Origin of the sequence: Kitasatospora sp. NPDC127067, from assembly GCF_042724755.1 — a bacterium.
Classification (GTDB): Bacteria; Actinomycetota; Actinomycetes; order Streptomycetales; family Streptomycetaceae; genus Kitasatospora; species Kitasatospora lactacystinica.
On record NZ_JBHXEM010000002.1, the window covers coordinates 56993 to 100112 of the forward strand.

30 protein-coding genes (1 of these 30 only partly in view) are annotated in these 43120 nt (G+C 72.8%); 19 read left to right on the top strand and 11 right to left on the bottom strand.

From position 1 onward, the window contains the following. Together ACFWJ4_RS01440 and ACFWJ4_RS01445 are read left to right on the top strand one after the other, a co-directional pair. On the top strand, positions 1-767 hold the final stretch of the coding sequence (locus tag ACFWJ4_RS01440; protein ID WP_380538178.1) for an ABC transporter ATP-binding protein. The gene continues 1084 nt to the left of window position 1, outside the view; only the last 767 of its 1851 coding nucleotides appear in the window; the start codon falls outside the window, past its left edge; the stop codon is at positions 765-767. Further along, the gene (locus ACFWJ4_RS01445) at positions 764-2611 is read left to right on the top strand and encodes an ABC transporter ATP-binding protein (RefSeq protein WP_380538180.1); all 1848 of its coding nucleotides are present in this window, start codon (positions 764-766) and stop codon (positions 2609-2611) included. The genes ACFWJ4_RS01440 and ACFWJ4_RS01445 overlap by 4 nt, the downstream gene beginning before the upstream one ends. A gap of 169 nt (positions 2612-2780) precedes the next feature. On the opposite strand, the gene glgP is transcribed toward ACFWJ4_RS01445, so the two are convergent. Further along, the gene (glgP, locus tag ACFWJ4_RS01450; RefSeq protein WP_380538182.1) at positions 2781-5459 is read right to left on the bottom strand and encodes an alpha-glucan family phosphorylase; all 2679 of its coding nucleotides are present in this window, start codon (positions 5457-5459) and stop codon (positions 2781-2783) included. Positions 5460-6574: 1115 nt separating this feature from the next. Here glgP and ACFWJ4_RS01455 point away from each other — a divergent pair. From ACFWJ4_RS01455 to pyk, 7 genes are all read left to right on the top strand, one after another. Then, on the top strand, positions 6575-8530 hold the full coding sequence (locus ACFWJ4_RS01455) for an alpha-1,4-glucan--maltose-1-phosphate maltosyltransferase (protein ID WP_380538269.1): 1956 nt from the start codon (positions 6575-6577) through the stop codon (positions 8528-8530). Beyond that, on the top strand, positions 8527-10251 hold the full coding sequence (gene treS / locus ACFWJ4_RS01460) for a maltose alpha-D-glucosyltransferase (RefSeq protein WP_380348689.1): 1725 nt from the start codon (positions 8527-8529) through the stop codon (positions 10249-10251). The genes ACFWJ4_RS01455 and treS overlap by 4 nt, the downstream gene beginning before the upstream one ends. A gap of 251 nt (positions 10252-10502) precedes the next feature. Beyond that, a complete protein-coding gene (locus ACFWJ4_RS01465; protein WP_380538184.1) occupies positions 10503-11993 on the top strand; it encodes a maltokinase in 1491 nt (496 codons plus the stop codon). A gap of 61 nt (positions 11994-12054) precedes the next feature. Beyond that, positions 12055-14493, top strand: a complete 2439-nt coding sequence (glgB, locus tag ACFWJ4_RS01470) for a 1,4-alpha-glucan branching protein GlgB (RefSeq protein WP_380538186.1) — start codon at positions 12055-12057, stop codon at positions 14491-14493. Between the two features lie 182 nt (positions 14494-14675). Next, positions 14676-16835, top strand: a complete 2160-nt coding sequence (gene pta, locus ACFWJ4_RS01475) for a phosphate acetyltransferase (RefSeq protein WP_380538188.1) — start codon at positions 14676-14678, stop codon at positions 16833-16835. A gap of 73 nt (positions 16836-16908) precedes the next feature. Next, a complete protein-coding gene (locus tag ACFWJ4_RS01480; RefSeq protein WP_380538190.1) occupies positions 16909-18132 on the top strand; it encodes an acetate kinase in 1224 nt (407 codons plus the stop codon). A 94-nt stretch (positions 18133-18226) separates the two neighbouring features. Then, the gene (gene pyk, locus ACFWJ4_RS01485) at positions 18227-19654 is read left to right on the top strand and encodes a pyruvate kinase (protein ID WP_359899892.1); all 1428 of its coding nucleotides are present in this window, start codon (positions 18227-18229) and stop codon (positions 19652-19654) included. Between the two features lie 106 nt (positions 19655-19760). On the opposite strand, the gene ACFWJ4_RS01490 is transcribed toward pyk, so the two are convergent. The 4 genes from ACFWJ4_RS01490 to ACFWJ4_RS01505 form a co-directional block, all read right to left on the bottom strand. After that, the gene (locus ACFWJ4_RS01490; RefSeq protein WP_380538192.1) at positions 19761-21158 is read right to left on the bottom strand and encodes a hypothetical protein; all 1398 of its coding nucleotides are present in this window, start codon (positions 21156-21158) and stop codon (positions 19761-19763) included. Next, a complete protein-coding gene (locus tag ACFWJ4_RS01495) occupies positions 21155-21802 on the bottom strand; it encodes a DUF6114 domain-containing protein (RefSeq protein WP_380538194.1) in 648 nt (215 codons plus the stop codon). The genes ACFWJ4_RS01490 and ACFWJ4_RS01495 overlap by 4 nt, the downstream gene beginning before the upstream one ends. A gap of 133 nt (positions 21803-21935) precedes the next feature. Further along, positions 21936-22598, bottom strand: a complete 663-nt coding sequence (locus ACFWJ4_RS01500) for a DUF6230 family protein (protein WP_380538196.1) — start codon at positions 22596-22598, stop codon at positions 21936-21938. 699 nt (positions 22599-23297) lie between these two features. Continuing rightward, positions 23298-24290: a tetratricopeptide repeat protein gene (locus ACFWJ4_RS01505; protein WP_380538198.1), complete on the bottom strand. Its 993-nt coding sequence runs from the start codon at positions 24288-24290 to the stop codon at positions 23298-23300. Positions 24291-24829: 539 nt separating this feature from the next. On the opposite strand from ACFWJ4_RS01505, the gene ACFWJ4_RS01510 reads away from it, so the two are divergent. Further along, complete coding sequence (locus ACFWJ4_RS01510; protein ID WP_359900018.1) at positions 24830-25381, top strand: TetR/AcrR family transcriptional regulator; 552 nt, start codon at positions 24830-24832, stop codon at positions 25379-25381. A gap of 64 nt (positions 25382-25445) precedes the next feature. Here ACFWJ4_RS01510 and ACFWJ4_RS01515 read toward each other — a convergent pair whose 3' ends face one another. From ACFWJ4_RS01515 to ACFWJ4_RS01525, 3 genes are all read right to left on the bottom strand, one after another. After that, positions 25446-27131, bottom strand: a complete 1686-nt coding sequence (locus tag ACFWJ4_RS01515) for a methylmalonyl-CoA mutase (RefSeq protein WP_380538200.1) — start codon at positions 27129-27131, stop codon at positions 25446-25448. 208 nt (positions 27132-27339) lie between these two features. Then, a complete protein-coding gene (locus tag ACFWJ4_RS01520) occupies positions 27340-27681 on the bottom strand; it encodes a DUF3817 domain-containing protein (RefSeq protein WP_359899903.1) in 342 nt (113 codons plus the stop codon). 76 nt (positions 27682-27757) lie between these two features. Continuing rightward, positions 27758-28294: a MarR family winged helix-turn-helix transcriptional regulator gene (locus tag ACFWJ4_RS01525; protein ID WP_380538202.1), complete on the bottom strand. Its 537-nt coding sequence runs from the start codon at positions 28292-28294 to the stop codon at positions 27758-27760. A 498-nt stretch (positions 28295-28792) separates the two neighbouring features. Between ACFWJ4_RS01525 and ACFWJ4_RS01530 the strand changes: the two genes are divergently transcribed. Both ACFWJ4_RS01530 and ACFWJ4_RS01535 read left to right on the top strand, forming a co-directional pair. Next, positions 28793-30424, top strand: a complete 1632-nt coding sequence (locus ACFWJ4_RS01530; RefSeq protein ID WP_380538204.1) for a M4 family metallopeptidase — start codon at positions 28793-28795, stop codon at positions 30422-30424. Positions 30425-30822: 398 nt separating this feature from the next. Next, complete coding sequence (locus ACFWJ4_RS01535) at positions 30823-32448, top strand: M4 family metallopeptidase (protein WP_380538206.1); 1626 nt, start codon at positions 30823-30825, stop codon at positions 32446-32448. Positions 32449-32599: 151 nt separating this feature from the next. Here the strand turns inward: ACFWJ4_RS01535 and ACFWJ4_RS01540 are convergent, their stop codons facing one another. Further along, positions 32600-32911 carry a DUF3817 domain-containing protein gene (locus ACFWJ4_RS01540; RefSeq protein ID WP_380348672.1) on the bottom strand — a complete coding sequence of 104 codons (312 nt, stop codon included), beginning with the start codon at positions 32909-32911 and terminating at the stop codon, positions 32600-32602. 266 nt (positions 32912-33177) lie between these two features. Between ACFWJ4_RS01540 and ACFWJ4_RS01545 the strand changes: the two genes are divergently transcribed. From ACFWJ4_RS01545 to ACFWJ4_RS01565, 5 genes are all read left to right on the top strand, one after another. After that, on the top strand, positions 33178-33975 hold the full coding sequence (locus ACFWJ4_RS01545) for a DUF2127 domain-containing protein (protein WP_359899911.1): 798 nt from the start codon (positions 33178-33180) through the stop codon (positions 33973-33975). A 103-nt stretch (positions 33976-34078) separates the two neighbouring features. Beyond that, positions 34079-34717, top strand: coding sequence for an AIM24 family protein (locus ACFWJ4_RS01550; RefSeq protein WP_359899913.1), 639 nt, complete (start codon positions 34079-34081; stop codon positions 34715-34717). Continuing rightward, positions 34717-35367: an AIM24 family protein gene (locus ACFWJ4_RS01555; RefSeq protein ID WP_359899915.1), complete on the top strand. Its 651-nt coding sequence runs from the start codon at positions 34717-34719 to the stop codon at positions 35365-35367. Before ACFWJ4_RS01550 ends, ACFWJ4_RS01555 begins: the two co-directional genes overlap by 1 nt. A 242-nt stretch (positions 35368-35609) precedes the next feature. Beyond that, entirely contained in the window at positions 35610-36419 is an 810-nt protein-coding gene (locus ACFWJ4_RS01560) for an AIM24 family protein (RefSeq protein WP_380538271.1), read from the top strand. Positions 36420-36459: 40 nt separating this feature from the next. Further along, positions 36460-36975 carry a MarR family transcriptional regulator gene (locus ACFWJ4_RS01565; RefSeq protein WP_359899917.1) on the top strand — a complete coding sequence of 172 codons (516 nt, stop codon included), beginning with the start codon at positions 36460-36462 and terminating at the stop codon, positions 36973-36975. Positions 36976-37035: 60 nt separating this feature from the next. Here the strand turns inward: ACFWJ4_RS01565 and meaB are convergent, their stop codons facing one another. Both meaB and ACFWJ4_RS01575 read right to left on the bottom strand, forming a co-directional pair. Then, positions 37036-37992 carry a methylmalonyl Co-A mutase-associated GTPase MeaB gene (gene meaB, locus ACFWJ4_RS01570; RefSeq protein WP_359899919.1) on the bottom strand — a complete coding sequence of 319 codons (957 nt, stop codon included), beginning with the start codon at positions 37990-37992 and terminating at the stop codon, positions 37036-37038. Between the two features lie 86 nt (positions 37993-38078). Continuing rightward, complete coding sequence (locus ACFWJ4_RS01575) at positions 38079-39272, bottom strand: acetyl-CoA C-acetyltransferase (RefSeq protein WP_359899921.1); 1194 nt, start codon at positions 39270-39272, stop codon at positions 38079-38081. 251 nt (positions 39273-39523) lie between these two features. On the opposite strand from ACFWJ4_RS01575, the gene mce reads away from it, so the two are divergent. Together mce and ACFWJ4_RS01585 are read left to right on the top strand one after the other, a co-directional pair. Further along, positions 39524-39964: a methylmalonyl-CoA epimerase gene (mce, locus tag ACFWJ4_RS01580; RefSeq protein ID WP_316526247.1), complete on the top strand. Its 441-nt coding sequence runs from the start codon at positions 39524-39526 to the stop codon at positions 39962-39964. Between the two features lie 509 nt (positions 39965-40473). Further along, positions 40474-43120 (top strand): hypothetical protein (locus tag ACFWJ4_RS01585; RefSeq protein ID WP_380538208.1); only part of this gene is annotated, 2647 nt, incomplete at its 3' end.

Consider the following 43120-nt stretch of genomic DNA (forward strand, 5'->3'; position numbering starts at 1 on the left):
TCCGCTTCACCGGCGTCCGCTTCCGCTACCCCGACGCCCCCGGGGACAGCCCCGACCTGCTGGCCGGCATCGACCTGCACGTCCGCAGCGGCGAGACGATGGCCCTGGTCGGCGCCACCGGCAGCGGCAAGACCACGCTCACCGCCCTGCTCCCCCGCCTGTACGACGCCACCGCCGGCACCATCACGCTGGACGGCCGGGACGTCCGCGAGCTGCCCCGGCAGCGGCTGCGCGAACTCGTCGCGGTCGCCTTCGAGGAGCCCACCCTGTTCTCCGCCACCGTCCGGGAGAACGTCCTGATGGGCGCCCCGGGCGCCGGCGAGGAGCAGCTGCGCACCGCCCTCGCCACCGCCCAGGCCGGCTTCGTCGAGAAGCTCCCGCAGGGCCCGGACACCGAGGTCGGCGAGCAGGGACTGAGCCTGTCCGGCGGCCAGCGCCAGCGCCTCGCGCTGGCCCGCGCGGTGGTCGGCGACCCGGCCTTCCTGGTGCTGGACGACCCGCTCTCCGCCCTGGACGTGCACACCGAGGCCCTGGTCGAGCGGGCGCTGCGCGAGGTCCTCGGCACCACCACCGCCCTGGTCGTCGCCCACCGCCCCAGCACCGTGCTGCTCGCCGACCGGGTCGCGGTGCTGGCCGACGGCCGGATCGCGGCCGTCGGCACCCACCAGGAACTGCTGCGCGACTGCGCGCACTACCGAGAACTGATGTCGGGCGAGGCCGCCCCGGTGCCCGAGGGCTCCCTCGCGTCGAAAGGAGGGCGCGCATGACCACCACCGCCGAACCCGTCCGGACCGGGCCCGCCGAGCCGGCCGAGGAGGAGCTGCCCGCGCCTCCCGCCGACGAGGAGGACATCCCCGTCCCACCGGGCGCGCCCCGGGCGCTGCTGCGCTCGCTGCTCGGCCCCCACCGGGCCCGGATCACCATCGCGATGGTGATCATCCTGGTCCAGCAGGCCGCGCTCCAGACCGGACCGTTGCTGGTCGCGGTGGCGATGGACCGCGGCATCCCGGCGCTGCGCGAGCACGACTCCGGCCCGCTGATCGCGGTGGTCGCGGCCTACCTGTTCTGCGCGCTGCTCAGCCCGGTGCTGCAGTGGGCGTTCATCAAGATCAGCGCCCGGGTCAACCAGGACATCGTGCTGGAGCTGCGCGGCCGGATCTTCCGGCACGCCCAGCGGCTCAGCCTGGACTTCCACGAGCGCTACACCTCGGGCCGGATCATCTCCCGCGCCACCAGCGACATCGACGCGCTGCGCGAGCTGCTCTCCGAGGGCCTGCAGGAGCTGCTGACGGTCTTCCTGTCGGTCTGCTACATCTCGGTGCTGCTGCTGGTGCTGGACTGGCGGCTCGGCCTGGTCTCGCTGGCGGCCTTCCTGCCGCTGGCCCTGATCGCCCGCTCCTTCCGCCGCCGCTCGCGCCGGGTCTACCGGCGCTCGCGCACCTCGGCGGCCTCGCTGATCGTCCGCTTCACCGAGACCATGAACGGCATCCGTCCGGTGCAGGCCTTCCGCCGCGAGAAGGCCAACGACGCCGCCTTCGCCGTGGTCAACCAGCAGTCCGCCACCGCGACGGCGGACGGCCTGCTGGAGATCGCCCGCTACGTCGGCCTCTCCCGCGCCACCGCCAACCTGTGGACCACCGGCGTGGTGCTGCTCGGCGCCTACCTGGTCGTGGACGACGCGCTGGAGCTGGGTGTGCTCACCGCCTTCGCGCTCTACCTGCGCCGGCTCTTCGACCCGATCGACCAGCTGGCGATGTTCCTGAACAGCTACCAGTCGGCCGCCGCCGCCCTGGAGAAGATCTCCGGCCTGCTCGCCCACGAGCCGACCGTCGCCGAGCCGGCCGAGCCCGTCGAGCTGCCCCGGGCCGACGGCAAGGGCCGGGCGGTGGCCTTCGAGGGCACCCGCTTCGCCTACCGGACCGGCAAGGAGGTGCTGCCGCCCTTCGACCTGTCGATCCCGGCCGGGCAGACGGTGGCGGTGGTCGGCGCGACCGGCGCGGGCAAGTCGACGGTCGCCAAGCTGCTGGCCCGCTTCTACGACCCGACCGACGGCCGGATCCGGCTGGACGGCGTGGAACTGCGCGACCTGGCCACCCCCGAACTGCGGCGCGGGGTGGTGATGGTCACCCAGGAGTCCTTCCTGTTCTCCGGCACCGTCGCCGAGAACATCGCGATCGGCCGCCCCGGCGCCACCCGCGCGGAGGTCGAGCAGGCCGCCCGCGACATCGGCGCGTACGAGTTCATCGCCGCCCTGCCGGACGGCTTCGACACCGACGTGCGCAAGCGCGGCGGCCGGATCTCGGCCGGCCAGCGCCAGCTGGTGGCCTTCGCCCGCGCCCTGCTGGCCGACCCGGCGGTGCTGATCCTGGACGAGGCGACCAGCTCGCTGGACGTCCCCGGGGAGCAGGCCGTGCAGCGGGCGATGCGCACCGTGCTGGCCGGCCGGACGGCGGTGATCATCGCCCACCGGCTCTCCACCGTGGAGATCGCCGACCGTGTCCTGGTGATGGATCAGGGCCGGATCGTGGAAGATGGCTCCCCACAGGAGCTGATCGACGGCTCCGGCCGTTTCGCCGCCCTCCACCGGGCCTGGCGGGACAGCCTGGTCTAGGGTCCGGCTCCGGGCCCCATGAATGTGCCCGCCCGGGTGCGCCGTCACGCACCCGGCCGGGCCTCCCCACTTCCCGACCGGACCTACGGGCCCGGCCGCGGCCGCGGTTCACGGCCGCCCCGCGGGCCGCCGCCGTCCCCGCCGGGACGCACGGCAGCCGCCCGCGGGGTCAGCGCAGCAGTCCGGCGTCCATCCCGGCCGACTCGGCCGGCAGGGCGACCAGCCCCAGCTCGGCCGGCGAGGCCAGCCGGGGGTGCGCGGGCAGCACCCGGACGGTGTAGCCGAACGGGCCGGTCCGGCACAGCTCCAACGAGCCCTCGTAGCGGGTGCGGCCGTCCAGGTCCGGCCCGCCGACCGGCTTGAGGGCGAGCAGGCAGGCGTCCGAGATCCGGTCCCGTTCGTCCACCCGGCCGGAGACCGCCTGCACCTCGACGTCGCCCGGTTCCAGCGTCCCGAGCGCGACCTGCACCCGCAGCGCCAGCGAGCTGCCCAGCTCCTGCGCCTCGGCCGGGCAGTCCGCCTCGACGTGCTCGACCCGGACGGCCGGCCACGCCTCCCGGACCTTCGCCTTCCAGACCGCCAGCTCGCGCGCGCCCGTGAACCGCCCGGTCGCGTGCTGCCCAGCCAGCTCCCGCTGGGCCTGCGCCGCCGGGGCGTACAGCCGTTCGACGTACTCCCGGACCATCCGCCCGGCCAGCACCTTGGGCCCGAGGGTGACCAGGGTGTGCCGGACCATGGCGATCCACTGCTGCGGCAGCCCGTCGGCGTCCCGGTCGTAGAACCGGGCGGCGACCTGGTTCTCGATCAGGTCGTAGAGCGCGGCCGCCTCGATGTCGTCGCGCCGCTCGGCCTCGCCACTGTCCGGGTCGAGCGCCCCGCCGCTCTCGTCGGCGGTGGGGATCGCCCAGCCGTTGCGGCCGTCGAACCACTCGTCCCACCAGCCGTCCAGGACGGACAGGTTGAGGCAGCCGTTGAGCGCGGCCTTCATCCCGGAGGTGCCGCAGGCCTCCAGCGGGCGCAGCGGGTTGTTCAGCCAGACGTCGCAGCCCGGGTAGAGGCGCTGGGCCATCGCCATGTCGTAGTCCGGCAGGAAGACGATCCGGTGCCGCACCGCCGGATCGTCGGCGAAGGCGACCATCTGCTGGATCAGCCGCTTGCCGCCGTCGTCGGCCGGGTGGGCCTTGCCGGCGACGACGATCTGCACCGGCCGGGTGGGGTGCAGCAGCAGTCCGCGCAGCCGCTCCGGGTCGCGCAGCATCAGGGTGAGCCGCTTGTACGAGGGCACCCGGCGGGCGAAGCCGATGGTGAGCACGTCGGGGTCGAGCACCGAGGAGACCCAGCCGAGCTCGGCCGCGCCGGCCCCGCGCCGGCGCCAGGAGGCGTGCAGCCGGCGGCGGGCCTCCTCCACCAGCTGGGCCCGCAGGGTGCGCCGCAGCTCCCAGACCTCGGTGTTGCCGATGCGTTCCAGTCCGCTCCAGCGCCGGGTCTCGCCGGTGGTCATCGCTTCCTCGGCGCGCTCGGCGCCGAGTTCGGCGGCGCCGAGCCGGACCACCGCCGGGTCGATCCAGGTGGCGGCGTGCACGCCGTTGGTGACCGAGGTGATCGGCACCTCCGCGGGGTCGAAGCCGGGCCACAGGCCGTTGAACATCGAGCGGCTGACCTCGCCGTGCAGGGTGGAGACCCCGTTGGCGCGCTGGGCGAGCCGCAGTCCCATGGCGGCCATGTTGAAGAGCTTCGGGTCCCCGTCGGGCCAGCTCTCGGCGCCGAGCGCGAGCACCTGGTCGACCGGTACGCCCGGCAGCGTGGCGTCGCCGCCGAAGTGGCGGGCGACCAGCTCGCGGTCGAAGCGGTCGATGCCGGCCGGGACGGGCGTGTGGGTGGTGAAGAGGGTGCCGGCCCGGACGGCCTCCAGGGCGGCGGCGAAGTCGAGGCCGGCCCGGCCGTCGGCGATCAGTTCGCGGATGCGTTCGACGCCGAGGAAGCCGGCGTGGCCCTCGTTGGTGTGGAAGACGTCGGGGGCGGGGTGCCCGGTGAGCCGGCAGTAGGTTCGCACCGCCCGGACGCCGCCGATGCCGAGCAGCATCTCCTGGAGCAGCCGGTGCTCGCTGCCGCCGCCGTACAGCCGGTCGGTGACGTCCCGCTCGGCCGGCGAGTTGGCCTCGATGTCGGAGTCGAGCAGCAGCAGCGGGACCCGCCCGACCTGGGCCTTCCAGATGTGGGCGGCCAGGGTGCGGCCGCCGGGCAGGGCGAGGTCGACCCGGCCGGGGGTGCCGTCGGCCTCCCGCAGCAGGCTGACCGCGAGTTCGTCCGGATCGAGCAGCGGATAGCGCTCCTGCTGCCAGCCGTCCCGGCTCAGGGACTGCCGGAAGTAGCCGTGGCGGTAGAACAGGCCGACGCCGACGACCGGCACGCCGAGGTCGCTGGCGGCCTTGAGGTGGTCGCCGGCCAGGATGCCGAGGCCGCCGGAGTACTGGGGCAGCGCGGCGGCGATGCCGTACTCGGGCGAGAAGTAGGCGATCGCGGCGGGCAGCGGGGCGGCGTCGGACTGCTGCCGGTTCTGGTACCAGCGGGGGCCGGTGAGGTACTCGCGCAGGTCGTCGGCGAGGTCGCCGAGTCTGCGCAGGAAGCGCCGGTCCGTGGCGAGTGCGGCCAGTCGGGCGGCCGGGACCTCCCCGAGCAGCCGTACCGGGTCCTCGCCGGTCGCGGCCCAGACCTCCGGGTCCACGGACCGGAAGAGGTCCCTGGTCTCGGGGTGCCAGGACCAGCGCAGGTTGAGGGCCAGCTCGTGCAACGGCTGGAGTTGTTCGGGCAGGACGGTGCGGACGGTGAATCTGCGGATTGCCTTCACGGCGTGAAGCGTAGCCTCGGCGGTCGGCCCGACAGTGCGTCAAGTGGGCTATTGGGCATCCGTTCGGGCTATTGATGAGATCGCATTCGGCGCATTGGTCTGCACGAGGGGCGCGCGAGGCGCACATTTCGGGGGCCCGCGCTACCAATACGTGAACTCTTCGGTACGACTCCATTTCCGGGGGCCCGTCCACCCGGGAGAAGGCCCGAAACTACTGTCGTACCGCTGCAAAAACCTTGTCGCCGGTGCGAGGATGACCGAAGGTCGTTGGTGCTGTGGGGAGAGCGACGACGGGTGGCGTCCCCCGCGAAGCAGCACGTCCGAATCCTTTTCGTGTTGGCCGTTCCCGTCCTTCTTAGCCCATTCGGCGCTCACCGCGCACGGACGCGTGTCCTGACGCCCGGCCCGCTCGTTCACGGGTGGACCGGGTCGGCCGGGGCGTGGCCCGCGCAGGCGTGCGCCGGGACGCACACGGGCTCCGGGGCGTCCCACCACCGGCTCGGCGGGCGCCGGGCAGGTTGCCGGGAACAGCGGCGCGGGCAGGCTCCGGTGGCACGTCCTCCCCACCCAGCAGTCCTCCGGTACTCCCCCGGCCCGACCCCGGCCCGCGGGGAGCTGCCGCCGATCTCGGGCAGGAGCTTGGCATGCACGGCGACACGCGGGACCAGTCCACACCGGTGGCCGAAGGCCTCGACGCAGCGGTCGCGGAATCCGCCGGACGGATGGATTCTGACACTCGGACAGATCCGGCGATGCCGGCGCCGAGGGCGTCCGGGGCGGTCGGTGGCGGATCCTCCGAAGCCCAGCCCCCCGCGGCACAGCCCTCCGCGACCCGACACCCCGGAAGCGAGGAGGACCGGACCGCGGCGCCCCGCCGGCGCACCACCACGCGCCGCACCACCGCCACCGCGTCGGCCACCACCCCGAAGGCCGGCACCGGGGCCGATCCCGCGCCGCGCCGCCGGACGGCCGCAGCCAAGGCGCCCGCCGAACCGGCGGCCGCCCGCCGGACCGCGGCCGAACCCGCCGGGAGGACCGTCGGCAAGGCCGCCGCCAAGCCCTCCGCCAAGCCCTCCGCCAAGCCCTCCGCCCGCAAGACGACAGAGAGCGACACCGTGATCGGCCGCATCCCCGTCCTGGACGTCAGTCCCCTCGTCGACGCCGGCCGCCGCCCGGCCAAGGCCGTCGTCGGCGAGACCTTCCCGGTCACCGCGACCGTCTTCCGCGAGGGCCACGACGCCGTCAACGCCAACGTGGTGCTGCGCGACCCGCGCGGCCGCAGCGGCCCGTGGACGCCGATGCGCGAACTGGCCGAGGGCACCGACCGCTGGGGCGCGTACGTCACCCCGACCGCGCCCGGGCGCTGGTCGTACCTGGTGGAGGCGTGGAGCGACCCGGTCGCCACCTGGCGCAAGACCGCCGCGGTGAAGCTGCCCGCCGGGATCGACACCGCGCTGGTCCTGGAGGAGGGCGCCCGGCTGCTGGAGCGGGCCGCGGCCGGGGTGCCCAAGAAGGAGGGCCGCGCCGACCTGCTGGCCGCCGCCGACGCGCTGCGCGACCCGACCATGCCGCCGCTGTCCCGGCTGGCCGCCGCGCTCGCCCCCGAGGTGCTCGACGTGCTGGTCCGCCACCCGCTGCGCGAGCTGCTCAGCGCCTCCCGCCCGCTGCCGCTCCAGGTGGACCGCGAGCGCGCGCTGTTCGGCTCCTGGTACGAGTTCTTCCCCCGCTCGGAGGGCGCCGTGGTGGACCCGACCGGCGTCGAGCCGCCGCGCCCGGGCAACCTGCGCACCGCCGCCGAGCGGCTGCCGGCCGTCGCCGCGATGGGCTTCGACGTGGTCTACCTGCCGCCGGTCCACCCGATCGGCCGTGCCTTCCGCAAGGGCCCGGACAACACCCTGACGGCCGGTCCGCACGACGTCGGCTCGCCCTGGGCGATCGGCTCCCCCGAGGGCGGCCACGACGCGGTCCACCCGGACCTCGGCACCATCGAGGACTTCGACCACTTCGTCGCCGAGGCCAACGCGCTGCACCTGGAGGTGGCGCTGGACTTCGCCCTCCAGTGCTCCCCCGACCACCCCTGGGTGAACAAGCACCCGGAATGGTTCAGCCACCGCGCGGACGGCACCATCGCGTACGCCGAGAATCCGCCGAAGAAGTACCAGGACATCTTTCCGGTCAACTTCGACCAGGACATGGACGGAATCGTCAAGGAAACCATCCGGATCCTCCGGTTCTGGATGTCCCACGGCATCCGGATCTTCCGGGTCGACAACCCGCACACCAAACCGGTGGCGTTCTGGGAGAAGGTGCTCGCCGACGTCGCCCGGACCGACCCCGACGTCGTGTTCCTGGCGGAGGCCTTCACCCGCCCGGCGATGATGCACACCCTGGCGAAGATCGGATTCCACCAGTCGTACACGTACTTCACCTGGCGCACCACCAAACCGGAACTCACCGAGTACCTCACCGAACTCACCGGTGACGCCGCCGCCTACATGCGGCCCAACTTCTTCGCCAACACCCCGGACATCCTGCACGCGTACCTCCAGCACGGCGGCCGGGCCGCCTTCGCGGTCCGCGCGGTGCTCGCCGCCACCCTCTCCCCCAGCTACGGCGTCTACGCCGGCTACGAGCTGTACGAGGACGAGCCGGCCCACCCGGGCTCCGAGGAGTACCTCCACTCGGAGAAGTACGAACTGCGCCCGCGCGACTGGAGCCGCACCGACACCCTGGCCCCGCTGCTGACCGTGCTGAACCGGCTGCGCCGCCGCCACCCCGCCCTCCAGCAGCTGCGCGACCTGCGCTTCCACCCCACCGACAACGACCAGGTGCTCGCCTACTCCAAGACCGCGACCACCCCCGAGGGGCTCACCGACCAGGTCATCACCGTGGTGAACCTCGACCCGCACCACGTCCAGGAGGCCACCGTCACGCTGGACGGCGACGGCCCGTACGCGGTGCACGACGAGCTCACCGGCGCCGTCTTCACCTGGGGCCGGCACAACTACGTCCGGCTCGATCCCTCAGCCGAGCCGGCTCACCTCCTCACGGTTCGGAGGAACCCAGCGTGACAGTGAACGAGCCCGTCCCCGACACCTTCCCCGAGACCTCGAAGAAGACGCTCGACCCCGACTGGTTCAAGCGTGCGGTCTTCTACGAGGTGCTGGTGCGGTCCTTCCAGGACAGCAACGGCGACGGGGTCGGGGACCTCAAGGGGCTCACGGCCAAGCTCGACTACCTCCAGTGGCTCGGGATCGACTGCCTCTGGCTCCCCCCGTTCTTCGCCTCGCCCCTGCGCGACGGCGGGTACGACGTGTCCGACTACACCTCGGTGCTGCCGGAGTTCGGCGACCTCGCCGACTTCATGGAGTTCGTCGACGCCGCCCACGCCCGCGGCATGCGCATCGTCATCGACTTCGTCATGAACCACACCAGCGACCAGCACCCGTGGTTCCAGGCCTCCCGGACGGACCCGGACGGGCCGTACGGCGACTTCTACATGTGGGCCGACGACGACAAGCAGTACCCGGACGCCCGGATCATCTTCGTCGACACCGAGACGTCCAACTGGACCTACGACCCCGTCCGCAAGCAGTACTTCTGGCACCGCTTCTTCTCGCACCAGCCGGATCTCAACTACGACAACCCCCGGGTCCAGGACGAGATGATCGCCGGGCTGCGGTTCTGGCTCGACCTCGGCATCGACGGCTTCCGGCTGGACGCGGTGCCGTACCTGTTCGCCCGCGAGGGCACCAACTGCGAGAACCTGCCGGAGACCCACGAGTTCCTCCAACGGGTCCGCAAGGAGATCGACGCCAACTATCCGGACACCGTGCTGCTCGCCGAGGCGAACCAGTGGCCGGAGGACGTCGTCGACTACTTCGGCGACTTCGCCTCCGGCGGCGACGAGTGCCACATGGCGTTCCACTTCCCGGTGATGCCGCGGATCTTCATGGCGGTGCGCCGGGAGTCCCGCTACCCGGTGTCGGAGATCCTCGCCAAGACCCCGCAGATCCCCGGCGGCTGCCAGTGGGGCATCTTCCTGCGCAACCACGACGAGCTGACCCTGGAGATGGTCACCGACGAGGAGCGCGACTACATGTACGCGGAGTACGCCAAGGACCCGCGGATGCGCGCCAACGTGGGCATCCGCCGCCGGCTCGCCCCGCTGCTGGAGAACGACCGCAACCAGATCGAGCTGTTCACCGCCCTGCTGCTCTCCCTGCCCGGCTCCCCGGTGCTCTACTACGGGGACGAGATCGGCATGGGCGACAACATCTGGCTCGGCGACCGGGACGGCGTGCGCACCCCGATGCAGTGGACCCCGGACCGCAACGCGGGTTTCTCCTCCGCCGACCCGGGCAGGCTCAGTCTGCCGCCCATCATGGACCCGGTGTACGGCTACCAGGTGACCAACGTCGAGGCGCAGCAGAGCAGTTCGAGTTCGCTGCTGCACTGGACGCGTCGCATGATCGAGATCCGCAAGCTCAATCCGGCGTTCGGCCTCGGCGGCTACGCCGAACTGCCCTCCAGCAACCCCGCCGTACTGGCCTTCGTGCGCGAGCACGAGGGGGACCTGGTCATGTGCGTGAACAACTTCTCGCGGTTCGCGCAGCCGACCGAGCTGGACCTGCGGCAGTACGGCGGGCGGTATCCGGTCGAGCTGATCGGCGGGGTGCGCTTCCCGTCGATCGGCGAGTGGCCCTACCTGCTCACCCTGGCCGGGCACGGCTTCTACTGGTTCCAGCTCCGGCAGCCCCCGCGCCTGAGCGGGACCAGGCGATCGAAGTAACGATCCGCCGCACGCCGCACACCAGCGTGAACAGCACCATCAGACCCTCCGGGGGCGCGAGTTGAACCCCCGCGCCCCCGGAGTTCTCTGCACCACCGCGTACGGAGAACAGCCCAACGGCCACCCACACGAAGGCGTGACACCCGAGCCGTGCTCGCGTGCCGCGACCGCCGCGCCGCCGCAATCCGGAAGACTGACGGACCCGGCCACGACCCGTCGGGCAGTCCGCGTGCTTCCGGGGAAAGGGAGCCATGTCCGAAATCTCCCGTTCTCAAGCCCACCTCCAGGACGGCGCCCCCGCCGGTTCCGCCGCCGCGGCGGGCACCCGGGGCGCCGGGGTCCGGAGAACCGCCCTGGGCGTCAGCGAACTCGTCCAGGCGGCCCTGCCGCTGATCGCGGCGTGGCTGCCCACCCAGCGCTGGTACGCCGGCAAGGGGCGGCCCATCACCGGCCTCACCCCGGTGGTCGGCACCCCGCTGCAGGTCGGCGACCCGGCCCTGCTCCACCTGTTGCTACGGGTCGAGCACGCCACCACGGCCGGCGCCCCGCACGGCGACATCTACCAACTGCTGCTCGGCATCCGCTCCGGCGGGCTCGGGGACATCGGGCCCGGCGCCGTACTCGGCCGGCTCAGCCAGGGCCCGTACGACGGCGCGACCCTCTACGACGCGGTGCACGACCCGGAACTCACCGGGCGGCTGCTGGAACACCTGGCCACCGGCGACCGCTTCGGCGCGCTGTCCTTCCGCCGCACCCCCGGCTCGGGGCTGCCCGCCAACCTCCCCGGCCGCGCCTCCACCGCCGAGCAGTCCAACAGCTCGGTCATCTACGGCACCTCGTACATCCTCAAGCTGTTCCGCCGCATCCACCCCGGCACCAACCCCGACCTCGAACTCTCGCTCGCGCTCTCCCGGGCCGGGTCCACCCGCATCCCCCGGGTCGCCGCCTGGTTCGAGAGCCGGATGGAGCGCGCCGAGCCCGCCACCCTCGGGCTGCTGCAGCGCTACCTGCCGGACGCCGAGGACGGCTGGGAACTGGCCCTCGACCAGGTCGGCCGGCTCAAGGGCGACCGGTCCCCGGGCAACTTCGCCATCGAGGCGCACCGGCTCGGCCGGGCCACCGCCGAGGTGCACCGGGTGCTGGCCCGCTCGATGCCGGTCGCCCGGCTCGACCGCACCCAGACCGGACGCCTGGCCGGCGCGATGGCCGACCGGCTGGACAGCGCCGTGGCCGCCGTCCCCGGGCTGCTGCGCTTCCGGGCCGCGCTGCGCGCCGCCTTCCAGCAGCTCGCCGACGCCCACCCGGACGGTCTGCCGGTCCAGCGCATCCACGGCGACCTGCACCTCGGACAGGCGATGCGCACCCCGCACGGCTGGGTGCTGCTGGACTTCGAGGGCGAGCCGGCCAAGTCCGTCAACGAGCGCCGCGAGCCGCAGCCGGCCCTGCGCGACGTCGCCGCGATGCTGCGCTCCTTCGACTACGCGGCCGCCCACCTGCTGGCCGGCGGCCCGGTCGACCCGGAGCTGGCCCACCTGGCCGCCGCCTGGGCCCAGCGCAACCGCACCGCCTACTGCGCCGGCTACACCGCCGGCGGCGGCGCCGACCCGGCCGCCTCGCCGGAGCTGATGCGCGCGCTGGAGATCGACAAGGCGGTGTACGAGGTGGTGTACGAGGCCCGGCACCGGCCTAGCTGGCTGCCGATCCCGCTGGCCGCGATCAACCGGCTGGCCCTGTCCGTCTGACCCCCCGCTTCCTGTACCGCCCGCAGGAGTTCGCCCACCCCCGTCGCAGGAGGACCCCGCCGTGACGCCGATCGACCCGACCGGCCGCCCCACCCGCACCGTACCGGCCACCTTCCTGGCCGGACCGCTCCCAGCCGAAGGGCGGGCGGCCGAAGGGCGCGCCGGCCACGACCGCGAAGCGCGCCGGGCGACCGAGGAGGAGGATGCCGGGACCGCCTCCGAGCCTCCGCCCCCGCCCCGATCCGCCCCCCGGCCCGCCGCCGGAGAACCCCGGGAGGCCGGACGCCCGGCCCCCGCCGGGGCGCTGCGGCTGCCCGAGGCACCGTTGCCGCCGTCCGAGGTGGACCGGCTGGTCGGCGGGCAGCACCACGACCCGCACGCCCTGCTCGGCGCACACCCGGTGCTCGGCGGCACGGCGATCCGGGTGCTGCGCCCGTTCGCCGAACGGGTGGTCGTGGAGACCACCCAGGGGCCGGCCGAACTCACCCACCAGCAGGGCGGACTCTTCACCGGCCTGGTGGCCGGCGGCGATCCGCCGGACTACACCCTGCTGGTGACGTACCCCGACGGCGAGCCGCTGCGCCAGCACGACGGCTACCGCACCCCGCCCACCCTCGGCGAACTCGACCTGCACCTGATCTCCGAGGGCCGGCACGAACAGCTGTGGCGGGCGCTCGGCTCGCACGTGCGCACCGTCGACGGCGTGGCCGGCACCGCCTTCGCGGTCTGGGCGCCGAACGCCGCCGGGGTACGGCTGATCGGCGACTTCAACCACTGGAACGGCACCGGGCACCCGATGCGCTCGCTCGGCTCGTCCGGGATCTGGGAACTGTTCGTCCCCGGCCTGGCCGAGGGCGCCACCTACAAGTACGAGGTGCACACCCGGCAGGGCTGGGTGCTGGACAAGGCCGACCCGCTCGCCCGGGCCGCCCAGTGCCCGCCCGGCACCGCCTCGGTGGTCACCTCCTCCGACCACACGTGGCAGGACGGCGAGTGGATGGCCCGCCGGGCCCGCTCGGCGCACCACCGGGCACCGATGTCGGTGTACGAGCTGCACCTGCCGTCCTGGCGCCCGGACCTCACCACCTACCACGCCATCGCCGAGGAACTGCCGCGCTACCTCCAGGAGTTGAACTTCACCCACGTGGAGTTCATGCCGGTGATGGAGCACCCCTTCGGCGGCTCCTGGGGCTACCAGGTGTCCGGCTACTACGCCCCCACCGCCCGGCTCGGCGGCCCCGACGACTTCCGCCACCTGGTGGACACCCTGCACCGGCACGGCATCGGCGTGATCGTCGACTGGGTGCCCGCGCACTTCCCCAAGGACGACTTCGCGCTCGCCCGCTTCGACGGCGAGCCGCTGTACGAGCCGGCCGACCCGCAGCGCGCCGAGCACCCGGACTGGGGGACGCTGGAGTTCGACTACGGCCGCAAGGAGGTGCGCAACTTCCTGGTCGCCAACGCGGTGTACTGGTGCGAGGAGTTCCACATCGACGGCCTGCGGGTGGACGCCGTCGCCTCGATGCTCTACCTCGACTACTCCCGCGAGGGCGGCGACTGGACGCCCAACCAGTACGGCGGCCGGGAGAACCTCGACGCGGCCTCCTTCCTCCAGGAGATGAACGCCACCGTCTACCGCCGCTGCCCGGGCGTGATCACCATCGCCGAGGAGTCCACCGCCTGGGACGGGGTCACCCGGCCCACCGACGCCGGCGGCCTCGGCTTCGGGCTGAAGTGGAACATGGGCTGGATGCACGACTCGCTGGTCTACATCTCCAAGGAGCCGGTGCACCGCAAGTACCACCACAACGAGATCACCTTCTCGATGGTGTACGCCTACTCGGAGAACTACGTCCTGCCGATCTCCCACGACGAGGTGGTGCACGGCAAGCAGGCGCTGGTCTCCAAGATGCCCGGCGACTGGTGGCAGCAGCGCGCCAACCACCGCGCCTACCTCGGCTTCATGTGGTCCCACCCCGGCAAGCAACTGCTGTTCATGGGACAGGAGTTCGCCCAGGGTGCGGAGTGGGACCACGAGCAGGGCCCGCAGTGGTGGGTGCTCGACGAGCAGTGGCCGGCCCACCGGGACCACCTCGGGGTGCGCCGGCTGGTCGGCGACCTCAACCGGTGCTACCTCGACACCCCGGCACTGTGGGAGCTGGACACCGTCCCGGACGGCTTCCGCTGGCTCGACGGCGGCGCCGCCGAGGACAACCTGCTCTCCTTCGTCCGGTACGCGGCCGACGGCTCGCCGCTGGTCGCGGTCTGCAACTTCTCGCCGGTCGTCCGGCACGGGCACCGGGTCGGCCTGCCCCGGCTGGCGGGCCGCGAGCAGCTCTGGGAGGAGGCACTGAACACCGACGCCGAGGAGTACGGCGGCAGCGGCGTCGGCAACTCCCACCCGGTCAAGGCCGAGCCGGTGGCGTGGGACGGCCAGCCCCGCTCCGCCGAACTGGTCCTCCCCCCGCTCTCCACCGTCTGGCTCCGCCCCGCCCGCTGAGCGCCGCGCGGCCGGGGCCCGCGCACGACGAGGCCCCGGGTGCCCGCCCCACCGGGCGGGCACCCGGGAGGGACCTCCGCCCCTTGCCCGAACCCCGCCGCTCTGCTCGCGGACGGCCGTTCGGGGTGCGAAGGTATGGTCGATATGACCACTTTCCGAGACGACGGGACGGAGACACCCACGTGGCGCGCAGCGTGTACGTGACCGGTATCGACCGGGGGGACGGCCGCCAGGCGGTCGAACTCGGGGTCATGGAACTGCTCACCCGCCAGGTGGACCGGGTCGGGGTGTTCCGCCCACTGGTGCACGCCGCCGCGCCCGGGCGGCCGGGCTCCGACCACGTGGTCGAGCTGCTGCACGGCCGCTACCGGATCGACCTGCCGAGCACCGAGCTGTACGGCCTCACCTACGAGGAGGCCGCCACGCTCCAGGCCGCCATGGGGCAGGACGAGCTGGTCTCCGTCCTGGTCGACCGCTTCCACGCGCTGGAGCGGCGCTGCCAGGCCGTGCTGGTGCTCGGCACCGACTTCTCCGACACCAGCATCCCGGACGAACTGGCCTTCAACGCCCGCCTGGCCAACGAGTTCGGCGCCGCCGTGCTGCCCGTGGTCGGCGGGCACGGCGCGGACGCCGAGACGGTCGTCGCCGAGGTCCGCAACGCCCACCGGGCGTACACCGACCTCGGCTGCCAGACCCTCGCGATGATCGCCAACCGGGTCTCCCCCGGCGCCGAGCAGCGGATCCGGCAGACCCTCACCGAGAAGCTGCCGATCCCCGCCTACGTCATCCCGGAGGAGCCGGCCCTGGCCGCGCCCACCGTCGCCCAGCTGGTCGAGGCGACCGGCGCCGAGGTGCTGCTCGGGGACGCCGCCGGCCTCGCCCGGGACGTGCGCGGCTACGTCTTCGGCGGCGCCATGCTGCCGACCTTCCTGGACGCGCTGACCGAAGGCGCGCTGGTGGTCACCCCCGGGGACCGCGCCGACCTGGTGATCGGCTCGCTGGCCGCGCACGCCGCCGGCGCCCCGCCGATCGCCGGCGTGCTGCTGACGCTCGGCCAGCACCCCGGCCCCAACGTGATGGCACTGGCCGCCCGACTCGCCCCCGGCACCCCGGTCGCCGTCGTCCCCGAGGGCAGCTGGCCCACCGCCGCCCATCTGACCCACCTGGAGGGCAAGCTCACCCCGGCCAGCCCCCGGAAGGCCGAGATCGCCCTCGGTCTCTTCGAACTGCACGTCGACACCGCCGAGTTGACCAACCTGATCGAGGTCGGCCGGTCCGACCGGGTCACCCCGATGATGTTCGAGCACGAGCTGCTGGAGCGCGCCCGGGGCGCCCGCCGGCACGTCGTCCTGCCCGAGGGCACCGAGGAGCGGGTGCTGCGCGCCGCCGAGATCCTGCTGCGCCGCAACATCTGCGACCTCACCCTGCTCGGCGAGGTGGACGCCGTCCGCCGCAAGGCCTCGGCCCTGAGCATCGCCCTCCCCGACGCGGGCACGGCTCCCGGCCACCAGGCCGGGGGGAACCCGGCCGCCGACCGGGCCCAGGTGCGGATCGTCGACCCGGCCACCAGCCCGCTGCGCCGCCAGTTCGCCGAGCTGTACGCGAAGCTGCGCGCCCACAAGGGGATGACCGTCGAGCTGGCGCTGGACGTGGTCACCGACGTCTCGTACTTCGGCACCCTGATGGTCCAGGAGGGCATCGCGGACGGCATGGTCTCCGGCGCGGCGCACTCCACCGCCGCCACCATCCGGCCCGCCTTCGAGGTGATCAAGACCTCGCCGGGCGCCTCGATCGTCTCCTCGGTCTTCTTCATGTGCCTGGCCGACCGGGTGCTGGTGTACGGCGACTGCGCCGTCAACCCGGACCCGGACGCCCAGCAGCTGGCCGACATCGCCATCCAATCGGCCGCCACCGCCGCCCAGTTCGGGGTGGAGCCGCGGGTCGCGATGCTCTCGTACTCGACCGGCACCTCCGGCTCCGGCGCCGACGTCGACAAGGTCCGCAAGGCCACCGAGCTGGTCCGCGAGCTGCGGCCGGACATCCTGGTCGAGGGCCCGATCCAGTACGACGCGGCGGTGGACGCCCACGTCGCGGCCACCAAACTGCCGGGCTCCCCGGTCGCCGGGCGGGCCACCGTGCTGATCTTCCCGGACCTCAACACGGGCAACAACACCTACAAGGCGGTCCAGCGTTCGGCCGGCGCGGTCGCGGTCGGGCCGGTGCTCCAGGGGCTGCGCAAGCCCGTCAACGACCTCTCCCGCGGGGCGCTGGTGCAGGACATCGTCAACACCGTCGCGATCACCGCCATCCAGTCCCAGGACAGCAAGGAGCCCGTCGCATGAGCGAGCGCAGCGAGCGAGTCATCGGTAGGTGCGTGTTTCGCGAAGCGACCGCCGAGCGCTGCGAGGTGGACGCATGAGTGGAGGCACCCGCGTTCTCGTGCTGAACGCCGGCTCCTCGTCGGTGAAGTACCAGCTGATCGACATGCTGGACGGGGCCAAGCTGGCCGCCGGGCTGGTCGAGCGGATCGGTGAGACCGGCGGGCGGCTGGTGCACACCCCGCGCGGCGGCGAGACGCGCGAGACCGTCCAGGTCTTCCCGGACCACGCCGGCGCGCTCAAGGCCGTCGCCGAGGAGCTGTCCGCCGACGGCCTCGGGCTGGACTCCCCCGAGCTGGCCGCGATCGGCCACCGGGTGGTGCACGGCGGCCTGCGGTTCACCGAGCCGACCGTGATCACCGACGACGTGCTCCGGGAGATCCGCCGGCTGATCCCGGTCGCCCCGCTGCACAACCCGGCCAACATCACCGGCATCGAGGTGGCCCGCGCGCTGCGCCCCGACCTCCCCCAGGTGGCCGTCTTCGACACCGCCTTCCACGCCTCGATGCCCGAGTACTCGGCCCGGTACGCGATCGACAAGGCCGTCGCCGACCGGCACCGGGTGCGCCGCTACGGCTTCCACGGCACCTCGCACCAGTACGTCTCGCGGGCCACCGCGCGGCTGCTCGGCAAGGACCCGGCCGAGGTCAACGTGATCGTGCTGCACCTGGGCAACGGCGCCTCCGCCTCGGCGGTCGCCGGCGGCCGCTGCGTGGACACCTCGATGGGCCTGACCCCGCTGGAGGGCCTGGTCATGGGCACCCGCTCGGGCGACATCGACGCCGGCGTGGTGTTCCACCTGCACCGGGTCGGCGGGCTCTCCGTGGACGAGATCGACGACCTGCTCAACCGCCGCAGCGGCCTGCGCGGGCTGTGCGGCGAGAACGACATGCGCGAGATCATGCGCCGGGCCGACGAGGGGGACGCCGACGCGAAGCTGGCCTTCGACTCGTACGTCCACCGGCTGCGCAAGTACATCGGCGGCTACTACGCGGTGCTCGGCCGGGTGGACGCGATCGCGTTCACCGCCGGCGTCGGGGAGAACGCGGCGCCGGTGCGCGCGGCGGCCACCGCGGGACTGGAGGAACTGGGCATCGCCGTCGACCCGGAGCTGAACTCGGTGCGGTCCGGCGAGGCCCGGATCATCTCGCCCGAGTACGGCCGGGTGGCGGTCGCCGTGGTGCCCACCGACGAGGAGCTGGAGATCGCCCGACAGGCCTTCGCCCTGGTGCACCGGGAACGCCGGGAGTCCGAGGACTGACACGGAACCGTCTCACTCCTCGGAACTTTTCGTCGGCGATTCCTCCCGGTGCGTGCCGAATGCACCTATAACACGAACGGATAGACTGATCCATATGCGCCGAGCGAAAATTGTCTGCACCCTGGGTCCGGCGACGGACTCCTACGAACAGCTGAAGGCCATCGTCGAGGCGGGCATGAACGTCGCCCGACTGAACATGAGCCACGGCAACCACGCGGACCACGAGGAGCGGTACCGCAAGGTCCGCCAGGTCTCGGAGGACACCGGCAAGGCCATCGGCGTCCTGGCCGACCTCCAGGGTCCGAAGATCCGTCTGGCGACCTTCGCCAACGGCCCGGTGACCGTCGACAACGGCGACGAGTTCACCATCACCACCGAGGACGTCCCCGGTGACCAGCACATCTGCGGCACCACCTACAAGGGCCTGCCCGGCGACGTGAAGCCCGGCGACCCAATCCTGATCAACGACGGCGTCATCGCCCTGGAGGTCGTCAGCGTCGACGGCCCGCGGGTGAGGACCGTGGTGGTCGAGGGCGGCGTGCTCTCGAACAACAAGGGCATCAACCTGCCCGGCGCGGCCGTGAACGTGCCCGCCCTGTCCGAGAAGGACAAGGACGACCTGCGCTTCGCGCTGCGCCTGGGCGTCGACATGATCGCGCTGTCCTTCGTCCGCAACGCGGACGACGTCAAGGACGTCCACGAGGTCATGGACGAGGTCGGCATCCGGGTGCCGGTCATCGCCAAGATCGAGAAGCCGCAGGCCGTCGAGGCCATGGAGGAGATCGTCCTCGCCTTCGACGCCATCATGGTCGCCCGCGGCGACCTGGCCGTGGAGTACCCGCTGGAGCGGGTGCCGCTGGTCCAGAAGCAGCTGGTCACCCTGGCCCGCCGCAACGCCAAGCCGGTCATCGTCGCCACCCAGATGATGGAGTCGATGATCCACGCCTCGCGCCCGACCCGCGCCGAGGTCTCCGACGTCGCCAACGCCATCCTGGACGGCGCCGACGCGGTCATGCTGTCCGCCGAGTCGAGCGTCGGCAAGTACCCGGTCGAGACCGTCCGCACCATGAGCCGGATCTGCGAGAAGGCCGAGGAGGAACTGCTCTCCCAGGGCCTCCAGCCGCTCAACCCGGGCCGCAAGCCGCGCACCCAGGGCGGCTCGGTCGCCCGCGCCGCGTGCGAGCTGGGCGACTTCCTGGACGGCAGGGCGCTGGTCGCCTTCACCAAGTCCGGTGACACCGCCCGCCGGCTGTCCCGCTACCGCTCGCCGATCCCGGTGATCGCCTTCACCCCGGACACCGCCACCCGCAACCAGCTCTCGCTGAGCTGGGGCGTCGAGGCGTACGTGACGGAGCAGGTGGCCACCACGGACGCGATGGTCGCGCAGGTCGACCGGGAGCTGCTGAAGCTGGGCCGGCTCGGCGAGGGCGACACCGTCATCGTCACCGCCGGTGTCCCGGTCGGCATCCCCGGCACCACCAACATGGTGCAGGTGCACCACCTCGGCACCCGGAGCGAGTGACCGCCCGCCCGACCCGAACGCCCGTGGGGCGGTCCTCCTTCCGGAGGGCCGCCCCACGGGCCTTGCGGCGCACGCCGCCCGTCGTCCGCGCCGTCCGTCGCCGCCGCTACTTGTCGCTGTAGGGGGCGTCGTCGTTGAACATGCGCATCCCGGGGATCCGCAGGGTGCCGCCGAACTGACCGGCCTGCTTGGCGGTGACGCCGGTCAGCTCCAGGTCCAGCGGGATCGGGATGGCGCCGATCAGGTCGTACAGCCAGCGCGGCAGGGTGTCCGGGGTGAGGGTGATCTCGCCCAGGTCGATCAGGATCGGCAGGCCGAGCACCTTGGAGAGGTGGCCGGACAGCCGCTCCACGTACATGGTGACCGGGCCCTTGCGCATCGTCGAGGTGGACCCCGGGGCGCCCTGGACGTGGAAGGTGACGCCGTTGCCCTCCAGGGTGGACATGTCGAGGTTGTCGATGTCCACGCTGTCGACCACGAACTTCAGGACGCGCTTGCTGCCGGTCGGGGTCTTCACGTCGTAGACGCCGTGGAAGGCCGCGCCGTGCAGGGCGAGCCGGCTGGTCTTCAGGGTCCAGTTCTGCTCCGGGACGACGTGCCCGGGGGCGGGCGCGCCGGCGGTCAGGGACCGGGCGTCCACATCGCAGTTGGGGTTCTCGGTGGGCGTGGCGGACGGGCTGCCGGAGGCGCCCGCGGAGGGCGTCGCCGAGGCGTCCGCGGACGGCTTCGGCCTGCCGGTCGCCTTGCCGCTCGGCGCGGCGGTGGGCGTGGCGGTGGGCGAGGGCTCGTCGTCGGCCGGCCGGGTCGCGGGCGGCGCGGCCTGCGGGGCGGCGGCCCGGGCCTGCGGCTGGGCGGGCTGGGCCGGGGTGCCCGTGCCCGGGGCGGGTGCGGTCGGGGCCGTCGGGGCGGCCGGTGTGGTGGCCGCCGGTGTGGTGGCCGGCGTCGGGCTCGGCGCGGCGTTCGGGTTCAGCAGGTGGCTGATGCCGCCGACCAGGTCGTCGATCAGGCCGGTCCGGACCGCCGTGCCGGTGTCGGCGGAACCGGCGACGGCGGAACCGGCGACGGACGGCTGGGCGGTGGCGGCCGGCGGCTTGACCGGCGAGGTGGGCTGCTGGGCGGGCGCGGTGGTCGGCACCTGGGTCGGCACCGAGCCGGGGTCGGTCGAGGGGCCGGCCGGGGGCGCCGTGGTCGGGGCCTGGCTCGGCGCGGTGGACGGGCCCGGCGGCGGCTCCGGCAGCTCGCTCTTGGGCACCGGCGTCTCGATCGGCGCGACGTCCGGCACGGTGGCCGGAGCGGTGCCGCAGGGCTTGCCCGCCGCGGACTCGGCGACCGCCGGGTTGGGCGTGTAGGCCGCGGCCATCAGCAGCGCGGTCGGCACCGCCGCCATCGCCAGCGCCCGGCCTCTCAGCCGGACCCGTACGGGCGTGCGCGGGGCCGCGTGCCGGCCGGAGCGCTGCGCGGGAACGGTCGTACCGTTGTCGGCTTGCTCGGCCGGCCCGGTCACCGCGCCTCCTCCTGGTCCACGGCGCCGGCCTGCTTCGGGACGGTGCTCCCGGCGACGGTTTCGGCGGCCGCGGTCCGGGTCTCGGCGTTCGGCTCGGCGTTCGGCTCGGCATTCGGCTCGGCATTCGGCTCGGTGGCGACGCTCTGCGCGACGGCGCTCCCGGCCGCCGCGTCCCCGGCGCCGCTCTCGGCCCGGCGCCGGCGCCAACCCTTGGCGGCCTTTCCGGCCGCGGGCTCCGGCAGCGGGGCCCAGGAGACCATCAGCCCGCCGCCGATCAGGCCCGGCAGCAGGGCCAGCCCGAAGCCTCCCAGGTTGGAGACCGGGATCGAGACCAGCGTCAGCAGGGTGGTGGCGATACCGGCGAAGACCCGCACGGCCGGCTGGAACCACGCGGTCAGTCCGAGCACCACCAGCAGCACGCCGATGATCAGTGACCCGGCACCCGCCGTGGTGGCCATGGCCACCGTCATGCCGCCCAGCGAGAGCTTGGCGTACGGGAAGTACATGATCGGGACGCCGGCGATCATGGCCAGCAGACCGCCGTAGTACGGCCGCGTCCGGCGGAACGTACGGAACACCCGGCGCAGCCACTGGGCGGGGTTCTCGTGCTCGGCGGGCCGGTAGGAGGCAAGGGCGCTGGACACGGTGCAGCTCCTCGATGGTGTGAACGAGGGGATGGACGAGACACGGGATCCGGGGACGGCGCACGCACCGTCCCCGGTCCCGCAGGTGCCGTCGGGGCGGGCGGACCGGGCCCGGTCCGCCGCCGTCAGCGGCTTAGTAGCACTCGCCGGAACCGTCGGTGTGCAGCGCGAGCTTCAGGCCCTGGAGCTTGAAGGTGCCGGCCGAGGTGGCCCAGGCGGTCTGCTGCACGTTGTACAGGTCGGCCTTCTCGGCGGCCTGGGCGAAGCCGGTCTGCCCGGACGGCAGGCCGCCGAGCTTGGACTGCCAGCCCTGGGTGGCCGAGCCCTTGAGGGTCGAGGCGTCCTGGCCGATGTTGATGTTGGTGAACTCGGCGTCGGCGTTCAGCTGGTCGAGGTCGATCAGCAGGTTCTTGGCGTAGACCTGCTGCTTGACGTCGTCGCTGTTGCCGGCCTCCAGCCGCAGGACGATCTTGGGCAGCTTCCACGGCAGGTGGGGGATGACGTTGGGGTCGGTCACCACCGACTGGCAGAGGCCCTTGATGGTGGCCTCGTCGAAGGCCGAGACGGCGACCGGGTGCGGAGTGCCGTTCGTCTCCGCGTCGATCGAGCCGAACTGGGCGAAGTTCTTGCCGTGCAGCTCCGGCGTGGTGACCTTGAAGCTCTGGCCGGACACGCTGAACGAAGCCGCCAGCGCGTTGTTGGCGATCGAGATGCCGACCATCGCGGTGGCCGCGACGCTCGGCACCATCACCAGGGCGAAGCGCTTCCAGCGGGTCTTGCCGTAGGTCTGGGACATGCGAGTCCTCCTTCTAGGACGTACATCTCCGGCTCCCCGGCGGTGCGTCCCGCACCGGTGGGGGCCTGGGATGGGAGAGAGCTACGTCCTCGGTAGCGGAGAGCGCCTTGGGCGTCGTCGGACGCGGGAGCGACCCGCGTGCAGCGGGCGTCCCGTCCGAGCACCGGCCGACCTTGCGGGGCGGCGGGCAGGACCGACGACATCGGCGATCACCCCCGAGCGACAACCAGCGACCGCGCAGGGCCGCGCGGCCGGTCGAAGGACAGGAACCGCCGTGGGACCGCGGATACCCCCCTGCCCTCCCTCCCGCCGGCCGGGGCCGGCGGATCACCCGGTGGGGATCCCGCGCTCCGCGTGGCCGACCGGGGTCGGCGAGGTGGAGTCTGGGACCGGGCGTGGCCGATCGTGCTTGAATCCCGGGCTAAGCACAAGAGGTTCCTTACTGACGGGTAATGCAACATCGGGTGATGTTGATCATGAAATCGACCCGAGCCGCACCCTGCGTGACGCCTTGAAGGAAACGTGATGGCGAAATCCGCCGGAAACACCAGCGAAACACCCGCGGGTGGTCACACATGGTGACCACCCGCGGGTGAAATCAAGATTTGGTAAACCTCTGTTCGGTTGACCGGATTGTCGCCAAATCCCCAGCGACACCGCAGGTCATCCGCCGTGCCAGACGGCGGGCCTGATCCGGACTCAGAACAGCACGCGCGCCAGCGCCGTACGGGCCGCGACGACCCGCGGGTCCTCCACGCCGATCACCTCGAACAGCTCCAGCAGGCGCACCCGGGCGGCGTCCCGGTCCTCACCGGCCGTCCGCCCGACGGTGGTCACCAGACGCCCGAAGGCATCCTCGACGTGACCGCCGACCAGGTCCAGGTCGGCCGCCTTGAGCTGGGCCTCGACGTCCTTCGGGTCGGCGGCGGCCGCCGCCCGGACGGCCTGGAGGTCCAGGCCCTCGATCCGCTTCAGCAGCTCGGCCTGGGCCAGGCCCAGCTTGGCCTCGGTGTTGCCCGGCTGCTCGATCAGCACGTTCTGGTACGCCCGGATGGCACCGCCCAGGTCACCGGAGTCCAGCGCGTCGTGCGCGGCGGACAGCGCCGGGTCCTCGGGACGCTGCGGCGCGGCGGCCTCGGCCCCGCCCGGGACGGCCGCGCCGCCGGCCACGCCGAAGCGCTGCTCGGCGACCAGGATCAGCTGGTCCAGGATCTTGCGGATGTTGGCGGCGCTCTCCGCGCCCTGGAACAGCGGCACCAGCTGGCCGGCCACCACGGCCATCACGGCCGGGATGCCCTGGATGCCGAACTGCTGGGAGAGCAGCTGGTTGGCGTCCACGTCGATCTTGGCGAGCACGAAGCGGCCGGCGTACTCCTCGGCCAGGTCCTCCAGGATCGGGCTCAGCTGCTTGCAGGGCCCGCACCACTCGGCCCAGAAGTCGATGACGACCGGCACCTCGGTGGAGCGCTGGACGACCTCGGTCTCGAAGGTGTCCTCGGTGACGTCGATGACGAGCTGGTGGGCGGACTGGGCGGGGACGGCTCCGGCCGAATCGGCGGCGGCCGCCTGCCGGGCCCGCTCGGCCCGGGCCTGCTCGGCCTTCTGGGCGGCTTCGCCGGCCGCCTTCACTGCGGCGAGGTCGACCGCGCCGCGCAGGGCGGAGCTGTTGAGACGCGAATTCCGTGGCTGCATGGCACCATCCTCCCCCGTCCGCGCTGCTCGCGGGCACCATCCTCCGGAAAGTCGCCCCGCGCGGACCGCGCGGCACGGAATTCCGGGCGCGGTGCCCCTCCCCCGGTAGCCTGGACCGTTCGGCGCGGATCCCCACCCGCGCCCGCGCCGCTCCCGTCCCACGGGACGCGGCGCCTGGTTGTCACTGCTTTCGCTACGAGTCGTAGCGTAACTGGAGCCGGTGCCCCGCCCGCAAGCCCCACCGGCGGTTCGGGGACGTGACCTGCCCCACTTTCCCGGGCCGCCCCGCTGCCCGAACGGGCGAACAGTCGCTACCGTTACCAGCCCCACCCAAGTTACTTACCAGTAAAGCGCGAGGAGGCCCGGTGCCGGCCGCCCAGCCCCCAGCGAGCCCGGACAGCGTGGAGCGCGCCGAGCCCACGGCCCGGGCCTGCCCCGACCCGGCCGGCGCGGCCCCCCACCGGGCCGCCGCCACCCCGGAACCCGCGGGCGCCGCCCGGGCCAAGGGCCGCCCCCGCAGCGCCGCCGCCGACCGCGCGATCCTGGACGCCACCCGCGAGGCGCTGGCCGAACTCGGCTGGGGCGGACTGACCATGGGCCACGTGGCGAGCCGCGCCGGGGTCGCCAAGACCACCCTCTACCGCCGCTGGCCGTCCAAGAACGAGCTCGTGGTGGACGCCGTCGCCACCCTCTTCGACGACCTGGTGATGCCCGACCTCGGCAGCCTGCGGGCCGACATCGAGGCCGTGGTGGCCCAGTTCGCCGATCTGCTGGCCCGCCCGGAGACCCAGGCCGCGCTGCTCGCGCTGTTCGCCGAGGGAACCCGCGACCGCCAGCTGCGGCGCCGGATCCGCGAGTCCATCGTGGATCCGCAGAAGCGGCTGGTCCGCCAGGGCCGGGCGGCCGCCCAGGCACGCGGAGAACTCGGAGCGGACTGCGACGCCGACTCGGCCCGCGAGGAGGTCGACATCATCTTCGACACCATCGCCGGCACCGTCGAGCACCGCGTCCTGGTCAGCGGCGAGCCGATCACCCCGGAGTGGACCCGCCGCTTCACCGACCTGCTGCTCGGACCGCTGCTCGCCGGCTGAGCGCACGGCGGAGCCGCCGTACGGGATCCCGGTCCCGTACGGCGGCTCCGCTCCGGCCGCGGCCTCAGAACATCGCGTTCTCCTGGTACGTCCCCCACTCCTGCCGCAGCGCGTTGCAGATCTCGCCCAGCGTCGCCTCGGCGCGCACCGCGTCCAGCATCGGCGGGATCATCGACTCGCCCGAGCGGGCCGCCGCCAGCATGGCGTCCAGCCCGGCGCGGACGGCCGCCTCGTCCCGGGCCGCCTTGCGCTCGCCCAGCACCCGGACCTGCTCGCGCTCGACCTCGTGGCTGACCCGCAGGATCTCCAGCTCGGGGGTGACGCTGCGCGGGTGGCAGTTGACGCCGACCACGCGCTTGTCGCCCTTCTCCACCGACTGCTGGTACTGGAAGGCCGCCTCGGCGATCTCCCCGGTGAACCAGCCCTCCTCGATGCCGCGCAGGATGCCGGAGGTGATCGGGCCGATCTCGTGGTCCTCGCGGCCCTTGTCGAGGATCCGCTGGAAGATCGCCTCGGCCTGCTGCTCGATCCGGTCGGTCAGCGCCTCGACGTACCAGGAACCGCCCAGCGGGTCGGCCACGTTGGCGACACCGGTCTCCTCCATCAGCACCTGCTGGGTGCGCAGGGCGATCTCGGCGGCCTGCTCGGAGGGCAGCGCCAGGGTCTCGTCCAGGGCGTTGGTGTGCAGCGAGTTGGTGCCGCCGAGCACCGCGGCCAGTGCCTCCACGGCGGTGCGGACCACGTTGTTGTACGGCTGCTGCGCGGTCAGCGAGACGCCGGCGGTCTGGGTGTGGAAGCGCAGCCACTGCGCCTTGTCGGTCTTGGCGCCGAAGCGCTCGCGCATCCAGCGGGCCCAGATCCGGCGCGCGGCGCGGAACTTGGCGATCTCCTCGAAGAAGTCCAGGTGCGCGTCGAAGAAGAAGGACAGGCCGGGCGCGAAGACGTCCACGTCCAGGCCGCGGGACAGGCCCAGCTCGACGTAGCCGAAGCCGTCCGCGAGGGTGTACGCCAGCTCCTGCGCGGCCGTCGCCCCGGCCTCGCGGATGTGGTAGCCGGAGACCGACAGCGGCTTGTACGCGGGGATGCCCTCGGCGCAGTAGGCCATCAGGTCGCCGATCAGGCGCAGGTGCGGCTCGGGGGCGAAGAGCCACTCCTTCTGCGCGATGTACTCCTTGAAGATGTCCGTCTGGAGGGTGCCGTTGAGCACCGCCGGGTCCACGCCCTGGCGCTCGGCGGCGACCAGGTACATGCAGAAGACCGGCACGGCCGGGCCGCTGATCGTCATCGAGGTGGTGACCTCGCCGAGCGGGATGCCGGCGAACAGCACCTCCATGTCGGCGGCCGAGTCGATGGCCACGCCGCAGTGGCCGACCTCGCCGAGCGACTTCGGGTCGTCCGAGTCGTAGCCCATCAGGGTGGGCATGTCGAAGGCGACCGAGAGGCCGCCGCCGCCGGCGTCCAGGATCATCCGGTAGCGCTCGTTGGTCTGCTGGGCGTTGCCGAAGCCGGCGAACTGGCGGATGGTCCAGGTGCGGCCCCGGTAGCCGGTCGGGTGCAGGCCGCGGGTGTACGGGTACTCGCCCGGCCAGCCGATCCGCTCGAAACCCTCGTGGGCCTGCCCGGCGGGCGGGCCGTAGACCGGCTCGACCTCGTCACCGGAGAGGGTGGTGAAGTCCGCGTCCCGCTTGCGGGCCTTGTCGTACCGCTGCTGCCAGCGCTGCCGGCCGCGCTCGATCTCCTCGGCGTCCATGACCCCGAACTCCGCTCCGTACGGCCGCCACGGCGACGGGCGGCACAGCTAGTAGGACGTCCTAACAATTTACTCGGACGTCCTAGTACTTGTCGATGGACGACCGCCCGCACGGCCCGGAATCCACCCCGAAGGGCCCACGAAACGCCGAGAGCGCCCCTCCCCCTTGATCGGGGAGGGGCGCTCTCGACAGTGCGGGCGGCGGGGCTCAGACCCCGGCCGGCTGGCGGGCGGCGCCGCCCGCCGGGAGCTTCTCGGCGGCCTCGCGGGCCACCTTGCGCTCGAAGACGAAGGAGAGGAAGGGGATGCAGCCCGCCGCCAGGGTCAGCACCAGCCGGCCCATCGGCCACTTCAGCTTCTGCCCGAGCAGGAAGGTCACCACGAAGTACCCGATGTAGAGGTAGCCGTGCAGCATCGCGACGTACGTGGTCACGTCCTCGGCCGCGCCGAAGCCGTACTTCGCGACCATGAAGCCGCAGAACACCAGCAGCGCCACACCGGTCGCAACGGCCAGGGCCCGGTACCAGCCCAGCAGGGGGGTCGCCTTCATGATCTTCCTCGCGTCGCTCGGCAGCATCGGCCGGTACGCCCGGATCCGCGCACCGCTCCAACGAGGGTAGCCGCCCTCACGCCGTCCCCTTCGCAGCCCCCTCGCCCGGATCGGTGAAGTCGCCGGCGGCCACCCTCAGCGGCCTGAGCAGATCGAAGACCTGGCGGCACTGCTCCTCGCCGTACTCCTCCAGCCCGAACTCCATCGCCATCAGCCGTCCGGTCGCCTCCTCGACCACCTCGCGGCCGCGTTCGGTGATCGTGGCCAGCACGCCGCGGCCGTCCAGCGGGTTGGGCCGGCGGGCGACCAGACCGGCCCGCTCCAGGCGGTCGACGGTGTTGGTGACGCTGGTCGGGTGGACCATGAGCCGCTCGCCGATCTTGGAGAGCGAGAGCTCGCCGGTCCGGCTGAAGGTCAGCAGCACCAGGGCCTCGTAGCGGGCGAAGGTCAGCCCGTACGGCTTGAGCACCGCGTCCACCCGGGAGAGCAGGATCTGGTGGGCGCGCATGACCGAGGTGATCGCCGCCATCGAGGGGACTGCGCCCCAGCGGCGGGTCCACAGCTCGTCGGCGCGGGCGATCGGGTCGAAGTCGAGAGCGAGGGGCTTGGCCACCTCCTTACCGTACCGGCGGACGGGACGCGTGCTACCAGGCGTCCTGATGGTGGACAAGCGCAACACGTGGCGGGAACCCGCCAATCGGACGGCCAGGTCCATACCAGGACATTGCGTCGATGTGAACGCGCGACAACGGGCTCCCGGCGCACCGGGGTTGACCCCGGATCGGGTCGGCGCCGTGCCACCAGGCCTCGGTTCGGACAGCAACCCGCTGCAAGGCCGGGTGATTCCTCCCTTTTGTCCGCCCGTTCACATTCCTCCGCCATGGCGGGACTTGGCCAATTCATGAGCAAGACCTGTCATTTGATTTGCTCGATTGTCATGCTTTCGGCCAACCCCGTTCGGCAGCCACCACCCCCACCCACCGGTGGCACAGCCGCTCCGACCGCACGGGGACCTGCACGTCAGCGCTCGTTCCGCCCCTCAGGTGCCGGCCCGGCCCCCCGGAACGCCGCGCGACCGCGTCCGTTCGCGGTTTCCCGGAAGGACTCGTTCGTGAAGCGAAAGCTCGCCGCAGTCGCCGTACTCTCCGCCACCGCCCTGCTCACCGGCGTCGTCCAGGTGAGCGCCGTGGCCGTCGCGGACCCCGCCCCGCAGTCCCAGGGCGCGCAGCAGCGTGCCGACCTGATCGCCCTGGCGAACGGCCAGGCCGGCAAGGTGGCGCACGCCCTGGCCCTGGGCGGCCAGGAGCAACTGGTGGCCAAGGACGCCGTGGTGGACGCCGACGGCACCCGCCACCTGCGCTACGAGCGCACCCTGGCCGGCCTCCCGGTCCTGGGCGGGGACCTGGTGGTGCACCAGAAGGCCGACGGCTCGACCACCTCCGTGGACAAGGCGACCGGCGCGACCCTCGCGCTGCCGAGCCTCACCCCGCAGATCCCCGCCGACCAGGCCGCCGCCCAGGCGACCGGCGCCGTGCAGTCCACCGTGGGCATCGCCGCCGACGAGGACGAGTCCCCGCTGACCGAGGTCCACCAGGCCGGCAAGGCCGAACTGGTCGTCTGGGCCGCCGACGGCACCCCGCGCCTGGCCTACCGCACCACGGTCGAGGGCCTGCGCGCCGACGGCACCCCGAGCCGCCAGCTGCTGGTCACCGACGCGGCGAGCGGCCAGGTGCTCTCCAGCCACGAGCAGGTCCGGACCGCCTCCGGCACCGGCAAGGGCGTCTTCGTCGGCACCGTCCCGCTGACCACCACCCAGAGCGGTTCGAGCTACCAGCTCAAGGACGCGAGCCGCGGCGGGCAGGCCACCTACACCCTGAAGGGCAAGACCTCCGGCTCCGGCACCCTGGTCGCCAAGACCACCAACAGCTTCGGCAACGGCCTGGCCTCCAACGCGGAGTCCGCCGCGGTCGACGCCCAGTACGGCGCCGCGGCGACCTGGGACTACTACAAGAACACCTTCGGCCGCAACGGCATCAAGAACAACGGCGTCGGCGCCGCGAGCCGGGTCCACTACGGCTCCAACTACGTCAACGCGTTCTGGGACGACTCCTGCTTCTGCATGACCTACGGCGACGGCACGAGCAACACCCACCCGCTGACCGAGCTGGACGTGGCCGGCCACGAGATGAGCCACGGCGTCACCTCCGCCACCGCCAACCTCAACTACTCCGGCGAGTCCGGCGGCCTCAACGAGGCCACCTCGGACATCTTCGGCACCATGGTCGAGTTCTACGCCAACCTGCCCGCCGACAAGCCGGACTACCTCATCGGCGAGCTGATCAACATCAACGGCGACGGCACCCCGCTGCGCTACATGGACAAGCCGTCCAAGGACGGCGCCTCGGCCGACTACTGGTCCTCCACCGTCGGCAACAAGGACGTCCACTACTCCTCCGGCGTCGCCAACCACTTCTTCTACCTGCTGTCCGAGGGCAGCGGCGCCAAGACGATCAACGGCGTCAGCTACAACAGCCCCACCTCCAACGGCTCGACCCTCGCGGGCATCGGCCGGGACAAGGCCGCGCAGATCTGGTACCGCGCGCTGACCACCTACTTCACCTCCACCACCAACTACGCGGGCGCCCGCACCGGCACCCTCAAGGCCGCCGCCGACCTGTACGGCGCGAGCAGCGCCGAGTACAGCGCCGTCGCCGCCACCTGGAGCGCCGTCAACGTCAACTGACGCACCGCACAGGCGCACCGGACGCCCGGGACCTCCATGGGGAGGGCCCGGGCGTCCGGCCGTTGCGAAGGGCTGTCAAGGCCGGGCGGCTGGCGGAGTCCCGCCAGGGGGACGAACCGCCGAAACCGGGCAGCGGGCGGCAACCGAACCATCCGTACCGGGATTGGCGGTTCCTGGCCAATCCCCGGAGGCACCCTGTCCATCCCTGCCAACGATTGTCATGCTTCTGACCAAGTCCCGTCCGGCCCTCCGCCGCCCCCACCCACACCCGGCGGAGCGTCAGGAACCGCACGGGACCGGCACGTCCGCGCCCTACCGCCCCAAGGCGTCAACCCCGGCGCCCCGGTACGCGGCGCACCCGCACGCACCCGCGGGTCTCGTGGAAGGAACCCCCGCACGTGAAGCGAAAGCTGACTGTCGGAGCCGTACTCTCCGCCACCGCCCTGCTGGCCGGCGTCATCCAGATCGCCGCCGCCCCCGCCCAGGCCGCCGCCCCCTCGCCGGCCCAGCAGCAGTCCGCGCTGCTGGCGCTGGCCTCCGGGCAGAGCGCCCCGGTCGCCCAGGCCCTCGCCCTCGGCGGCCAGGAGAAGCTGGTGCCCAAGGACGTGGTGGTGGACAAGGACGGCACCCGCCACCTGCGGTACGACCGGACCTACGCGGGCCTGCCGGTCATCGGCGGCGACCTGGTCGTCCACCAGAAGGCCGACGGCTCGGTGAAGTCCGTCGACCAGGCCTTCGCCGGCCGGCTGTCGGTGCCCAGCCTCACCCCGGGCCTCGCCGCGCCGCAGGCCGCCGAGGCGGCCACCGCCGCGGTGCGGGCGACCGTCGGCATCACCGCCGACGCCGACGAGGCGGCGCTCAGCCGGGTCGACGGCGCCGGCGCTCCCGAGCTGGTCGTCTGGGCCGCCGACGGCACCCCGCGACTGGCCCACCGCACGGTGGTCTCGGGCCAGCGCTCGGACGGCACCCCGAGCCGCCAGGAAGTGATCACCGACGCCGCCACCGGCCAGGTGCTCGCCAGCGACGAGAAGGTGCAGACCGCCACCGGCACCGGCAAGGGCGTCAACGTCGGCACCGTCACGCTGACCACCACCCAGAGCGGTTCGAACTACCAGCTCAAGGACGCCTCCCGGGGCAACCAGTCCACCACCGACCTGAAGGGCGGCACCTCGGGCAGCGGAACGCTCTTCAGCAACACCACCAACAGCTTCGGCAACGGCACGCCCTCCAACCGCGAGTCCGCCGCGGTCGACGCCCAGTACGGCGCCGGCGCGACCTGGGACTACTACAAGAACACCTTCGGCCGCAACGGCATCAAGAACAACGGCGTCGGCGCCGCGAGCCGCGTCCACTACAGCACCAACTACGTCAACGCGTTCTGGGACGACTCCTGCTTCTGCATGACCTACGGAGACGGCGCGAGCAACACCCACCCGCTGACCGCCATCGACGTCTCCGGCCACGAGATGAGCCACGGCGTCACCTCCGCCACCGCCGGCCTGATCTACTCCGGCGAGTCCGGCGGCCTCAACGAGGCCACCTCGGACATCTTCGGCACCATGGTCGAGTGGTCCGCCAACCTGCCGGCCGACCCGCCGGACTACCTCATCGGCGAGAAGCTCAACATCAACGGCAACGGCACCCCGCTGCGCTACATGGACAAGCCCTCCAAGGACGGCGCCTCGGCCGACAACTGGTCCTCCACCGTCGGCAACAAGGACGTCCACTACTCCTCGGGCGTCGCCAACCACTTCTTCTTCCTGCTCGCCGAGGGCAGCGGGGCGAAGGTCATCAACGGGGTCAGCTACAACAGCCCGACCTCCAACGGCTCGACGGTGACCGGCATCGGCCGGACCAAGGCGGCCGCGATCTGGTACCGCGCCCTGACCGTCTACATGACCTCCACCACCAACTACAAGGCCGCCCGCACCGCGACCCTGAAGGCCGCCACCGACCTGTACGGCGCGAGCAGCACCGAGTACAACACGGTCGCCGCCGCCTGGAGCGCGGTGAACGTCAACTAGGGCGTGCCCGACACGCCCCGACCGGCCCCGGCGCGAGCCGCCGGCAGGACCGGCCCGAGCCACCCCCGGTAAGAAACGGCGACAGGCTGCCGCGGCCCTTTGGGAGAGGAGGCCGCGGCAGCCTGTCGACCGTCCACGATGACGCCGGGGCTCAGGCGGTGGCGGGCTTCGGCTCGCCCCGCTCCTCGCGGGCGAGCATCCGCTCGGCGAAGAAGCCGCCGGTGGGCAGCACCGCGAGCACGAACATCAGGACGCCGCGCTTGGCGTCCCACTTCTGCGCCTGCCAGGCCTGGATCCAGAAGACCGCGTAGAGGATGAACAGGACGCCGTGGACCATGCCCATCACCGGGACGGCGTCGAACGAGGTGGTCCGCTTCAGCACCGAGCAGATCAGCAGCAGGATGAAGGAGACCCCTTCGGGGCCGGAGACCAGGCGCAGGCGGTGGACGGCGCTGCTGTTCACGATGGATACCTCAATACGGGGGTCGGCGGCGCGGGCGCGCTTGTGAAGCAACTCACAAGCCTTCCGGCCATTATCGCCGAGCACACCTACGGACCCCCGGCCGGGGGTGGCCACCGTGCCCGATCTCACAGCGCCCGCCCGCCCTGTCACAGCTGTGTGCCGGAACGCCTCCGAGCGCGACCGCCCGTCACCGGGAACCCCTATCCTGCTGCCCGCGCGCCCACCGATCCGGGCGCCGACGCATCGCACACGGGGGTAGTCGCCACATGCTCAAGCTCGACTGGGACCGCAGGACCTGCGCCAGGCGCGGTCACACCACCTACGCGCCGACGGAACCCGAACTGGCCTCCCGGCTGCACGCCTCCACCGCCCTCGGCGACGCCTGGCGCTGCCTGCGCTGCGGCGACTTCGCGCTGGGCGACCCGCACGGCTCCGGACCGGCCGAGGACGCGCCGCTGGTGCCGCGCGGCAAGGCGCTGCGGGACCTGTTCATCCTGCGCTTCCTGGCCGTCGAACGAGTGCTGCGCGGGCTGCTGATCATCGTCGTCGCCTGGGCCGTGTGGAAGTTCTCCAACAGCCAGGACGCGGTGCACCGGGTGTTCGACGAGAACCTCACGGTCTTCAGGCCGGTCACCGACCACTTCCACTGGGACCTCGAACACGCCCCGATCGTCGAGACCATCCGCAAGACCTTCGACTTCAAGAAGAGCACCCTGCTGATCGTCGCGGGCGCCCTGATCGCCTACGCGGTGATCGAGATCGTCGAAGCCGTCGGCCTGTGGCTGAACAAGCGCTGGGCCGAGTACCTGACGGTGGTCGCCACCGCGGCCTTCCTCCCCCTGGAGGGCTACGAGCTGAGCCACCACGTCAGCGCGCTCAAGGTCTGCACCCTGGTGCTGAACATCGCGGCGGTGCTCTGGATCATGCTCTCCAAGCGCCTGTTCGGACTGCGCGGCGGCGTGGTGGCCTTCGAGGCGGAGCGCCACTCGGCCTCGCTGCTGGAGGTCGAGCAGGCGGCCGGCACCGTTCCGCGCCCCGGACAGGGGGCGCACGCCCGAGCCTGAGCGGGGCGCGCGCCCCGGCCCGACCGGCGCGTTTGTCGCAGGCTGGTACCAGTTGGCCCGCGCACCCTCCCCGGGCCACGGCCGCAGCGGCTAGATTGCGGCCGTGGCACAGTTCAGACTCCAGGGATCGCGCGTGCTCGCCGTCGAATTGGGCGGGGATGCCGTCAAGGCGCGAAACGGTTCGATGGTCGCCTACACCGGGCAGATGGCCTTCAAGAAACTGACCGGCGGCGGGGACGGCCTGCGCGGCATGGTCACCCGCCGGCTGACCGGCGAGAAGATGACGGTCATGGAGGTGAAGGGACAGGGCACCTGCTACTTCGCCGACAAGGCCACCGAGATCAATCTGGTCCGGCTGAACGGCGAGACGCTGTACGTCGAATCGGACAACCTGCTCTGCACCGAGTCGACCCTGCACACCGGCACCAGCTTCACCGGACTCAACGGCATGTCCTCCGGCAACGGCCTGTTCACCACCAAGGTGGAGGGCCACGGCTGGGCGGCGGTCACCTCCAACGGGCCGGCCGTCATCCTGCGGGTCGACAAGAGCATGCCGCTGCGGGTGGACCCGGGCGCGTACGTCGCGCACACCGGCACCCTGCAGCGCAGCCTGAAGTCGGGCGCGGGCTGGACGACGATCATCGGCGAGGGCGGCGGCGAGGCCGTCCAGATCGAGTTCACCGGCGAGGGCCTGGTGTACGTCCAGCCCTCCGAGAAGGTCACCATCGGGGGCGACGTCTGATGGGCTTCACGAAGATCAACGGCAAGATGGTCGAGGCCCAGGTGCTACCCGGACAGCGGCTGTTCAGCCAGCGCGGCGCGATGCTCGCGTACAGCGGCGACGTCCGCTTCACGCCGAACATCACCGGCGGGCAGGGCGGCGTGATGTCGATGATCGGCCGCCGGGTGGCCAACGAGGACACCCCGCTGATGACCGTCGAGGGCCAGGGCCGGGTGATGTTCGGCCACGGCGGCCACCACGTCCACGTGATCGACCTGTTCGGCGACACCCTCTACGTCGAGGCGGACCGGCTGCTCGCCTTCGAGGGCACGCTGCGGCAGTCCACCATGTTCATGGGCTCGCAGGGCGGGGTGATGGGCATGGTCCGCGGCCAGGTCACCGGGCAGGGCCTGTTCACCACCAAGCTGGAGGGCCAGGGCGCGGTCGCGGTGATGGCCCACGGCGGCGTCTTCGAGCTGCCGATCGTCCCCGGCCAGTCGGTGCACGTCGACCCCCAGGCGTACGTGGCGCACCGCGGCGACGTGCGCAACAAGCTGTCCACGGCGCTGGGCTGGCGCGACATGATCGGCCGCGGCTCGGGCGAGGCGTTCCAGCTGGAACTGTCCGGGCAGGGCGCGGTGTACGTCCAGGCGAGCGAGGAGAAGCTCTGATGTCCCACCCGCCGCAGCCCCCGTACGGCTCCCCGCACAACCAGCCGACCCAGCCCGGCTTCGCGGTCCCGCCGCCCCCGCCGAACTACGGCCCGTCGCAGGGCTACCCGCCGCCCCCGCCCGGCGGCTACCCCCCGCCGCCGCAGCAGCCGTACGGCCAGCAGGCCCCGCCGCCGCACCAGCAGCCGTACCAGCAGCAACAGCCGTACGCCCAGGAGCAGTTCGGCGGACCGGTGGCCCCGCTGCCGACCGGCCACGGCGGCACCGGGCCGGTGGTGTGGGACGCCCACAGCCTGCCGGCCGGCGACAACGTCAACCCGTACGCCTTCTCGGTCGACCTGAACGGCTCGTACTTCCTCCAGAAGGGCAAGATGGTCGCCTACTACGGCGACATCACCTTCAAGGGCGTCGGCGCCGGCGCGGTCGACCGGATGCTCGGGCAGCACTTCAACTCGCCGATGCACGCGGCGGACTGGGTGGTCGCCGAGGGTCGGGGCAAGCTGCTGCTGGCCGACCGGGCGTTCGACCTCAACTCGTACGACCTGGACGAGGGCAACCTGACCGTCCGCTCCGGCAACCTGCTGGCCTTCGACCCGACGCTGCGGCTCAAGCAGTCGATCATCCCGGGCTTCCTGACCCTGATCGGCACCGGCCGCTTCGTCGCCGCCTCCAACGGGCCGGTGCACTTCGTCGAGCCGCCGATCCGGGTCGACCCGCAGGCGCTGGTCGGCTGGGCGGACTGCCCGGCGCCGTGCCACCACTACGACCACGACTACATGCACGGGCTGATCGGCGGCCTGCGCCGGCTGACCGGCTTCGGCGGGGCGTCCGGCGAGGAGCACCAGTTCGAGTTCATCGGCGCCGGCCAGGTGCTGCTGCAGTCGAGTGAAAAACTCCTGGCCGAGCGGTCGGTCGGCGCGGTCGGGGCCGAGGCGGGCGTGCCGATGGGCGGCGTGCCGTCCCAGCCGGGCACGGCCGGGCACGGCGGCGGGAATCCCAACATCCCCGGGCTCGGTAACCTGGGCGACCTCGGCCGACGTTTCGGTCTGTAAACTTGTACAAGATTGAACTAAATCGGCTATGCTGGGGAGCATGGATACGCACACGATCGACACTGCGGACACCCCTCCGCCGCAGCCCGAGGAGGAGACTCCCTGGCTGACCGCCAGGGAGCAGCGGATGTGGCGCGCCCATCTGGAGGTCGCCAAGCTGCTGGACTACCAGCTCAGCCGCGAACTCCAGCCGCACAACCTCGCGATCAACGACTACGAGATCCTGGTGGTGCTCTCCGAAGCGCCGGACCGCCGGATGCGGATGACCGACCTCGCGACCGCCACCCTCCAGTCGAAGAGCCGCCTCTCCCACCAGATCACCCGGATGGAGAACGCCGGCCTGGTCCTGCGCCAGGAGTGCCCCGGCGACCGCCGCGGCCTCTACGCCCACCTCACCGAACACGGCTGGGAGACCATGCAGCGGGTCGCCCCGGACCACGTGCGCAGCGTCCGCGCCCACTTCATCGACCGCTTCACCCCGGAGCAGCTCGACGACATGTACCAGGCCCTCGCCCCCATCGCCGAACACCTCCGCGGCCTGCGCGGCAAGCCGTAGCGCCGCCCCCGCACCACCACGCCCCGCCACGACCACCGTCGCGGCGGGGCGGACCGCGTCTCAGCTCGCGGTCAGGCCGGCGACCAGTTCGTCGGCCGCACCGTACGGGTCCAGCGCGCCCTCGGCCACCCGTTCGGCCAGGACGGCCAGGCGCCGGTCCCCGCGCAGGTCGCCGATCCGGGCGCGCAGTTCGGCCAGGGCGATCGCCTCGATCTCCTCGGCGGCCCGGCGGCGGCGCCGCGCGGCGAGCTCGCCGTGCTCCTCCAGCCAGGCCCGGTGCTTCTCCAGCGCCTCGACCACCTCGTCCACGCCCTCGCCGCGGGCCGCGACGGTCTTGACGATCGGCGGGCGCCAGTCCCCCGGCTCCCGGGCCTCGCCGAGGCCCAGCATGTGGTTGAGCTCCCGGGCGGTGGCGTCGGCGCCGTCCCGGTCGGCCTTGTTGACCACGAAGACGTCGCCGATCTCCAGGATCCCGGCCTTGGCGGCCTGGATGCCGTCACCCATCCCGGGGGCCAGCAGCACCACGGTGGTGTCGGCCTGGGCGGCGACCTCGACCTCGGACTGGCCCACCCCGACGGTCTCCACCAGGATCACCTCGCAGCCGGCCGCGTCCAGCACCCGCAGCGCCTGCGGCGCCGCCCAGGAGAGCCCGCCGAGATGGCCGCGGGTGGCCATCGAGCGGATGAACACCTCCGGGTCGGTGGCGTGGTCCTGCATCCGGACCCGGTCCCCCAGCAGCGCGCCGCCGGAGAACGGCGAGGACGGGTCGACGGCCAAGACCCCGACCCGCTTGCCGAGCCGCCGGTAGGCGGAGACCAGCGCCGAGGTGGAGGTGGACTTGCCGACCCCGGGCGAGCCGGTCAGGCCCACCGTGTACGCCCGCCCGGTGTGGGGCGCGAGCGCGGCCATCGCCTCCCGCAGCTGCGGCGCGGCGTTCTCGACCAGCGTGATCAGCCGGGCGACCGCCCGCGGCCGGCCCTCCCGGGCCTGCTCGACCAGCGTGGCGACATCGATCATCAGGAGCTCCTAGCGCAATGCCGTCGAATGCCGAAAGGGGCTGCGGACCGCCACTCGCGGTCCGCAGCCCTGGAGCGATCGGCCGGTCAGGCCTTCGGGACGCGCACGATCAGCGCGTCGCCCTGGCCGCCGCCACCGCACAGCGCGGCCGCGCCGACCCCGCCGCCGCGGCGCTGCAGCTCCAGCGCCAGGGTCAGCACCACGCGGGCGCCGGACATCCCGATCGGGTGGCCGAGCGCGATGGCGCCGCCGTTGACGTTGACGATGTCGGAGGAGACGCCCAGGTCCTTCATGGACTGGTGCGCGACGGCCGCGAAGGCCTCGTTGATCTCGATCAGGTCGAGGTCGGCGACCTCCAGGCCCTCCTTGGCCAGCGCGTGCTTGATCGCGTTGGACGGCTGCGACTGGAGCGAGTTGTCCGGGCCGGCCACGTTGCCGTGGGCGCCGATCTCGGCGATCCAGGTCAGGCCCAGCTCCTCGGCCTTGGCCTTGCTCATCACGACCACGGCGGCGGCGCCGTCGGAGATCTGCGAGGAGGTGCCGGCGGTGATCGTGCCGTCCTTGGCGAAGGCCGGGCGCAGCTTGGCCAGGCCCTCGACGGTGGTGTCCGCGCGGATGCCCTCGTCCTGGCTGAACAGCACCGGCTCGCCCTTGCGCTGCGGGATGGCGACCGGGGTGATCTCGGCGTCGAAGACCCCGTCGGCCTGCGCCTTGGCGGCCCGCTGGTGGGAGGCGGCGGCGATCTCGTCCTGCACCTCGCGCGGGATGCCCAGGCGGGTGTTGTGCTTCTCGGTGGACTCGCCCATCGGGATGTTCTCGTAGGCGTCGGTGAGGCCGTCGTGGGCCATCGCGTCGAGCATCGCGATCGCGCCGTACTTGAAGCCCTCGCGGGACTTCGGCAGCAGGTGCGGGGCGTTGGTCATCGACTCCTGGCCGCCGGCCACCACGATGTCGAACTCCCCGGCGCGGATCAGCTGGTCGGCCAGCGCGATGGCGTCGAGGCCGGAGAGGCAGACCTTGTTGATGGTCAGCGCCGGGACGTTCATCGGGATGCCGGCCTTGACGGCGGCCTGGCGGGCCGGGATCTGGCCGGCGCCGGCCTGGAGCACCTGGCCCATGATCACGTACTGGACCTGCTCGCCGGTGATCCCGGCCCGCTCCAGAGCGGCCTTGATCGCGACGCCGCCGAGGTCGGCGCCGGAGAAGCCCTTGAGGGAGCCCAGCAGGCGACCCATCGGGGTCCGCGCACCGGCAACGATCACAGAGGTGGTGTTGGTCATGGGACGGGCCCCTTCGCACGTCGTGGCCAGGTGAGGATGCGCTCAATGTACTGACCTGTTACCCGCCCGTCACCGGAGCGACGGTGTGATCGAGCGCACTGGCACCCTCCAGTCAACACCGTGCCGACCCGCTCCGGGTGAACCGCCCGCCGTGTGAGCAGGCTCGCACGCCCGGCACTGGCGTACGGCGCGGGCCATGCGCTGCACTTGGTGCACCTTTCCCACCGCCCTTCCCCACCCCGGAGGCCGTCGTGCTGACCCGCATCGACCACATCGGCATCGCCTGCCGAGACCTCGACAAGACGGTCGAGTTCTACCGCGCCACCTACGGCTTCGAGGTCTTCCACTCCGAGGTCAACGAGGAGCAGGGCGTCCGCGAGGCCATGCTCCGGATCAACGGCACCGACGACGGCGGCGCCTCCTACCTCCAGCTGCTGGAGCCCACCCGGCCCGACTCCACCGTGGCCAAGTGGCTGGAGAAGAACGGCGAGGGCGTGCACCACATCGCCTTCGGCACCGCCGACGTGGACGGCGACTCCGAGGCCATCCGGGACAAGGGCGTCCGGGTCCTCTACGACCAGCCGCGGATCGGCTCGATGGGGTCGCGGATCACCTTCCTCCACCCCAAGGACTGCGGGGGCGTCCTGACCGAGCTGGTGACCTCCGCGCAGCAGGGCCACGACGAGCACTGATCCCCTCCCGGCCGGCCCCGGGGCGGGCCCCGCCCCGGCGGCGACCGACGGCCCGTCGGTCATGACCCGTCAGTAACCTGGCGGGAAGAGCCGGAAAACACCCCTGCGGCCATTCCCCCGCAGTGCGCTCCCACTACAATGCCCAGGTGCGCGACGGCTCCGGGGGACGGAGGCGACGGGCACGGCCGAAGACAGGCCCGTCCGCCCACCGGTGGTCGGCCCGTCGCAAGGGGAGTCCATTACGCGGGCACGGCTGAACAGTCGCAAGACGGATCTGTCACCATTCTCCACAAGGCAAGAGTTCGCCCAGGAGTCCACTCGGACGGGGGAACGCGGCATCCCCGCGCTCCCGCGCCCCGGACTCCGACGACCGCGGCGGGCGGCCCCGACATGGCGGGGAGCCGTCCACCGGCTGCGGATGCAAGGACCAGTCGGACCGGCGCCCGGGATACCGGAGCCCGGCCCCGGCCCGGTCGAGGACGCGACCAGGAGATGGATGGGACCGCGGAGTGCGGGGCAACGACCGCTACGAGGCTGACGATCACCTCTCCCAGTTCGAGGCCGAGATGGGTCGGACTCGGAAGGAGCGGGACAAGGCAGTCGAGCATGCCGAGGACCTCGCCTACCAGGTGGAGGTACTGCGGGCGAAACTGCACGAGTCCCGCCGCATGCTCGCCCAGCCGCGCGCCTTCGACGCCGTCTCCGGCCAGGCCGAGCAGATGCTCCGCACCGCCGAGATGCAGGCCCAGCAGCTGCGCGCCGACGCCGAGCGCCAACTGCGCGACTCCCAGGCCGCCACCCAGCGGATCATGGCCGAGGCCGCCGAGCGCACCGCCCGGCTGGAGGCCGACCTGGCCGCTCGCCGCCGCCAGCTGGAGGACGAGCTCACCGAACTGCGCCGCTCCGCCGAGCAGCACGTCAACGGCTGGGCCGAGCAGACCCGGGCCGGCTCCGAGCAGGAGGCCCAGCGGCTGCTCCAGGAGGCCCGAGCCGAGGCCGAGCGGATGGTCGCCGCCGCCCGTGCGGAGGCCGTCGCCCTCTCCGATCACGCCCGCGCCCGGACCGCCGCCGACGTGGACGCCGCCCGCGGTGAGGCCCAGGCCGCCGCCGAGGCCGCCCTGCAGCGGGCCCAGAACGACGCCGAGCGCCTGCTGCGCGCCGCCTCCGAGCAGGCCCAGCAGGCCGGCGCCCAGGCCGCCGCCGACGTGGACGCCGCCCGGGGCGAGGCCCAGCAGCAGCTGGCCGCCGCACACGCCGCCGCCGAGGGCCAGCTGGCCGGTGCCCAGGCCGAGATCGGCCGGCTCAAGGCGCAGGCCGCCGCCGAGCAGGCCCGGGCCGAGCAGCAGCTCGCCGCGGCCAAGGCCGAGATAGAGCGGCTGCGCGCCGAGGTGATCGCCGAGGCGGAGCGCACCCGCTACGAGGTCACCGAGCTGCGCGCCCAGGCCGAGCAGGCCGCCGAACAGCTCCAGGCCGACGCCGAGGCCGCCGCCGAACGCAGGGTCGCCGACGGCGAGGCCGCGAACGAGCAGCGCTCGCAGACCGCCCGGGCCGAGGTGGCCCGGATGGTCGCCCAGGCCACCAAGGAGGCCTCGGCGATCCGCGCCGAGGCCGAGGCCGTCCGCGACGAGGCCGCCACCAAGCAGGCCGAGGCCGACGCCGCCAAGGCCGCCGCGGCGGAGGAGAGCGAGCGGCTGCGGGCCACCGCCGAGTCGGTGGCCACCGAGCTGAAGGCCGAGGCCGAGGCGGCGATCGCCGAGCTGCGGGCCCAGGCCGAACGGGACGTCGCCGAGCTGCGGGCCCAGGCCGAGGCCGACGCCCAGCGGCTGCGCGGCGAGGCCGAGGAGGCGGGCCGGGCGGCCGGCGCCAAGGACGCCACCGTCCACCTCGCCAAGGCCGCCAAGACCGCCGAGGAGGTGCTCGGCCGGGCCGACCAGGACGCCGAGAACGCCCGCAGCGAGGCCGCCGCCGAGGCCGAGCGGATCCGCGCGGAGGCCGCCGCCGAGGCGCAGCGGCTGCGCGAGCAGGCCCAGGCCGCCGTCGAGCAGGCCCAGAACGCCGCTCTGGACGACGCCGCCGCGATCCGCGAGCGGATCGAGCAGATGCAGGACGAGGCGGCCCGGCTGCGGGCCGAGGCCGAGGAGCTGCGTGCCCAGGCCGCCGCCGAGGCCGACCGGGTGCGCGGCGAGGCCCGCCGCCAGGCCGTGGTCCAGATCGAGGAGTCGGCGAAGAACGCCGAGGAGCTGCTCAGCAAGGCCAAGGCCGACGCGGACGAGCTGCGCGCGGGTGCCGCCGGGGAGATCGAGCGGCTGCGCGAGCAGGCTCAGGAGCAGGCCGCCGAGACCCAGGGCCGGGCCGAGCAGACCCTGACCCGGGCCCGCGCCGAGGCCGGGAAGATCACCGAGGCGGCCGAGCAGCAGGGCCAGGACGCGCTCGCCGCCGCCAAGGCCGCGGCCGCCGAGAACCGGGCCGCGGCCGAGCGCGAGACCGCCGAACTCCGGCGCGAGGCAACCGAGTTCGACCAGCAGGTGCGCGCCGGGGCGACCGCCGCGGCGCAGGCCCTGACCACCGAGGCGCAGGCCGAGGCGACCTCCGTCCGGGACGCCGCGGTGGCCGACGCCGAGCGGGTGCGCACGGAGGCCGACACCGAGGCCGCCCGGGCCCGGGCCGAGGCCGAGGCCGCCGCCGAAGCGCTGCGCGAGGAGAGCCGGCGCGAGCGGGAGGAGGCGGCCGAGGGGCTGCGGCGCGAGCGCGAGGAGACCTCCGAGCACCTGGACGCCGCCGAGGCCGCCCGCGAACAGGCCGAGCAGGCCGCCGCGGAACTGCGGGCCCTGGCCCAGCAGGAGACCACCCAGCAGCGCGAGACCGCCGAGGCCTACGCCGACCGCGTCCGCACCGAGGCCGAACAGCACGCCACCGACCTCACCGAGCGCACCGCGGCCGAGACCGCCGAGGTCCGCGAGGCGGCCGACCAGCACGTCGCCGAGGTCCGCGAGCAGGCCGACGCCTACGCCGACGAGCAGCGCACCACCGCCGACACCTACGCCGCGCAGACCCGGACGGAGGCCGAGCAGGCCGCCGCGGAACTGCGGGCCCTGGCCCAGCAGGAGACCACCCAGCAGCGCGAGACCGCCGAGGCCTACGCCGACCGCGTCCGCT

Bases quoted from the DNA above. Each gene is read 5' to 3' on its own strand.
- ACFWJ4_RS01555 (WP_359899915.1), top strand. From the start codon at position 34,717: ATGGGCTTCACGAAGATCAACGGCAAGATGGTCGAGGCCCAGGTGCTA.
- ACFWJ4_RS01520 (WP_359899903.1), bottom strand. From the start codon at position 27,681: ATGAAGGCGACCCCCCTGCTGGGCTGGTACCGGGCCCTGGCCGTTGCG.
- ACFWJ4_RS01465 (WP_380538184.1), top strand. From the start codon at position 10,503: ATGTCCGAAATCTCCCGTTCTCAAGCCCACCTCCAGGACGGCGCCCCC.
- ACFWJ4_RS01505 (WP_380538198.1), bottom strand. From the start codon at position 24,290: ATGCAGCCACGGAATTCGCGTCTCAACAGCTCCGCCCTGCGCGGCGCG.
- ACFWJ4_RS01515 (WP_380538200.1), bottom strand. From the start codon at position 27,131: ATGGACGCCGAGGAGATCGAGCGCGGCCGGCAGCGCTGGCAGCAGCGG.
- ACFWJ4_RS01445 (WP_380538180.1), top strand. From the start codon at position 764: ATGACCACCACCGCCGAACCCGTCCGGACCGGGCCCGCCGAGCCGGCC.
- meaB (WP_359899919.1), bottom strand. From the start codon at position 37,992: ATGATCGATGTCGCCACGCTGGTCGAGCAGGCCCGGGAGGGCCGGCCG.
- ACFWJ4_RS01575 (WP_359899921.1), bottom strand. From the start codon at position 39,272: ATGACCAACACCACCTCTGTGATCGTTGCCGGTGCGCGGACCCCGATG.
- ACFWJ4_RS01480 (WP_380538190.1), top strand. From the start codon at position 16,909: ATGAGTGGAGGCACCCGCGTTCTCGTGCTGAACGCCGGCTCCTCGTCG.
- ACFWJ4_RS01545 (WP_359899911.1), top strand. From the start codon at position 33,178: ATGCTCAAGCTCGACTGGGACCGCAGGACCTGCGCCAGGCGCGGTCAC.
- pyk (WP_359899892.1), top strand. From the start codon at position 18,227: ATGCGCCGAGCGAAAATTGTCTGCACCCTGGGTCCGGCGACGGACTCC.
- ACFWJ4_RS01565 (WP_359899917.1), top strand. From the start codon at position 36,460: ATGGATACGCACACGATCGACACTGCGGACACCCCTCCGCCGCAGCCC.
- ACFWJ4_RS01500 (WP_380538196.1), bottom strand. From the start codon at position 22,598: ATGTCCCAGACCTACGGCAAGACCCGCTGGAAGCGCTTCGCCCTGGTG.